Genomic DNA, 54,326 nt, shown 5'->3' on the forward strand with positions numbered 1-54,326 from the left:
GCGGCGGGTCCGGCGCCGCCGCCCCCACACCCGCCGCCAGCGCGGTCGCGCAGTCGTCGACCACTCCCCGCGGGCGGGGAGCGGTGAAGAAGGTGAACTCCCTCTCCCCGCGGGCGGGGAGAGGTGAAGAAGGCGAACTCCCTCTCCCCGCCCGCGGGGAGAGGTGAAGAACCGAACTCATCTCACCCGGCACGCGGGGAGAGACGAGGAAGCGGCAGGGCAGTCGTCGGACTGGAGAGGACGGGATGTACGACTTCACCTATCATCGTGCAGGCGATCTCGACGAGGCATCGGCACTGCTCGCCGAGCACGACGACGCCAAGATCGTCGCCGGCGGCCAGAGCCTGCTGCCGATGATGAAGTTCCGTCTGGCCTCGCCGTCCGACCTCGTCGATCTCGGCAAGATCGAGGGACTCGACGGCATCGCCCGCGACGGCGACGCGCTGGTGATCGGCGCCCTGGCGCGCCACGTCGCGGTCCACACGTCGCCGATCGTGCGGGAGAGCATTCCGGCGCTCGCGGCGCTCGCCGGGCTGATCGGCGATCCGGCGGTGCGCCACCGCGGCACGCTCGGCGGCTCGCTCGCCAACAACGATCCGACGGCGGACTATCCGGCTGCCGCGCTGGCGCTCGGCGCCACCGTCGTGACCACCCGGCGCGAGATCGCCGCCGCGGACTTCTTCACCGGGTTGTTCGAGACCGTGCTGGAGCCCGACGAGATCATCACGGCGGTGCGCTTCCGCATCCCCGAGAAGGCTGCGTATGAGAAGTTCCGCAACCCGGCGTCGCGCTATGCCATCGTCGGGGTGTTCGTGGCGAAGCACGCCGACGGGGTGCGCGTCGCCGTCACCGGGGCAGGGGCGTCGGGTGCCTTCCGGGTGCCGTCGTTCGAGGCGGCGCTTGCCGCCGACTTCTCGCCGGACGCGCTGCGCGGCCTGACGATCCCGACCGAGGGCCTGGCGAGCGACATCCATGCGAGCGCCGAGTATCGCGCCCATCTGGTCGGCGTGATGGCGCGCCGCGCCGTCGCGGCGGCGAACGGGTGAGCGCGTGATCGTCACTTTAGGCTCGTCCCCTCCACTGCTCATTCCCGCGCAAGCGGGAATCCAGGAGTTCGTGAGGCCGGTCGTTGGAATCCTGGTCCCGGCGTTCGCGAGGACGAGCGGCGCGAACCACGGAAAGGGACGGTTCCGTTGACCCCGCTGCCCGCCTCGATCGACGCCACCCTCGATCTCCTGGCGAAGGCCGACTATCTGGCCGACCGCTCGCTGGCCACCGTGCTGTTCCTGGCGCTTCGCATGGGCCGGCCGATCTTCCTGGAGGGCGAGGCGGGGGTCGGCAAGACCGAGATCGCCAAGGTTCTTTCGGCGACGCTCGGGCGCCGGCTGATCCGGCTGCAATGCTACGAGGGGCTCGACGTCGCCAGCGCCGTCTACGAGTGGAACTACGCGGCCCAGATGATCGCGATCCGGCTCGCCGAGGCCGAGGGTCCGGTCGACCGCGAGCGGCTGACCCACGACATCTTCTCGCGATCGTTCCTGATCGAGCGGCCGCTCCTCCAGGCGCTGCGGCCGGACGCCGGCGGCGCGCCGGTGCTGTTGATCGACGAGCTCGACCGCGCCGACGAGGCGTTCGAGGCGTTTCTGCTGGAGGTTCTGGCCGACTTCCAGGTCACCATCCCGGAGATGGGCACCGTGAAGGCGGCAGAGCCGCCCGTGGTGGTGATCACCTCCAACCGCACCCGCGAGATCCACGACGCGCTCAAGCGGCGCTGCCTCTACCACTGGGTCGACTATCCGGACGCGGCGCGCGAGATCGCCATCGTGCGGGCCAAGGTGCCCGGCATCGCGGCGCGGCTGTCGGAGGAAATCGTCCGTTTCGTGCAGGCGCTGCGGCGCGAGGATCTGTTCAAGGCGCCGGGTGTCGCCGAGACGCTCGACTGGGCGACGGCGCTGACCGAGCTCGACGCCGTGGCGCTCGATCCCGCGATGGTGTCGGACACGCTCGGCGTGCTGCTGAAGTACCAGGACGACATTGCCCGCCTGCAAGGCTCGCCCGCCACCGCGCTGGTGGAGCAATTGCGGGCCGACATGGCGGCGGCGGGGTGACATGATCACGTCTCGTCGCCCTACCCCCCTCCCTGTCCCTCCCCCACAAGGGGGGAGGGAACGCGAGAACCGCGACGTCCCGGCATGTGCCGCCGTGGATACCTCGAGAGCCGAGCATCGCGCGGTTGGCGGCGCGCCGCGCCCGGCTCCCTCCCCCCTTGTGGGGGAGGGATGGGGTGGGGGGTGCAGCTTCGCACACCACCTCCGATGACTGGCGATGCCTCGCACCGCCCCGCGCACTCCTGCGCGACCGACAGCAGCGGCCGCCTCGCCGACAACATCGTGCAGTTCGCCCGCGTGCTGCGCCGCGCCGGGCTGCCGGTGGGGCCGGGGGCCGTGATCGACGCCGTCGCGGCGCTGCGTAGCGTCGGGGTCGGCACCCGCGAGGATGTCTACTGGACGCTGCATGCCGTGCTGGTGAAGCGGCACGAGCACACGGCGGTGTTCGATCAGGCGTTCCGCATCTTCTTCCGCCGGCGCGGCTACCTCGAGCAGCTCATGGCCCTGATGATGCCGCAGGCGCCGGGCGCCCCGGCGGCGCCGAAGCCGGCCGCGGCGCGCGTCCATGACGCGCTGTTCGAGGCTGCCCGGGAGACGCTGCGGCGGCGCGAGCGCGAGACCGAGATCACCGCCCACCTCACGGCCAGCGATGCCGAGCTGCTGCGCCGCAAGGACTTCGCCCAGATGAGCGCCGACGAGATCGCGGCGGCGCGCGCCGCGATCCGCCGCCTGGTGCTGCCGCTCGACACGGTGCGGACGCGCCGGCTGGTGCCCGACCGGCATGGCCGCCGCATCGACCTGCGCCGCACCCTGCGGGCCAGCATGAGCGGCGGTGGCGCGCTGATCGACCTCAAGACCCTCGGGCCGGGCACCCGGACCCCGCCGCTGGTCGCGCTCGTCGACGTGTCCGGCTCGATGGGCGAGTACACCCGGCTGTTCCTGCACTTTCTCCATGCCGTCACCGATGCGCGCACGCGGGTGCAGTCGTTCCTGTTCGGCACCCGCCTGACCAACGTCACCCGGGCGCTGCGCACCCGCGATCCCGATGCGGCGCTCGCCGCCTGCTCGGACGCGGTGCCCGACTGGGCCGGCGGCACCCGCATCGCCGCCTCGCTGGCCGCCTTCAACAAGCGGTGGGCCAAGCGGGTGCTGGGGCAGGGCGCCGTGGTGCTGCTGATCACCGACGGGCTGGAGCGCGACGAGGACCCGCGGCTCGCCGCCGAGATGGACCGGCTGCACCGCTCGTGCCGCCGGCTGATCTGGCTCAACCCGCTGTTGCGGTTCGACGGCTTCGAGCCCAAGGCGCGCGGCATACGGGCCATGCTGCCGCATGTCGACGACTTCCGTCCAATCCATAATCTCGACAGCATGGCGGCGCTGGTGCGAGCCTTGTCGGAGTCGGCGGGAGGCCATCGGCGGCGGCAGGGGCATCCCGGACGAGACCGGGCGGCCTGAGCCCGACGGCTGGAACGGCCGGTGATGATCGAAGGAGCGACGAGATGCTGGCGCGCGACGACGATATCCTGAAGGCGGCGGAGGACTGGCGGGCGGCCGGCAAGGGCGTCGCCCTCGCCACCGTGGTGGAGACCTGGGGCTCGGCGCCGCGGCCGGTCGGCTCTGCCCTGGTCATCGACGAAGAGGGGCGCTTCCTCGGCTCGGTGTCGGGCGGCTGCGTCGAGGGCGCCGTGGTGTCGGAGGCGCTCGACGTGATCGCGAGCGGTACGCCGCGGATGCTGGAGTTTGGCGTCGCCGACGAGACCGCGTGGCGGGTCGGCCTGTCGTGCGGCGGCACCATCCGGGTGTTCGTCGAGAAGGTCGAGTGATCATCGGCGCGGCTCGGGCTCCGCCGAGAACTCGCCCCCCTCCCTGTCCCTCCCCCACACGGGGGGAGGGAACGCAAGAACCGAAGCGCTGACATGCTCGATATTGCTTTGATGATGACATCACCCCGACCGATGAACGCAAGCTCGAACGGCCGCTCGCTGCAACCGGCTCCCTCCCCCCTTGTGGGGGAGGGTTGGGGAGGGGGGTGCCCGTGAAGCTCGATCTCCTGCAAGCCCTCAACACCGAGCGGGCGGCGCGGCGCGGCGCCGTGCTGGTGACCGACATCGCCTCCGGGGCGCAGCGGCTGGTGCACGCCGCCGAGGCTGCCGCCGATCCGCTCGCCGATCTGGTGGCGCAGCATCTGCGCACGGGCAAGAGCGGCATGGCGGAGACGCCCGCGGGCCGCGTGTTCCTCACCGTGCATGTGCCGCCGCCCCGCCTCGTCGTCATCGGCGCCGTCCATATCAGCCAGGCGCTCGCCCCGATGGCGAAGCTTCTCGGCTACGATGTCACCATCGTCGACCCGCGCACCGCCTTCGCGAGCCCGGAGCGGTTTCCCGACGTGCCGCTGATCGCCGAGTGGCCGGATGTGGCGCTGCCGCCGCTCGGCGTCGACCGCTACACCGCCTTCGTGGCGCTCACCCACGATCCCAAGATCGACGACCCGGCGCTTCTGCACGCGCTCGCCCGCGACTGCTTCTATGTCGGCGCGCTCGGCTCCAGGAAGACGCACGCCCGCCGGGTCGAGCGGCTGACGGCGGCCGGTCTCGACGCCGCCACCATCGCCCGCATCCATGCGCCGATCGGCCTGTCCATCGGGGCCGTGTCGCCGCCCGAGATCGCGGTATCGATCCTGGCCGAGATCACGGCGCGGCTGCGGCTGCCGGCCGAGGCGCGTGCATCCGTCGAGCCGGCACCCGAGAAGGCCGCATCATGAGGTTCGGTCCGGTCCCGGTCGCCGCGGCGGCCGGCGCCCTCCTGGTTCACAGCGTCCGCCAGGGCGGGCTGGTGCTCAAGAAGGGGACGGTGATCGGTGCGGCCGAGATGGCGGCGCTCGCCGCCGCCGGCATCGCCGAGGTGGTGGTGGCGCGGCTCGATCCCGACGACGTCACCGAGGACACCGCCGCCGCCGCGGTCGCGACCGCAGTGGCGGGGCCGCTCGTCCGCGTCGATGCGGCCTTCACGGGCCGTGCCAACCTGTTCGCCGAGGCGGCCGGTCTCCTGGTGGTGGACCGCGCCGGAATCGACAGCGTCAACGCCGTCGATCCCGACATCACGGTGGCGACGCTGCCGGCCTTCGCCCCCGTGGTCGAGGGCACCATGGTGGCGACCGCCAAGATCATCCCGTTCGCGGTGCCGGGCCGGGCCTGCGCGGCCGCGGTGGCGGCCGCAGAGGCGGCGGCGCCGCTGGTGCGGGTCGCGCCCTACCGGGTCCGCAAGGTCGCCGTGGTGTCGACCCTGCTGCCCGGCCTCGCCGACAAGGTGATCGACAAGACCCTCCGGGTGACGGCCGCGCGGCTGGCGCCGGCCGGCGCCGCCGTGGTGGCGGAGCGGCGGGTGCCGCACGAAACTGCCGCGGTGACGCGCGCCGTCGAGGACGTGCTGCGCGAGGGCGCCGAGCTCGCCATCGTGTTCGGTGCCTCGGCGATCGCCGATCGCCGCGACGTCATCCCGGCCGCCGTGGAGGCGGCGGGCGGCCGCATCGAGCGCTTCGGCATGCCGGTCGATCCCGGCAATCTCCTGATGATCGCCGAGGTCGATGGGCGGCCGGTCCTCGGCGCCCCCGGCTGCGCCCGCAGCCCCAAGGAGAACGGCTTCGACTGGGTTTTGGCGCGGCTCATGTGCGGCCTGCCGGTGACCGACGGCGACGTCGCCGGCATGGGGGTCGGTGGCCTCTTGATGGAGATCGTCACCCGGCCGCAGCCACGCGAGATGCCGCCGGCGGTCCCTGCCGAGACCAACGCCATGACGCCGCCGGCGCGGCGGCTCGCCGCCGTGGTGCTGGCGGCTGGCCGGTCGACCCGCATGGGCGGCCCCAACAAGCTGCTGGCGGAGATCGGCGGGCGGCCGCTGGTGCGCATCGCGGTGGAGGCGGCGCTGGCGTCGCGGGCGCGGCCCGTTGTCGTCGTCACCGGCCACCAGCACGAGGCGGTGGCCGCGGCGCTGGCCGGCCTGCCGGTGAGGCTCGTCCATAACCCCGACCATGCCGAGGGCCTGTCCACCTCGGTGCGGACCGGCATCGCCGCGGTGCCCGACGACGCCGAGGGCGCCGTCGTCTGTCTCGGCGACATGCCGCAGGTCGGTTCCGGACTCATCGACCGCCTGATCGCCGCCTTCGATCCGGAGAAGGGGGCGCTGATCGTCATCCCGACGATCGCCGGCCAGCGCGGCAACCCGGTGGTGTGGTCGCGCCGCTTCTTCCCGGAGCTGGGCCGGCTCACCGGCGACGTCGGCGCCCGCAACCTGATCGCCGCCTATCAGGAGGCGGTCGCCGAGGTGGCGGCCGATCCGGCGGCGGCGACCGACGTCGACACGCCGGAGGCTCTCGCCGCCGTGAAGGCGACCCTAGAAGGCGGCTGAACGGTCCCCCGTCGCCGCCGGTACCGACGTGCCGGTATTCACCGGCCGGAAACCACTTCCGCACTAATCTCCGGGCGAATCCTCTGGGGGGAGGGGCCATGGCTCGGGTGTCGCATCTCGGGCGCGTCGTCGCGGCCGCCGCCGTGCTGCTCGGGATCGGAACGGCAGCCGTGCAAGCCGCCGGCGCCATCGCCATCGGGGCCTGCGGGGCCTATGGCTACGCCTACGACCGGCCGAATTTCGTCCAGGCGGAGGCGGCGGCGCTGCGCCGCTGCGGCGCCCACGACTGCCGGCTGGTCGCCACCGTGCGGCGCGGCTGCGCGGCCTTCGCGGTTGACGCCAAGGACCTGTGCGGTGCGCACGGCTACGCGGTGGCGCCGCGGCTCGCCCGCGCCCAGAACGCCGCGCTGAAGCAGTGCTACGCGCACGGCGGCAAGGACTGCGTGGTCCGCGCATTCGCTTGCGACGCGCGGCATTGATCCGGCGCCGAGGGATGGATTGCTCGGGATGGATCGCTCAGATGTCTGCGGTCCCGCTCGGCCGGGGAAGCAGAGCGCTGAGAGCGTAGCGCGCCGCCGCGATCAGCGCCTGACCCGGCTCCGCCTCGTCGGGTCCCGAAGCCTCGACGACGAGACGTCCGACGAGACCATCGTACAACCCCAGCAACGCAATGGCGGTGGACTCCGGCGGAACGGCCGCATCGACGGTTCCGACGGCCTGAGCATGGCGGATCGCCTCCGCCAGGGCCGCCGTCAGATCGACGTCGAGCCGGCGAAACGCTGCCGCGATCCGCGGATTGCGCCCCGCTTCGGCCAGCACCTCGACGCCGAGGCGGGCCTGTTCCCGCTGGCCGGAATCGGCGGTCCGGAACGCCTCGGCCACATGGGCTTCCAGAGTTGCGGGCAGGTCTGCGGCGTCGCGCCAGGTGCGTAGCAGCGCCAGCACCGATTGCCGCTCGGTCTCCGCCATCGCGAGCACGATGTCGTCCTTGCTCTCGAAGTACTGGTAGAGATTGCCCGGGCTCGTTCCGGCCTCGCGGCAGATATCCCCCATCGACGCTTTCCAGAAGCCATCGCGGGCGAAGCAGCGCGCGGCGGCCGCCAGAATGGCGGCGGTCCGTCGCTCTCGCGCGGCCGGGTCCACGGGCCGGCCCGGGCGTCGCTTGGCCGGTGCGCCGGCGGCCCGCTGCCCGGGTCCGTTGTCCGGGTCCTGCTCGTCGGCCATTCCCGATGCTCCTCCTCGAATGATGCCCGCGCGTCGCTGCGGCAAACCGCTCCACACATCGGCAGTTTACGGCCGGCGCCGACCATAATATAAGAACGATCGTTCGATAAAATAAATATGCGAGCCAATTCATGAGCCGTCTCGGCAACTCCGTCTCGCCATCCCGGGCGGTCGCGACCATCGCGGTCGGGTCGAGCGACTCCGGGGTGGGTGCGAGTCCCCCGGCGGGGGCCGGGCGGGTGTCGCTGGCCCGCCGGACCCTCGTCTACGAATGGCGGCGCTACCTCGCCGCCGTGCTGGCGGTGGCCTTCTCGGGCCTCCTGGTGCTGGTGCAGGTGGCGCTGCTGCTCGGCATGTTCCGCACCGTCACCACGGTGGTGGAGAGCGCGGGGGCCGACCTGTGGATGGTCGAGCCGACGGTCTCCTCGTTCGATCTCGCCCGGGAACTGGCGCCCCGCGTCGAGAACCGCGTGCGGGCGCATCCGGCCGTGATCCGGACCGAGCGGCTCAATCTCGGCTTTGCGGATTGGCGCGGGCCGGACGGCAGCCGCGTGGCCGTCACCCTGATCGCGCTCGATGTCGGGCCGGGCAGCCTCGGCTTCCCGCGCTCGCTGCCGTCCGCTCTGCGCGAGGCGCTCCAGCAGCCCGGCGCCGTGCTGGTCGACCGCGCCGACGTCGCCAAGCTCGGGGTGGCAAGCCGCAGCGAAGGGGTCGAGATCGATGGCCGCCGGGTTCGCGTGGCCGGGACGGTCGGCGGATTCCGGGCGATCGGCGGCGCCAACGTGTTCGTCTCCGACGCGACCTACCGGGAAATCCGCGGCGCTGCCGCGAGCCGCGACGCGCCGCACTACGTGCTGGCCGCGCTCGCGCCGGGCGTCGATCCCGCCGTCGTGGCGGCCGATCTCCAGGCGGTCGGCACCGACTTGTTCCGCGCCATGACGCCGGATGCGCTCGCGACCATGTCGCAGACCTATTGGCTGCTCGAATCCGGCACCGGAGCCGGCTTCCTGTTCTCGACCGTTCTGGGCCTTCTGGTCGGCGTCGCCATCACCAGCCAGACGCTGCGGGCCGCGGTGCTCGCCTCGCTGCGCGAGTACGCGACGCTGCGGGCCCTCGGTGTTCCGCTGCGGGCCTTGCGCGCCGTGGTGCTGGAGCAGGCGGCCTGGATCGGCGCGGTGGGCTTCGTGGTCACGGCCATCGCCACCGCCCTGGTGATCGGCGCCGCCATGGCGGCCGAGGTCGCGGTGGCGCTGACCTGGTGGGCGGTGCTGGCCACCGCGATCTTCTCGATGCTGGTCAGCGTGATATCGGGCCTCGTGGCGCTCGCGCCGCTGCTGCGCACTGAGCCGGCGGAGCTTCTCCGATGACGGCGGCCTCGCTGATCGTCGACGGCGTGACGCGCAGCTTCACCACCGGCCGAGTCACCGCCCGCGTGCTGGGGGGCGTCTCGCTCGCGATCGCGCCTGGCGAGATGACCCTGATCGTCGGGCCTTCGGGCTCCGGAAAGAGCACATTGTTGGCCGTGGCGAGCGGACTGCTGCGGCCGGACGGCGGCAGCGTGCGGGCGCTCGATGCCGATCTGTGGAGCCTCCCCGCCGAGGCCATCGACCGCTTCCGCCTCGAACACTGCGGCTTCGTGTTCCAGGGCTTCAACCTGTTTCCGGCGCTGACCGCCGTCGACCAGGTGGCGCTGCCGCTCCAATACACCGGCCTGGTCGGCGCCGCGGCGTACGCACGGGCCATGGAGGCTCTCGTCGCCGTCGGTCTCGCCGACAAGGCGCACCTGCATCCGCTCGCCCTCTCGGGCGGCGAGAAGCAGCGCGTGGCCGTCGCCCGTGCCATCGCCAAGGGCCCGCAGCTCTTGTTCGCCGACGAGCCGACCAGCGCGCTCGACAAGGAGAATGGTGCCAAGGTGGCCCGCCTGCTGCACACCATCGCGCGCCGCGACGGCGCGACCGTGCTGTGCGTCAGCCACGATCCGCGGCTGATCGACCATGCCGATCGCGTGGTGCGGATCGAGGACGGCGTGCTCACGGCCGACGAGCGGAATCCATCGGTGATTCCTGCGCCCCCGCTGGCCATGGCGCCACCGCGCCCGGAGATATCCCCATGATCGCCCGCCTTGCTCGGACTGCCGTCCTGCTCCTGCTGCTCGCCGCCGCCACCGATCCGCCGCCCTCGGCGCTCGCATCCGAGCCTGCCGCGACGCCGGCCCGCCGCGGCGACGGGGCGCCGACGCTGGTGCCGGTCGGCCGCGGGATCGTCGACATCGAGGGCGGGCTCGTTCAGATCGCGGCGCCGCGCGACGGGGTGATCCGCGACGTCCTGGTGGAGGAGGGCCAGGTGCTGAAGGCCGACGCGCCTCTCGCCGTGCTGGACGACCGGCCGGCCACCCATCAGCTCGACATCGCCCGCGCCCAGCTCGAGGAGCGGCGCGCCGCCGTCGCGGTGCAGGAGGCTCGCCTGGCCGCCGCCCGCCGCGAGCGCGACCGCATCGCGCCTCTGGTCGGCGGCCGGATCGTGTCGCAGAAGACATTCGACCTGGCGGCCTCGGATGTCGATCTTCAATCTGCCGAGCTTCAGGCCCGGCGGGCCGAAGTGACCACCGCCGAGGCGCAGGTGCGCTCGGCGGCCTACGAGCTGGCGCTCCGGACCATCAGGGCACCGGCGGACGGCGTCGTGGTTCGCCGCATGGTGCGCCCCGGAGACGGGGTCTCCACCCTCAACGTGACACCGCTGTTCCTGTTCGCCCCGGGCACGCCGCGCATCGTCCGGGCCGAGATCGAGGAGCTGTTCCTGCCCCGCCTGGCGGCCGGCCAGCGGGCCGAGATCACCATCGAGAACGCAGCGGGAGCGCCGGTGCCCGGCCGGCTGATCCGCATCGGGCAGGCGTTCGGGCCGCGCCGCGCCACCGCCTACGAGCCGCGGGACCGCGTCGACGTGCGGGTGCTCGAAGTGGTGATCGGGTTCGAGGGCCCGGCGCCGGCGGTGCCGCTCGGCCAGCGCGTCGTGGTGCGGTTTCCGCCGTGAGGCCCACAGGACGAGGTCTCATACGAGATCCGGCTGATCCATTTGGGCGTCATTCCGGAAGCCGCGAAGCGGCTGTCCGTAATCCAGCCGAGAGTCCAAAGCTTGCCGCGCGATGAGGTGTTTGGCTGGGTCCCGGGTTCGCGGATTCCCGCGCCCCGGAACGACGGCGAGCCGATCACCCGGAACAGGATCAGCCACCCTGGTGAAGCCGCATCTCCATGCGGACCAGCTCGGCGAGGTTGCGGGCGCCCATGCGCTCCATCACCCAGGCGCGGTGGATCTCGACGGTGCGCGGGCTGATGCCGAGCCGTGCCGCGATCTCCTTGTTGGACAGCCCGGTGGTGGCGAGGGTCAGCACCTCGCGCTGGCGATCGCTGAGCCCGGCGAAGCGCGCCGCGAGATCGGCGACCTCGGCGGCGGCATGGCGGCGCGAGCTGGCGGCCGCGACGGCCGCCCCGATCGACTCGAACAGCCGGTTCTCGTCGAACGGCTTCTCGATGAAGTCGAAGGCGCCGAGCTTGATGGCGGCCACCGCCATGTCGACGTCGCCGTGGCCGGTGATCAGGATCACGGGCGGTGCAGCGGCGGTCTCGGCGAACCGCCGGGCGAGATCGAGCCCCGACATCCCCGGCATCCGGACATCGGCCACCACGCAGTCGAACTGCGGCACCCGATCGATCTCGGCCACGAGAGCGTCGGCCGTTTCGAAACGCGATACGAAAAGCCCACGGCGTTGCAAGTAGAGAGCGAGGGAATCCAGCACCGCGGGATCGTCCTCGACCAGAGCGACGTGCAGGATCTCGGTCATTCGGCCCCCTTGGCGATCGGAACCGTGAAGCGGACCACCGCGCCCCGATCGGGACGCTCGATCACCAGCCGGCCGCCGTGCTGCTCGACGATCGAGCGGCACAGCGACAGGCCGAAGCCGAGGCCGTCCGGCTTGGTCGACGCGAAGGTCGCGACCTCGGGGGCGGGCAGGTCCGGCGGAAACCCGGGGCCGCTGTCGGCGACCGTGATCTCCACCATGTCGTCGCGGCGGCACGCCGCGATCACCAGACGGCCGTGCGTGGTGCCGGCCGCATCCATGGCCTCCACGGCGTTGCGGACCAGGTTGATCAGCACCTGCTCGATCTGAAGGAGATCGACCAGAACCAGCGGCAAGTCGGGGTCGAGCCGCACCGCGGAGGCGACGCCGTGGCGGTCCAGCTCCGGATGCATCAGGTCGATCGTCTCGCGCACCATCAGGGCGACCGCGACGGGCGCGCGGCCGGACTGGTCGAGGCGGATCAGCGCCCGCAGCCGGCGCACCACGTCGGCGGCGCGCTGCACCTGCGCGGCGGCCTTCTCGGCGATCTCGCGCACCGGCCGGTGCCGCGGGTCGTCGCCGAGCGTCTCGGTGACCAGCCGTGTGTAGGTGCCGGCCGCGCTGAGCGGCTGGTTGATCTCGTGGGCGATCGCGGTGGCGAGCTCGCCCATGCTGCCGAGGCGGGCGAGGCGGGCGAGCGACTCCTGGTGCAGCCGCAACTGAAGCTCGGTGCGACGATGCTGGGTCACCAGGGCGCCGGCGATCAGCCCGGTCATCGCCAGCACCAGCATGAGAGCCTGCACGCCGGTGACGTCGATCTCCTCGCCGGGCAGCAGATGCAGGCCGGCGATGAGGCCGAGCTGAGTGAGCAGCACGCCGGAGGCCACCGCCTCCAGGCCACCGCGAACCGCCATCCAGATCACGGGCAGGAACAGGAGGTAGAAGAGCTGGGCGTGCGGGCGGACGGCGAACAGGAACACCACGGCCAGCGTCGCCAGCGTCGCGGCGACCTGGAGGGCGGACTCCAGCGACAGCCGCAAGGCACGGCCACGGGTCAACAGGATCAGGCCGACCGGCGCCACGATGGCGATGCCGATCATGTCGCCGATCCAGTAGCGAACCGCCGCGGCCGGCAGGTCTGCCAGCGGCATCAATCCGGCCTGCACGGTCACGGCGACGTAGAGGAGCGACACGGCTGCGGCGCTCACCCCGGCCACGGCCAAGAGCAGCAGTAGGTCACGCATCGAGGCGAGCGTCGGATTGAAGCGCAGGCGCGGCTGGAGCAGGGACACGAGCCCGATGCCGTAGCCGCAGCCGATCACCGTCAGGGTCATGATCTCGGCCGCCCACGGCAGCGGCAGGTGGCGCACCGTGAGATCGCCGAGCAGCGGTGCCACGAACAGGAGCGGGATGTATCGCTGACCGAAAAGCAGCACGAGTACGAAAGACAGGCCGGTGGGCGGATTCCACGGCGTGATGCCGAACGGGGCGAAGGGATCGATGAAGCTCACCCAGTCGAGCAGAACGTAGCCGGCCAGATAGGCCGCCGCCAGCACGGCCCCCGGAAGTGAGTAGATGCGCGAAAGCGACATGGTGGCCGGTCGGCGGTCCGGTGGGTCCGGGTGGCGGGAGGCTCGTCGCCGTCCTATCGCGGGTTGGGCCGCCCGTCGCTAAGGGTCGATACCTAGGTGTGGCTGCGCAAGCATAGCACCCTAGGCGGCGGTCACGAATTGCGGCGTCGGCCGCATCGCTGATCAGATCCCGACGACGTCAACCCGGCGGGGACAGGCGATGCGGAACGGATCGGCGGATCGGGACGGCGGCGAGGTTGTGGTGCTGTGCGCCGACGAGACCGTGCGGGGCGCGGTGGCGTTCTGGCTCAAGGATGCGGGATGGCGCGTCGTGGTGGCGCAGGACGGCCACGCGGCCGACCGGGCGGTGCGCCAACCGGGGTGCCGGCTGCTGATTACCGACCGGGTGCTGCCGCCGTGGCCCGGCCTCGACACCGTTCGAGCCCTGAGGGCGCGGCGGCCGGATCTCGGTGTCGCGGTGGTCGAGAGCGGCCATCTCGACGATCGTATCCTGGCCCGGGTGTCGGGGGCGACCGCGCTGGTGAAGCGGCCGCTCACCCGCGAGGCGGTGCTGGCCCTGCTCGCGTCGGCCCGGTCGCCGACCTCGGCTCCCGCGGTGGCTCCGGAGCCGGAGCCGCAGGCGGGGCGCGCCCCGACCAAGGGTTGAACGCCGCCATGGGCGACGTGTCTCCCAGCGGCGTCGAGCTGGTCGCCACCGTGCTGTTCGCGGCAGCGCTGGTGCACACCTTCGCGAGCAGCCGGTTCGAGCGTCTCGCCCACGCCCACCCGGCGCATCGTGGCCTGTGGCACCTGCTCGGCGAGGTCGAGGTGGTGTTCGGCTTCTGGGCGATGGTGATGCTGGTGTTCTTCGCCGCCTGGGCGACGCCCGGCGAGGCGCTCGCTTATCTGGAGAGCCGCAGCTTCACGGAGCCGGCCTTCATCTTCGTCATCATGGTGATCGCTGCGAGCCGGCCGATCCTCGACGTCTCGGGTGCGCTGCTCCTGTGGGTTGCCCGCAAGCTGCCGTTACGGGACGCGGCGGCCTACTACTGCGCCGTGATGGTGTGCGGCCCGCTGCTCGGGTCGTTCATCACGGAGCCGGCCGCCATGACGCTTTCGGCGATGCTGCTGCGGCGCCGCTATTTCGGGCCGCACACCAGCGAGGCGTTCCGCTACGGCACGCTCGGCGTGCTGTTCGTCAACGTTTCGATCGGCGGCACGCTCACCCCGTTCGCGGCGCCGCCGGTGCTGATGGTGGCGGAGCGCTGGGGCTGGGACCTCGCCTTCATGCTCCAGACCTTCGGCTGGAAGGCGGCGATCGCGGTGGTGTGCAACGCCGTCGGGGCGCTGGTGCTGTTTCGTGCCGAGCTCGACGCCGTGCCGGAGGAGAGTGAAACGCTGGAGCGCCTGGAGGTTCCGCGGACCATCGTCGGCGTGCATCTCGCCTTTCTGATCGGCGTCGTCGCGACCGCGCACCACCCCTTGGTGTTCATCGCCATCTTCCTGTTCTTCCTCGGCTTCACCGAGGCCTACCGGCAGCATCAGAGCCGGCTGATCCTGCGCGAGGGGCTGCTGGTCGGCTTCTTCCTGGCCGGCTTGGTGGTGCTCGGCGGCATGCAGCGGTGGTGGCTGGAGCCGCTGCTGGCGGCGCTCGACGACGTCACCCTCTATTACGGCGCCACCGTGCTGACCGCGTTCACCGACAATGCGGCGCTCACCTATCTCGGCTCGCTGGTCGACGGCATGGAGCCGGAGGCCAAATACGCCCTGGTGGCCGGCGCCGTCACGGGCGGGGGCCTCACCGTGATCGCCAACGCGCCCAATCCGGCCGGCTACTCGATTCTCAAGGGCAGCTTCGCCGAAGGCGGTATCGATCCGCTGCGGCTCGCTGCCGCGGCGGCACCGCCGACGCTGGTCGCCATCATGGCGTTTCGATTGCTGCCATAGGCGGGTGAGGCGAGGGGGCAACCGGCTACCCGGCCGGGCGGCTTGCGGGGCGGACGCGAAGGCGCCACCTTCGCAAGGCACTCTCCGCCGCCACCCGAAAGAGGCCCCATGGCACTGACGCTGTACCACATCGCTCCGTCCCGCTCGTCGATCGTGCGTTGGATGCTGGAGGAGATCGGCGAGCCCTACGATCTGCATGTGCTCTCCATGGGGCGCGAGGAGAACCGCGCGCCCGCGTATCTCGCCGTCAATCCCATGGGCAAGGTGCCGGCCCTGGTCCACGACGGCGTGGTGATCACTGAGGTGGCGGCGATCTGCTGCTATCTGGCCGATGCCTTTCCGCAGGCCGGGCTCGGTGTGCCGATCGGCGATCCGCGGCGCGGGCCCTACCTGAAGTGGCTGTTCTTCTCGTCCGGCTGCATCGAGCCGGCCGTGATGGACCGGGCCTTTCCGCGGGCCGCGGCGCCGCCGCGCGGGGCGCTCGGCTACGGCGACTTCGACACCGTCATGGATGTGGTGGCGGCGGCGGTGACGCCCGGGCCGTATCTGCTCGGCGACACCTTCACGGCGGCCGACATCGTGGTCGGGGCGCAGTTGCGCTGGGCCATGCTGTTCAAGCTGATCCCGCAGCGCCCCGAGTTTCTGGACTATGTCGGGCGGCTCGATGCCCGCCCGGCGCTTCAGCGGGTCACCCGCATGGACCACGAGCTCGGCAAGGGTCAGGCCGGCTGAGGCGAGCCGACCCGGCCGCGACGCCGACGTGGTGATGCGCGGCCGACCGGCGGAGAGAGCCATGGATGCGCTGACACCGCCCGATGGGCCGATGGTTCCGGTGCTGGACCTGCGCGAGGGAGGCCCGCTGCGTCACGCCGCCGTCGATCGGACCCGGGCGCGGGCGCTGCGCGACGATTGTCTCGGTGCCTTCCCGCCGGGCGCCGGCCTGCTGGTGCCGCTTGGCGACGGGCTGAACCGGCGGTGGCTGACGCGGTCGGGCTCGCCCTATGTGGACGAGATCGCCGCGATGGCGCGGGTGCTCGGCTTCTCGGGCGTGTGGATGCTCAACGGCTCCTACCAGTGGGCCTGCACCACGCTCGCCCGCGAGGAGGGCGGGGCGCCGTGGCTCGCCCGCACGCTGGACTGGCCGTTCCCAGGACTCGGACGCCGTGTCACGCTGGTGCGGTTCGCCGGCCCGGCCGGCGACTTCTTCAGCGCCACCTGGCCGGGTTTCGCCGGGGTGCTGACCGCGATGGCGCCGGGGCGGTTCGCGGCCTGCATCAACCAGGCGCCGATGCGTCGGCGCACCCGCCGTCCGTGGTTGCGGCCGTGGGATTTCGCCGCCAACGCGGTGGCGGCCTATGGGGTGCGGCACATTCCGGCCGATCATCTGCTGCGGCTCGCCTGCGAGACCTGCGCCGACTTCGGCGCGGCCCGCACCCTGCTTGCCGAAACCCCGGTGGCGCGGCCGGTGATCTACACGCTGGTCGGCTGCCAGCCGGGCGAGCGCTGCGTGATCGAGCGCACCGAGACTTCGGCGGCGGTGCGCACCGACGCCACCGTGGTCGCCAACGACTGGTGCCCCGCGCGGCCCGCCTGGGAGGCGCGCATGCCGGCCGTCGAGCTGATGCGTCGCTCGTTCGAGGAGGCAGCGGCCATCAACAAGGTGCGCGAGGCGCAGCTCGCCGCCCATGCGGCTCCGCTCGCCGAGAGCTTCGATTGGGTGCTGCCGCCGGTGCTCAACCCCTACACGCGGCTCGCCGTGGCGATGTCGCCAGGCGAGGGGCGGATGCGGGTGGTCGGCTGGGAGGCCGATCGCCGCGGGACGCTGCCGCGCCCGGTGACGGCGGTGTGCGAGGTGGCGGCGCTGGCGCGCCACTGATCCTGTTCCGGGTGATCAGTTCGCCGTCGTTCCGGGGCGCGCCGAAGGCGCGAACCCGGAACCCAGCGACACACGTCATCCCGCGGCAAACTCTGGACTCTCGGCTGGATTCCGGACAGCCGCTTCGCGGCTTCCGGAATGACCACCCAATGGATCAGCCTGATCTCTCATGAGGCGTCGCGCGCGCGGCGCCTTATACGGGCGTCAGAGCCGGCACGATGTCGTCCATCCGGCGGAAGACCAGATCGGGCGCCCGGGCCGCGAGCGCCGAGACGTCCGTATAGCCCCACGCCACCGCTCCGAACGCCATGCCGACGCCGCGCGCCGCGTCGAGATCGCGTAGCTCGTCACCAATGGCGATCGCCGCGGCCGGCGCCACTCCGGCCCGCCGCAGCACGGCGCGCAGCTTGTGCGGCTTGCCGAACAGCCCGGCCCCGCAGGCGAGGTGGGCGATGTGGGCGAGGTTCGCGGCACCCAGGCTGCGCCGCACATTGGCGTCGCTGTCCGACGACACCACCGCGAGCGTGACACCGCGCCCGGCGAGGCCCGCCAGCATGGCGTCGACGCCCGGGAACAGCGGGATGTCGGCGAGCTGAGCGGTCTTCAATGTCCGCAGGTGGCGGACGATCGCCGGCAGCCGCCACGCCGGCACCGCGAGCCGACGCAGGATCTCGTGCGCGTGCGCCCGGCGCAGCGACGGCACGTCCTCGGGTGCGACGCGGCGGAAACCGTAACGGTCGGCGACGTCGTTCAGCACCCGCACGAACCACGGGAAGCTGTCGACCAGGGTGCCGTCCATGTCGAACACGGCGAGCCGCCAGCGCGGCGGCGGCCCCGTTCCCGGGCCGACGAGAGCCGTGCTCACTGCTCCAGGCTCTTCAGGAACTCGCCCGGCGTATGGCCGAACTGGCGCTTGTAGGCGGCGATGAAGGCGGACAGCGAGTCGTAGCCGCAATCGAACGCCGTGCGGGTGACGTTGCGGCTCTCCTCCAGCGTCTCGACCGACATCATCAGCTTGAGCCGCACCCGCCAGTCGCGGAACGACAGGCCGGTCTCGCGCTGGAACACCCGGGCCAGCGTGCGCTCCGACATGCCGATCGCCCGCGCGATGTCGCCGACGGAGCGGTGGTCGTCCGGCCGACGCAGCAGCTCGCTACACAGATCGAAGAGGGCCGGCGTCACCGGCATCGGCAGCGAGAAGGCGACCTCGCGCAGCCGCACGAGCTGATCGAGGAACACCTGAACGAGCCGACCGTCCGGGCCGTCCTCCTCGTACTCCACCGGCAGGGCCGCGACGACGCGGATCAGCTCGCGCATGAACGCCGTCACCTCCAGCACCCGGCAGACCGTGTCGGTCCACGACACCCGCGCCGGATCGACGAAGAAGTTGCGCCGCTCGGTGCGCACCGAGGTGATCACCTCGTGCTCGATGCCGGGCGGAATCCACACCGCCCACTGGGGTGGCGTCAGGAAGGTGCCATGCAGGGTGCGCACCATCAGCACGCCCTTGATCGCATAGGTGAGCTGACCCCACGGATGCGCATGCCAGGGCTTGCGAGCGCCGCCGGGCAGCGATTTCGAGCGGGCATGGACGGGGCGCGGCAGTTCGTCCACGGCGGAACCTCGGCTCGGGGGCGACGACGGGTGGCGGATCGACGACACCGAATGGCGGCTCACGGTTAGCGTCTCGACAGCCGGCACGCCTATGGTCGCAAGGCGGGACGGTACTCTATCCCGTCTGTTCCCGGGTTGCGAGAGGGTCCATCGATGGCACGCACATTCAAGGTTCTGGTCGTCGGCGATGCGATGATCAGGGGTGACGCCTTCGCCGCGTCCGCGCAACGGATTCTCGGTGATCGCCTGGCCGGACTCGCGGCCGGCGAGTGGGAGAGCGAGTCCGGCAAGCTGCAAGCGCGGCGTCTCGCGGTGGAGAAGCAGGGCCCCGAGATCGAGGTGGTGGACCCGGTGATCACCAGCGAAGGGCGCGACGCCGAGATTCTCGCCGGCCTGTTCGTGCCGATCTCGTCCAAGGTGATGGATGCGATGCCGAAGCTGCGCATCGCCGGGGTCGCCCGCGCCGGTGTCGAGAACGTCAACGTGCAGGCGGCGACCGAGCGCGGCATTCTCGTCTTCAACGTCATGGGCCGCAATGCCGAGGCGGTCTCCGATTTCGCCGTCGGGCTGATGCTCGCCGAGAGCCGCAACATCGCGCGCTCGCACATGGGCATCAAGACCGGCACATGGCGCAAGGCGTTCTCCAACTCCGACTGGGTGCCGGAGCTGAAGGGCAAGACGGTCGGCCTTGTCGGCTTCGGCTTCATCGGCAGCCTGGTGGCCAAGAAGCTGTCGGGCTTCGACGTGAAGCTGCTGGTGCACGACACCTGGGTCGATCCACAGGCGATCCGTGCCGCCGGCGCCACTCCGGTCGACAAGGACACGCTGTTCCGCGAGAGCGACTTCGTCTCGCTGCACGCCCGCCTGCTGCCCGGCGGTGCCAAGCTGGTCGGCGCCGCCGAGCTCGCGCTGATGAAGCCGACCGCCTACCTGATCAACACGGCGCGGGCCGGCCTCGTCGACGAGGCGGCGCTGGTCACGGCCCTGAAGGAGAAGCGGATCGCCGGTGCCGCGCTCGACGTCCATTCGTCCGAGCCGATCGCGCCCGGCTCCGAGATCCTGACGCTCGACAACGTCACGCTGACCAGCCACATCGCCGGCACCACCCGCGAAGCGCTGACCCGCTCGCCCGATCTCCTGTTCGGTGACATCGCCAGGCTGTTCACCGGCGAGGCCCCGAACGGCATCGCCAATCCCGAGGTGCTGAAGGACCCGCGCTTCCAGGCTTGGCTCGCGGAGGTGAAGTCATGATGGTGTCGTTCGCCGAGATGCTGCGGGCGGCCCGCGCGGGGCGCTACGCGGTCGGCTCCTTCAACGTCTACAACTACGAGACGATCCGCGGCGTCGTCGAATGCGGTCGCGAGGCCGGCGCTCCGGTGATCGTCGCGTTCGGGGCCGGCTACCTGCCCAACATGGAGGTGGACGAGGTCGCGGCGCTGGTGCGCACCATGGCGACGCGCACCGACAGCCCGGTGGCGCTCCATCTCGATCACTGCAAGTCGTTCGAGGTGATCGTGCGGGCCGTGAAGGCCGGCTTCTCGTCGGTGATGTACGACGGCTCGGCGCTGCCCTTCGAGGAGAACATGCGGCAGACCGCGCGCGTCGTCGAGGTGGCGCACGCGGCCGGGGTCGGCGTCGAGGCCGAGCTCGGCGCGCTCGCCCGCGGGGCGCACTCCAACGAGGAGGACGCCAGCGAGATCTACACTTCTCCCGAGGAGGCGAAGGTGTTCGCCGCCACCACCAAGGTCGACGCGCTCGCGGTGTCGATCGGCACCGTGCACGGGCTCTACAAGGGGGTCCCGAAGGTCGATGTCGGCGTGCTGAGGAAGATCGCGGCCGTGGTCGACATTCCGCTGGTGCTGCACGGGGGGTCCGGCACGCCGGAGCCGATCATCCGCGACTGCATCGCCAACGGCATCGCCAAAATCAACGTCAACACCGAGATCTCGGTCAATGCCGTCGGCAAGATGCGGACGCTGCTCGCCGGCGGCGAGGACCTGCATCTGTCGCAGATCAGCCGCGCCGAGGTCGGCTGGGTGAAGGAGGTGGTCGCCAAGTACATGGCGCTGTTCGCCGCCCGCTGACGGCGCACGAGCCGCGGAGTGCGGCGGGCCGCGCGCGCGACCAGCCGCGGACGGCGGCCCCCGAGGCCGTCGACACCTCGCTGGAGAAGCGATCATGGAGAACATTGTCGTCGTCGACGTGGGAACGTCGAGCCTCAAGGCGATGCTGTATACCCGGGCTGGCCATCTGCTTCATGCGGCCGCTCGACCCTACGACTCGGAGTTCGGCCGCAAGCCCAATTATGTCGAGCAGGACCCGCAGACTTGGCGGTCGGCGCTGTTCGACACCCTGAAGGACGTGGGCGACCATGTCGCCGTGAAGGGGCTCGACGTCGCGGCCATTGCCGTGACGTCGCAGCGCGCCTCGGTGATCCCCGTCGACCAGGACGGCGTGCCGCTGCACAAGGCACTGATGTGGCAGGACAAGCGCAGCATTCCGCAATGCGAGGCGCTGCTCGCCGAGCTCTCCCTCGACGATGTTTACCAGCGCACCGGCTTGCGGGTGAATCCGTATTTCTCGGCGCCCAAGATGATGTGGCTGAAGGCCGAGCGGCCGCAGCTCCACACCCAGACCCACAAGCTTCTCGGCGTCCAGGACTACGTCGCGCATCTGCTCACCGGGCGCTTCGTCACCGATGCGTCGCAGGCGTGCCGCACGCTGCTGATGAACATCCGTACCTTCGATTGGGACGAGGACATGATCCGCGTCTCCGGCATCGATCGCGATCTCCTGCCGGATCTGGTGCCGCCCGGCAGCCGCGTCGGCGGGCTCACGGCCGCGATGGCGGCGCATTGCGGGCTGGCCGAGGGGGTGCCGGTGATCCTCGGCGGCGGCGACCAGCAATGCGCGGCGCTCGCCCTCGATGTGCTCCAGCCGGGCGCCGCGGAGGCCAACACGGGCACCGGCTCGTTCGTCATCGCCTATTCGGACGAGCCGCGCTTCCATCCCGAGTGCCGCACGCTGTGCAGCGCCGGCGCGGTGCCCGGCACCTGGATCGTCGAGGCCGGTATCTTCACCACCGGGCTGGTCCATCGGTGGTTCAAGGAGCAGTTCTATCCCGAGGGGACCGATGCCTACGCGGTGATGAACGAGGAGGCGCGACGGTCGCCGCCCGGCGCCAAGGGCGTGCTGCTCGTCCCGCATTTCGAGGGCAGTGCGGCGCCATATTGGAATCCGCTCGCCCGCGGCCTGTTCTTCAATCTCACGATGGCGACTACGCGGGCCGACATGGCGCGGGCCGTGGTCGAGGGCATCGCGTTCGAGATCGCCAAGGACGTGCAGCTCCTCGAGAGTCTCGGGGTGCCGATCGAGTCGGTGCGGGTCGCCGGCGGCCTCACCACGCTCGATCTGTTCAACCAGATCCAGGCCGATGCGTTCGCCAAGCCGGTGCTGCACTACGACAACAGCGAGGCGTCCTCGCTCGGGGCGCTGATGAGCGCGACCGTGACGCTCGGCCTCTACGCCGACCATCCGCAGGCGTTCCGCACCATCGTGGCGGACGAGCCGGAAACCTATCTGCCCGACGACGCCGTCACCCGCCGCTACCGTCGCATCCTGCAACGCAAGGATGCGCTCTACGACGCGCTCGACGCCCACGGCATCTACGCGACATTCAACCAAGTCCTCGACTGACGAACCACCAGAGCGGCGCCCGCGTGATCCCGCGGGGCGCGGGCGGCCGTGGGGGATACCGACATGAGTAGTGGATTCGCGCTGTCGATCCTCGGGATCTCGGTCCTGATGATCATCGTGATGTGCGTCCGGTTCAAGATCAGCGCCTTTCTGGCGCTGATGTTCGCGTGCTTCTTCATCGCGCTCGCGACCGGCATGCCGCTCGACAAGATCAGCAAGTCGCTCGAAACCGGCATGGGCAACACGCTCGGCTTCCTGGCGCCGATCCTGGCGTTCGGGGCCGTCATCGGCAAGCTGATGGAGGTCTCGGGCGGCGCCGAGCGGCTCGCCCGCACGCTGATCGGGGTGCTCGGCAAGTCGCAGGCCCACTGGGCCATGCTGATCGTCGGCTATGTGTGCGGCATCCCGGTGTTCTTCCAGGTCGGCCTGGTGCTGCTGATCGCGCTGATGTTCAGCGTCGTGAAGGAGTCCGGCCTGCCGGTGCTCCAGGTCGGCCTGTCGATGGTGGCGGCGCTGCTCACGGTGCACTGCATCGTGCCGCCGCATCCGGCCGCCATGGCGATCGCGCTCACCCTCAAGGCCGACGTCGGCAAGGTGATCTTCTACGGTCTCCTGGTCGGCCTGCCGGCCGCCGCGCTCGCCGGCCCGATCTTCGGCAAGTTCATCTCGCGCTACTACGAGGTGGAGCCGGCCGGTGTGTTCGCCTCGACGGCGCCGCGGGACGATGCGGAGCTGCCGCCCTTCGGCCTCACGCTGTTCACCATCCTGTTCCCGCTGCTCCTGATGATCAACAAGACGTTCTTCGACCTCCTGGCCCCGAAGGACGCCGTCTACATGCCGGTCGTCGCCTTCATCGGCAATCCGATCGTGGCGCTGTTCCTGTCGTCGATCCTCACCTACGTGGTGCTCGGGATCGGGCGCGGCTTCACGCTGGAGGACCTGGGCAAGAAGACCGAGGCGAGCTTCGGCCCGATGGCCTCGATCATCCTGGTGATCGGCGCCGCCGGCTCGTTCAACAAGATCATCATGGACTGCGGCATGGGCGACGTCCTCAAGGACGTGCTGACCGCCATCCAGGTGAGCCCGCTGATCATGGCGTGGCTGATCGCCATCCTGATGCGCTTCGCCATCGGCAGCGCGACGGTCGCGATGATGACTGGCGTCGGCTTCATCATGCCGGTGCTGGCGAACTATCCGGGTCTCGATCCGGCGCTCGTCGCGGTCGCCACCGGGGCCGGTGCCATCGGGGCTTCGCACGTCACCGACTCGGGCTTCTGGTTCGTCAAGGAGTGCCTCGGCATCCCGATGCGGGCCATGTACGCGACCTTCACGCTGTCCACCACCATCGCGGCGGTCGGCGGCCTGGTCGGGGTGCTGATCCTCGCCCAGCTCGTGTGAGCGGCGGCGCACGATCTCTCGTCCGATCCCCGCCAAGTCGATCGGACGTCGCGTGGAAGGGCCGGGGCGGCGACGCTCCGGCCCTTCTGCATCGGGTCAGGGCCGCACCGCCGTCGCGTCGGCGGGCGCGGGGACCGGGACGTCGCCGCCGCGCGGGTGCCAGCCGTAGATCCAGTCGTGGCGGGCGAGCAGCCGGTCGCCGCCCAGCATCCGCATGCCGAGATCGCGGACCGCGGCGGCCGGCCCGCCGAGGTGATAGCCGCGGTCGTTGCGCCGCGCCCCGGCCCGCACCGCGGCGGTGCGTCGGCGGCGGCGCGTCTCGTAGTCGGCGAGCGCCGCGACTGGATCACCGGGCCGCAGGGCCAGCGCGTCGGCCAGCTCGGCGGCGTCCTCGATCGCCATGGCGGCGCCCTGCGCCAGGAACGGCAGCATCGGATGGGCGGCGTCGCCCAAGAGGGTCACCGGGCCGCGGCTCCAGCGGGCGAGGGGTGGTCGGTCGTATAAGGCCCAGCGCAGCCACTGCTCGGGCCGCGCCAGCAGGTCACGGGCCGCCGGCGCCCATGAGCGCGCCGGGAGGCGCGTCAGCAGCGCGGCGCCGTCGCCCGGAGCGCTCCAGCCGGTCACCGCCTCGCGATCATGGGCGATCGCCACCACGTTGATCAGGCGGCCGCCACGCACCGGGTAGTGGACCAGATGGGCGCCGGGCCCGAGCCACAGGTCGACGATCGGGGCGCGCAGGGCGGGCTCCACCGCGTCGGCCGGCAGCAACGCCCGCCAGGCGGTGCGGTAGGCGGGGCGAGGCGGGGCGTCGCCGATCAGCCGGGCGCGCACCCGTGACCACAGGCCGTCGGCGCCGATCAGGGCGAGGCCGCTGTGCTCGCTCGTTCCATCGGCGCCGCTGCACGCCACCGTGACGCCGTTGCGATGCACCGCGTAGTCGTCGACCCGCATGCCGAGCACCAGGGCGATGTCGGGCCGCTGGCGGGCGAGGGCGAGCAGCACCGCCTGGAGGTCGCCGCGATGGATCACCCGGTAGGGGGCGCCGTAGCGCAATTCGGAATCGCCGACCGGCAAGCGGACAATCTCGCTCCCGGTGGCGGCGCGGCGCACCCGCACGGCCTCGGGCGTCACCGTCACGGCCTCCAGGCGCGGCGCGGCGCCGAGGCCGATCAGCACCCGCATGGCGTTGGGGGAGAGCTGGATGCCGGCGCCGGTCGCCTCCAGCACCGTGGCCTGCTCCAGAACGACGACGCGGAAGCCGCGGTCGGCGAGCGCGATGGCCGCGGTCAGGCCGCCGATCCCGGCACCGGCGACGATGATCGTGCGAGAGGCCGGTGGCACGGCGTGGGTCGGCCGGAGGGCAGGGGTCAGGCGGCCTTGGTTTCCCGCAAGGCGCATTCGGGCGGGCTGGCCTCGAAGCCGTGCAGGACGGGGTCGTGGCGGTAGAGGGTAGAACAGTAGGGGCAGACGATTTCGGTATCGTCCCCCATATCCAGGAAGACGTGCGGATGATCGAACGGCGGAGTGGCGCCGATGCACATGAACCGCTTGGCGCCGATGGAGATCGCCGCGACGCCGGGATCGTTATGGAAGTGGGGTACGATCTTGTCCGCCATGATTCCACCTTTGCGGCAGCGTTTCGTGGTCGCCCGGCCGGGGTGCCGGACGGACGCGGCGCGGTCGCCGGCGCTCCGACGGCGCGGACCATAGCGGGCCTGTCATGACTTTCCTAGTGCGGGCCACGTCCGTCGGGGCCGAACCAGCGAAGCGGGGAGCCGACCGCGCCCGCCGCGCGGGCGGGGACACGCCGTCGCGCCGTCGCCGGCATCTCGTGCTGCCGGCGCTGGCGGCGGCGGCGCTCGCCGGCGCGCTGTGGCTGGCCGGGCCGCGGGCGATCGACTCGGCCGGCCTGCTACTCGACCAGAACGATCCCGTCCGGCTCGCCGACCGAATGGTCGCCCGCAGCCTCGATACCGATGTGGCCCGCCGCGAGATCGCGGCGGCGCTGGCGGCTGGCGATGTCGAGCTGGCGCAGAGCTTCGTGGAGCTGTCGCGGGCGCGCGGTGTCGCCCTCGATCCCGCCCAGGTGACCGCGGTCGAGGCGGCCGCCGCGCCGCGGGCGACCGCGCTGCGCGCCGCGCGGAATTTCGGCCACGGCCTCGTCTCCGGCGAGCCCGACGATGCCGCCGGCGTCGCCGGCATGCTGCTCGGCGACCTCTTCGTGTTCGGCGACCTGCGCGACGCCGTGCGCGAGGGCGGCCGGCTCGCCACCGGGGCGGAGGCCGACCCGCTGGTGCTCGGCCTCGCCGGCGTCGGCCTCGCGGTCACGGCCGGGACCTACGCCTCGCTCGGCGCCGGGGCGCCGGCCCGGGCCGGCGTCTCCGTCGTCAAGGCGGCGTTGAAGACGGGACGGATGGGGGCGGGGCTCGCGGCCTGGACCGGGCGGACGCTGCGCGGCGCTGTCGACCTGCCGGCGGCGCGCCACGCCGTGGCCGGCGCCGTGCTGCAACCGGCCGCCGCGGCCCGCGGGCTGCGGGCGGCCGTCAAGCTCGACAAGGCGAAGCCGCTCGCCGATCTCCTCCAGGACGCCGGCCGTATCCAAGCCAAGGCCGGCACCCGCGCCGCCATGGACGCCATGAAGATCGCCGAGGGGCCGCGCGACGTCGCCAAGGCCGCCAAGCTCGCCGAGGCGAGCGGCGGCAAGACCCGGGCGATCCTCAAGCTCGGCGGGCGGGGAGCGATCGCGCTGACGACCGGCGCCCTGACGCTGTTCCAGTGGTCGGTCTCGGCGCTGCTGTGGCTCCTGTGGGGGCTCGGGCTGGTGAAGAGCCTGACCGAGCGGATCACCCGCCGCTGCCTGGCGATCGGCCGCCAGCGGCGTTCTCGTCGGATCACCCGCGCGGCGGCGCAAGCCGCCTCGAGCCCGGTCTTGCTCCGGGCCTCCTAAGTCACCTCAAAAAGAACCTTCAACGTACTGTCATCTCGATGCAATCCTTCAAGAACGGTCCCGTCGACATCGCCTATCTGGACAAGGGCGAGGGCGAGCCCATCGTGCTCGTCCACGGCTTCGCCTCCAGCAAGGAGGCCAACTGGGTGCATCCGCGCTGGGTCGCCACCCTGACCCATGCGGGGCGGCGGGTGATCGCCCCGGACATGCGCGGCCACGGCGCCTCGTCCAAGCTCTACGATCCGGCCGCCTACCACGCCGACGCCATGGCGGACGACGTGCGGGCGCTGCTCGACCATCTCGGCATCGGCCGGGCCGACGTGATGGGCTACTCCATGGGGGCGCGGGTGACGGCGTTCCTGGCGCTGGACCATCCGGAGCGGGTGCGCTCGGCCATCCTGGGCGGGCTCGGCCTGCACCTGGTCGAAGGCGTCGGCCTGCCGGAGACCATCGCGGACGCCATGGAGGCGCCGTCGCTCGCCGACGTCCACGACGCCCAGGGGCGGACCTTCCGCTCCTTCGCGGAGCGCACCAAGTCCGACCTGCGGGCGCTGGCGGCCTGCATCCGTGGCTCGCGCCAGACCCTGACGCCCGTCGAGGTCGGCCGGCTGGAGCCGCCGGTGCTGATCGCGGTCGGCACCAAGGACGACGTCTCAGGCTCCGGGGCCGGGCTCGCGGCGCTCATCCCGGGCGCCAGGCTTGTGGACATTCCGGGGCGCGACCACATGCTGGCGGTCGGCGATCGCGTCTACAAGGCGGCGGTGCAGGAGTTCCTGGCCGAGCGGCCGTGACGCCCCGCGAGGTGCGGTGCGTCGTATCGTGTATGATGGCGGTGGGACCGCCGAACCGAGGAGGGCAGCATGGCCCAGCTATCCACTGCCACGCGGCCGCGCAACCGCATCGATCCGGTGTGGGACCGCCTGCGCGGCGAAGCCGAGGCGGTGGTCCGCCAGGAGCCGGAGCTGGCCTCCTTCCTCTACGCGGCGGTGCTGCACCACGATCGGCTGGAGGAGGCGGTGGCCCACCGGGTGGCGTCGCGGCTCGACCATCCCGATCTCGGGGCCGAGCTGATCCGCCGGGGCTATCTCGACGCGCTCGAGGATTCGCCCGAGATCGGCGAGGCGTTCCGGGCCGATCTCGTGGCCGTGTTCGACCGCGATCCGGCGACCGGGCGGTTCATCGAGCCGCTGCTGTACTACAAGGGCTTCCACGCCATCCAGGCACACCGGCTGGCGCACTGGCTGTGGACGCACGGCCGGCGTGACTTCGCCCTCTACTTGCAGAGCCGTTCGTCGGCCGCCTTCCAGACCGACATTCATCCGGCCGCCCGCATCGGCCGCGGCGTCTTCCTGGATCATGCCACCGGCCTGGTGGTGGGCGAGACCGCGGTGATCGAGGACGACGTCTCGATTCTCCACCACGTCACGCTGGGCGGCACCGGCAACGAGGTCGGCGACCGCCATCCGAAGATCCGCCATGGCGTCATGATCGGGGCCGGCGCCAAGATCCTCGGCAACATCGAGGTCGGCCACTGCGCCCGCATCGCGGCCGGCTCGGTGGTGCTGCGGCCGGTGCCGAACAACACCACGGTGGCCGGGGTCCCGGCCCGGATCGTCGGTGATGCCGGCTGCGCCGAGCCCTCCCACACCATGGATCAGATGCTGCGCGACGTCGGCCTCTGAGCCGGGGCGCGATTGCCGGGCTATCTGTCTCTCCGACGCCTCCCGCCGTGTCGCACGCGGGTCCGCGCCCCCTCGCGTCACCGAGAGGAGCGGGGCCGGTCCGCATGTCCGCCGATCGCGGGGGGCAAGCGGCCGGTGCGGGTTGCGCGACCGCCGCAGGCCCCGCTATGCACTGCGCAGTTTCGGCGCGCCGCTCCCGGTGACGCCCAGCCCGATCCGAGAGGAGCCGCACCGTGGACGCCCAGGAAATCCGCAAACTCGAAGGCTATCTGCGCCGGCTGTTCGGCAATGCCCGGCTGCGGGTGGTGCCGCGGCCCAAGAAGGAAGATTCGGCCGAGGTCTATCTCGGCGAGGAGTTCATCGGCGTGCTGTTCGTCGACGACGAGGACGACGACCGCTCCTACAATTTCCAGATGGCCATTCTCGGCACCGATCTCGAATAGGGCGGCGCGCCTCATCCCGCCTTCGGCCGCAGGGCGACGAGCAGCCGCTCGAAGCCCTCGGCGACGGTCCGCCAGTCGGCCAGCCAGTCGCGCGGGAATCGCATGGTCACCACGGCGCCGCCGATCAGCCGCTCCGACAGGCAGGTGGCCGGCGGTCGCCCCGGCGCCGGCCGCTCGCAGCGGGCCAGGAATTTCTCCGGCGCATTCTCCTCCCAGGCCGCATCCTCGCCCTGATAGGGCGTGCCGTCGCGGAACTCGACCAGCGCCAGGCCCTCCGGGGCGGGGTCCAACTCGGCGCGGGTGTAGCGCAGCCAGATGGTGCGCAGCCGCTCGGCCGGATCGAGCGCGCCGGCCGCCGGCGCGATGGTGACATAGACGCGATCGGCCGTCGGGGGTGGCGGGGTGCCCGGCTCGGTCGGCCGCGGCGGCGTCAGGCCCGGCCACAGATAGACCAGGTCGAGCCGCTCCTGCGGACCGGAATGGCGTTGCATCGCCATGCGGATCGCGGCGGGTGCGACCGTGAAGGTCTCGCCCGCGACGACGACGGGCAGATGCGGCGCCTCGGGCGCCGCCACCGCGGGCGTGGCGGGCCAGCGCGCCCACAGCGACCACAGTGCCGCCGCCACCGCGACGGCGCCGGTGAGCAGGAAGGCACCGAGCGTCAGCGCGGTGCGCAGGCTGCGCCGCGGTCCGCCGATCGGCTCCCGTCGTGTTCCGTTCACCGGCTCGCCCGTTCCGTGTCCCAGATGTCGCGAATCGCGCGCGGAGTATGGCACGCGCGGCGGATGCGCCAACGGCACGTCGGTGCCGTGCCGCGCGTCGACGAGCGGGCGGCTCGTGACGTTAACCCTTCTTTAACGATGGCGTGGCGGGCCCGGCGGATCTGCGGCACAACCGAACGGTCCGAGCCGCGGAGCCGCGCCATGTCGCCCGAATCCATCCAATCGTTCCTGGCCGTCGCCATCGGCTTCGCGTTCGCCGGCGTCCTGTGCACCGGCTATCAGCTCGTCGCTCATCGGCCGGCCTCGTTTCGCCTGCTGGAGCAGGGCGCCTCGTCGGCGAGCTTCGCGGCGGTGCCTCTGCTGGTTTTCGCCGCGCCCTTCATCATCATGCGCAACACCGTGCGGGGCCGCATCATCGAGCGCCGCCGCTTCGAGTTCGTCATGGTGGCGACCGTCATCGCCGGGCTGTGGAGCCTGATGTCCGGCACCATCGTGGTGATGACCGTCGAGGTGCTGGCCGAGCTGCTCGGCCGCGTGGTCGGCTGACGCCGTCCCGTCCGTCCCCTCGCTCGATCGCGTCGCCGTCGTCGACCTCTCGCTTCACAGCCGTGTGCGGGCGCGCTTAACTCGGCGGGCCGCGCCCGGCGTGCCTTTGGGAGACCCGCGATGCCGATCTACGCCCTCGACGATCTCGTTCCGGACCTGCCGGCACCCGGCCGCTGCTGGGTCGCCGACAGCGCCGTGCTGATCGGCCGCGTGCGCCTGCGTGAGGAGGCGAGCGTGTGGTGGAACGCGGTCCTGCGCGGCGACAACGAGTGGATCGAGATCGGCTTGCGCTCGCAGGTGCAGGACAATGCGACGCTGCACACCGACATGGGGTTCCCGCTCACCATCGGGGCCGACTGCGTGATCGGCCACAATGTCGTGCTGCACGGCTGCACCATCGCGGACGAGTGCCTGATCGGCATGGGCGCCATCGTGATGAACGGCGCGCGCATCGGCCGCGGCTCGATCGTCGGGGCCGGCGCCGTGGTGTCGGGGGGCAAGGAGTTTCCCGAAAGCGCCCTGATCGTCGGCACCCCCGCCCGCGTGGTGCGCGAGGTCGACGCTGCCGCGGTGGCCGGCATCCGGGCGGGAGCCGACGGCTACGTGCAGCGCGCCAAGCAGTATGCGGCGGGGCTGCGGCGGATCGGCTGAGCGCACGACGAACCCTCCGGTCGGCGGGATCAGCCGCCGAACAGCGGCGGGATCAGCCGCCGAAGGACGCCGTCGCCCGCGCCGCGAGGTCGGCGAGCCCGAGGCCGGGGCCGAGGAGCTGGCGGCCGCGCACCAGCGTGGCCCGCGCCGCGCGGGCATCGAGCGCCGTGCGGACGAGAGCCGGCAGCTCGCGCGGCTGCCGCATCACCTGGCGCAGCATGGCGAGTATGTCGGTGGTGCCGTTCGACCGCATGGCGGCGAGCGCCGCCTTGGGCAGGGCGCGTGCGGCCGGATCGGTGATCACCCGGATGGCCGCCACCGGCAGGCCGTGTGCCGCGCCGACGGCGGCCACCACATGGGACTCCATGTCCACCGCGAGCGCCCCGGTTCGCTGGTTCAGCGCCTGCTTGCCGGCGGGATCGGCGACCGGCGCCGCGACGCCGGCGATCGGGCCGCACACGGCGCCCGGGATGGTGCCGGCGAGGTGCCGCACCCACTCCGGATCGGTCGTGTAGGTCGTCGTCTCCGACAGGATGTTGGTCGCCACCACGCAGGTCCCGGGCGCGAGGGCCGGATCGAGCCCGCCGGCGACCCCGAAGCTGAGCAGCCCGCGACAGTCCTCGTCCACGGCGCGCGCCAGCGCGGCGGCCAGGTTGCGACCGTCCCCGCTACAGATGACACGCATGCCGGCGTCCGCGACGATCCTCGCCTCGAACGCCAGTCCCACGACGACGATCAAGTCCCACCCCCAACGACGCTCCGTCGGCCCGCGCCGAACGTCGTCCGCGACTCTCATCGAACCGGCATGACCCTACCATTGCAAGGGGGCGGAACGTTTGTACAGGCCATCGACGGCGCCGCCGCGCAGCGGCGCGACCCTCGCTTGCGGGCGGTGCAAAACTCTCGTGGTGCTTTCAGAGGAGAGTAGGCCGGGACAAGAGCGGGCGCCCGGGTCGGTTCCGGCTGGCGGTCATGGCGTCGAAACGCGAACGGCCCTCTCCGAGGAGAGGGCCGCACGGGACGTCGCGTCGTGCAATGGGCGGTCAGCAGACGCGGCGGAGCCGCCAGGCGCCGTGCCGCCACACCCGCCGCACGCAGGAGGTCGCGTAGCCCGGCGCCGCCGCATAGCCGTAATAGCCGACCGGCGCGTAGCCGTAGCTGTAGCCGGGCGCGTAGGCGTAGCCGCCATACGGATAGCCCCAGCCGCCGCCACCCCAGCCCCACGGCTGGCTGGCCGCCGCCAGGCCGAGCCCGAGGCCGAACGCGGCCGCACCGGCACCCCAACCACCGCCACCCCAGTGGCGGTGACCGTGCCAGCCGGCGTGGCGCCAGCCGCCACCCCAGCCGCCGCCGCCCCAGCCACCACCGCCGTGCCAGCCGCCATGACCGCCGTGCCAGCCGCCATGGCCGTGCCCGAAGCCGAGGCGTTGAGCCTCGCCCGGGGTCGCCGACAAGGCGAGGCCGAGCGCAGCCACCCCAGCCATGGCCGCCAGAGACGTCTTCCGCATCATGTCGATCTCCTTTCCGACTCGAGCCGGCGCCCCGGTCGGATCGGACGGCGGCGCGGCTCCTGCTCCGCCAACGCTCGACCGCGAGGAATGTGCCGCGCCGTCAGCACAAGCGACGCCATGTCCACCGCGTCTTGCTGAGCCAGACCTTCTTGAGGCACGGCATGTCGTCGACCTCGCTGAAGGTCGGGTAGGAGCCAGTCCACGCCCACGGCGGCCCGAAGCCCCACGGATAGACGCCGACGCCCCAGCCGGGCCCCCAGCCCGGACCCCAGCCATATCCCCAGCCGGCCGGGCGGTGCCGCCACCCCGGTCCCGGGTGCCAGCCGCCCCGTGGTGGGACGATCACCCCGGGCCGAGCCCCCGGGACGACGACGCCCGGTCCCGCATGAAAGCCCGCCCGGCCCGGGATGGGGGTGCCGGCGCGCTGCGCCGCGGCGGGGGCGGCCGCGAGGGTGAGGCCGAGGAGGGCGACGGCCGCGAGGGTCGGCAGCGAGGCAAACGGGCTAGTCATCGGCGGCTCCTGTGCGGGTTCGATGGCCGGGCCGGTCGCGGCGGCCCCTCTCGGGCGCCGACGCGTTGGCCGGAGCGGCCTCCCGGCATAGATAGGAATCCGGCGACCCGTCCAGGCGGGAGCATCGCGACGGCATCTCCAGGCGGGAGCATCATGGCCAGCTTGTTCGACGACTTCTTCGCCGAAACCCCCACCGACCCCACCGACCCCAACGAGGCGGCGCGCCGCTCCATGCGGCCACTGCGGCGCCGCTTCTACACGACGGCCGACATGCGGCCGGGCGGGGAGGGCTTCGCAATCGAGCTCGACGGCAAGCCGGTCCGCACCCCGGCGCGGCGGACCCTGGCGCTGCCGACCGCGGCGCTCGCCGAGCGGGTCGTGGCCGAATGGCGCGACCAGGTCGAGACCATCGATCCGGCCCGCATGCCGTTGACTCGGCTCGCCAATGCGGTGATCGACGCGGTCGCCGACAAGTCGACCGAGGTGGCCGACGAGATCGCCCGCTACCTGCGCTCCGACCTCGTGGTCTATCGGGCCGAGGGACCCGAGCGGCTGGTCGAGCGGCAGAGCCGGGCGTGGGACCCGGTGCTGGCCTGGGCGCGCGACGCCCACGGGGCGCGCTTCGTGCTGGTCGAGGGCGTGGTGTTCGCCGAGCAGCCGGAGCCGGCGATCGCCGCCATGCGGGCCCTGCTGCCGGCCGATCCGTGGCGGCTCGGCGCGCTGCATGTGGTCACCACCCTGACGGGCTCGGCCCTGCTGGGGCTGGCGCTCGCGGCCGGCGTTCTGACCGCCGACGACGCCTGGGCGGCCGGCCATGTGGACGAGGATTGGAACATGGCCCTGTGGGGGCACGACGACGAGGCGCTGGCGCGCCGCGCCCACCGCCGGGCCGAGTTCGACGCCGCCGCCGCGGTGCTGGCGCTGGTGCCGGCGGGGTGAGGCTCAGCTCGTCGCGTCGCCGCCGGCCGACAGCACGACCACCTTGGTGCCGACCGGGACGCGGCGGTACAGATCGATGATGTCCTGGTTGATCAATCGGATGCAACCCGATGACACCATGGTGCCAATGGTCGCCGGCTCGTCCGTGCCGTGGAGCCGGTAATAGGTGTCCTGGCCGTCGCGGTAGAGGTAGAGGGCGCGCGGACCGAGCGGGTTCTCGGGCCCGCCCGGCAGGCCTTGGGCGTACTTGCCGTAACGCTCGGGCTCGCGGCGGATCATGTTGAGGGTCGGCGTCCAGCGTGGCCATTCCGCCTTGCGGGCGATGACGGCGCTGCCTCGGAAGTTGAACCCTTCCTCCTTGCCGACCCCGACGCCGTAGCGCATCGCGCGGCCGCGCTCGAGCACCAGATAGGCGTAGCGGGCCGCGGGATCGACGACGATCGTGCCGGGCTGCTCGGTGGTCCTGAAGGTGACCTCCCGGCGCAGGAATCGCGGCTCGATCTCCGCGAGATCGACGGCCGGAATCGGGAACGGCTCGGTGTCGATCGCCCCGTACATGGCCGCGTACTCGCGCGAGACCGGGCGGAGCGGCTGAACGAGGGCCGCGTTCTGGGTGCTCGCGCAGCCGGCCAGCAGGCCGGAGCCCGCCGCCGCCATCGCTCCGCCCAGAAACCTGCGTCGGTCGATCGTCATGCGGTCTCGGCTCCTGTCGGGTTGTCCAGCCTCCTGTATGCCTGCTGGCCCCGACGGCGTATAGTTGTTATGGGTGATGGTTCCCATAACCATGAGGAATGAATGGACCTGGCGGCTGCCCTGCGGGCCTTCGTGCGGACCGTCGAGCGCGGCTCGGTGACCGCCGCGGCGCGGGACCTTTCGATCTCCCAGCCGGCCGTGACCAAGCATCTGCGCAATCTCGAGCGGCATGTCGGCGCGCGGCTGCTCGATCGGTCGGCGCGCCTGGTGCGTCCCACCCCGCAGGGCCAGTCCCTCTACGAGGCGAGCCGCTCGGCGCTCGCCACCATCGACTCGGCCCTCGAAGGGGTGCGGCGGGACATGGGCGCCATCGAGGGGCCGCTGCGTGTGCATGCCCCGTCCTGTATCGGCGTCCAGCATCTCTACCCCCTCGTGCTGGCGTTCCAGGCCGAGCATCCCGGGGTGGTCGTCGATCTCGTCCTGGAGAACCGCAGCGTCGATCTCGTGCACGAGAACTACGATCTCGCCGTGAAGTACGGCCGGCCCGGCGGTCAGGAGCTGGTGGTCCGCCGCCTGGGTCTGATCCGGCGCATCGTGGTGTGCGCACCGTCCTTCCTCGTCCGGGTCGGGCCGATCGACACGCCGGCGCGGCTCGCCGACCTCGATCTCGTCGTCACCGCGGCGGTGTCGCCGGGCGATGTTCTGACCCTCCAGCGCGGCGACGAGACGATCGAGGTTCCGGTGCGTCCGGTGCTGCGGACCAACAATGCCGACGTGATCACCCGGACGCTGCTCGGCGGGCGTGCGGCCGGGCCGGTGCAGCGGCTGCTGGTGACCGAGGCGCTGGCGGAGGGCCGGCTGGTCCGCATCCTGGCCGATTGGGAGGTCAAGCCGACCGAGGCGTTCCTGGCCTATTCGTCGGCGCGCTTCATGCGTCCGGCGGTGCGGGCCTTCACGGACTTCGTCGTTCCCGCGCTGCGGGCCGTTGACGGCATCGACGGCCCCGTCACGGCGAAGCCCGGCCGCGAGCCGGCCTCGGTGCAACCGAGAGGTTAACGTTTGGTTTACGGACGTCCGCTAGGCTGCGATTCGGAGCAGTTCAACCGGACGCGACCCGTGGACCTCGTCGTCTCTCCCATCGCGGTGACGTTGAACACCCAGTCGGGGGGCAACGCGCCGACCTTCACGCCGGGCCAGGTGGTCGACGCGCTGGTGATGCGCCTGATCGACCAGACCCATGTGCAGCTCGCCATCGGCAATGCGCTGATCGACGTGCAGACCGCGGTGCCGCTCCAGCCCGGCGCCCATGTCCAGCTCGCCGTGCGAGCCACCCCGGAGGGGCTGCGGCTGGTGCTGCTGCACCCGGACGAGGTTTTTGCCGGCGGCGCCCCGGCCGATGCGGCGACCGCCCGCGCCGCGGCCGCTCGCCCGGCGGTCGAGACCGCCACCGCCAATCCCGCCGGATCGCCATCGACGACGGCCGCGAGCCCGCAGGCGGCGCTCGCCCAGGCGGTGCGCAGCGCCGCCGTCCAGCAGGACGGGCTGGCGCCGCTGCTCGCCAACGTGGCCGCCGCCATGAAGCTCGCCGGCCTGCCGGACCCGGTGCGCGCCGCGGCCGCGCAGCTCCTCGCCTTCCGCCTGCCCACCGACGAGCCGATCGAGGCCGACGACGTCGCCCGCGCGCTCGCCCGCTCCGGCCTGTTCCTGGAGGCGGGGCTGGCCGGCGGTGCGGCCGCGGCCCGGACCTCGCCGGCCGGCGACATGAAGGCCGCCCTGGTGGCGCTGCGCGCCGCACTCGCCGCCATGGTGGGCCGCGACGGCGTTGCCGCGGGCGGTGCGGACAATGGCCGCTTGCAGAGCTTCGCCGAGGCGGCGGTGGCGGGCGCCACCACCGGAGCGGCCGGGCGGCCCGACGCGGGCGGCGCCCAGGCGCTCTACCGGGCGCTCGCCCAGACGCTGGCCCAATCGATGCCGACCCCGCCGGGGCCGGCCGCCGCAAGCGGAGCGACCCTGCCGGGGGCGCCGGGCTCGCCCGATCCGGCGGGTGCGACCGCCGGGAGCCCGCAGCGGCCGCCGCCGCCTTATCGCGGCGCCGCGCCGGCCGCGCAGCCGCCGCTGCCGCCGACGCTCGGCGACGACGTGTCGCCCCAGGCGGCAGCCCGCACGCTGCTCGCCGAGACCGACGCGGCGCTCGCCCGTCACACCCTGATGCAGGCCGCCTCGCTGCCCGATCCCGGCGCCGCCGGCGGGCCCGACCAGGCGGCCGGCCGCTTCGTGTTCGAGATCCCCTTCGCCACGCCCCAGGGCACGACCATCGCCCAGTTCGAGATCGCCCGCGACGGCAAGTCGGCGCCCGGCACCGAACGGCAGGAGGCGGTGTGGCGCGCTCGCTTCGCCCTCGACATCGAGCCGGTCGGAGTGGTGCATGCCCAGATCACCGTCGCGGGCGCCCGGACCGGCGTCACCCTGTGGGCCGAGCGGGGAGCGAGCGCGGCGCTCCTGCGCGACCACGCCGCCGATCTCGCCGAGCGCCTGCGTGCCGCCGATCTCGACCCCTCCGAGGTGCTGGTGCGCGACGGCGCCCCGCCACGGCCGCGCGACACGGCGGCGCCGGCCGGCCGCTTCCTGGACCGCGCCTCATGAGCGAGCACCCGCCCGGTGACCGGCCGAAGACGCCGCTCGCGGTGGCGCTGCTCTACGAGGCCCCGGGCGCGCCGCGCGTCGTCGCCAAGGGCAAGGGGGCGATCGGCGAGAAGATCGTCGAGACGGCGCGCGCCGCCGGGGTGCCGATCGAGGAGAATGCCGGGCTGGCGGCGGCGCTCTCGGCCGTGGAACTCGGCGACGAGATTCCGGAGGAGCTGTACCGGGCCGTGGCCGAGGTGCTGTCGTTCATCCTGCGCCTGTCGGGCCGGTTGCCGCCTGGGCCTGCGGCCGCGGCGCTGCGACGCTGACGCGCCGTCAGTCGATGCCGGGCAGGCGGCGCGACAGCGACACCGATTCGACTGCCGGGTCGGCTTCCAGCCGGGTCAGCGTCTCGGCCTTGATCTCCGCCGAGAACAGGCTCGGACCGAACTCCGCGCGGGGCGAGAGGTAGGCGGGCCGGTTCGATCCTTTCCGCAGCTTGACCATGACCACCAGCGGATCGTCGTCGGCGTGCGGCTTCGCCGTGGCGGAGGCCGGGAGCGATTCCAGCTTCGACAGCGACTTCAGGTCGATGGGCATGACAATCGGCTCCACGAGGCGGTTCGCAGCCTCTCGCTCGGATCTGGGGAGCCGGCGGCTTCGGTCAAGGGCCGCCGGCCGGTCGCTCAGGCGACGCGCCGCCGGCGGACCCGGGCGGCCCCCGCCTCGGCGACCGCACCGCCGCTCGCCCGGCCATAGCCGTAGCGGGCATCCCAGCCACCGGCGTCGAGTGCCGGGGGTGCGGTGAGGACGTGATCGATGAGCCGCTGGCGCAGGTCGTCGATCGACAGGTCGTGGCCGTTGCGCTGCGCCTCGGCATAGACGAGCGCGATCAGGCCGGTCACGGCCGGCGCCGCCATGCTGGTGCCGGACTTGCGGGTCACCCCGCCGCCGGTGCGCGAGCGCGCCGCCATCACGTCGTGGCCCGGCGCCGACACCTCCGGCTTGCTCCGTCCGTCCCGGGTCGGGCCGGCACTGGAGAAGTAGGACAGCGGCAGGGTCGGCTTGTGGGCATCGTAGGAGCCCACCACGATGGTCTCGTGGCCGGTGGAGATCGAGCCCAGCGTATGGGTCGGCACCGGCGCCGCGAAGGACGACTGCGCCCGGTCGTCACGCTCGATCCAGGCGTGATAGTCGACCGGCTGGCCGTCGAGCGAGCGCAGCCGCACCGTCCAGGCGCCGGTCGGCAGGCCGGCCGCCAGCCAGATGCCGATGACGTTGTCGCGGTTGTTGGGGTCGGCCAGGCGGCTGCTGAGGAAGATCGCGATCTGTCCGGGCGAGCCGACCGGCAGGCTGGCGCCGGGGGCGAGGGGGCCGAAGGTCGTGCCGTCGGGCGCCAGCAGCGTCACCTCCAGACGCCGATCGCCCGCATACCAAAGCTCCAGCTCGCCGCCGCCGGAGACCCCGTGCGACCAGACGACGTCGTGATTGCCGGCGCCCGGCACCTGCCCGCTGGTGTGGATGCCGTCGTCCTGCGAGTTGCTGGCGGCGATCACCACGGCACGGTTCGGCTTCTCGCGCACCAGGGCGTCCAAGCCCTGCTCGACCAGCGAGGTGCCGTCGTGCGGCCCGCCATTGGTGCCGAGGCTGAGATTGCAGACGCAGGGGCGGTCACCGGCGGTGTCGAAGACGAAGCGCACCGCCTCGAGGAGCTGCACCGAATCGCCGAAGCTCTGGCCGACCATGTCGGGCCCCTCCCAGGCGATGTCGGTGCTGGCCACCTCGACGAACACGATGTCGGCCTGCGGGGCGAGGCCGGGCTGGCCCGAGCCGTTGCCGTTGCCGGCCGCGATGTCGGCCACATGGGTGCCGTGGGTGCCGATTTGATAGGGCGAATCGGGCGGCGGGCCGTAGCCGAGGGTGGCGTAGGGGTCGCGGGATCGCAGCGCCGCGTCGATCTCGGCGCGGCCGTACACCCGGCCGTAGCCGAACGGGCTGTCGGGGCGGGCGATGCCGCTCTGGTCCCACAGCGCGATCAGCCGCGTCGCGCCGTCGCGGGTGCGGAAGTTGCGGTGGGCGAAGTCGCAGCCGAAATCGACGACCCCGACCACCACGCCGGCGCCGCCCTCGGGTGAAGCGGTGGGCGGCAGCAGATCCGGCCGGCAGCCCATCGCGGTGACGGTCTGGGCCAGCGCCGGATGGACGGGCTGCGACGCCTTGAGGCTGAGCACCGGCGCGGCGGCGTGGACCGCCTCGATACGGCCGATGGGAATCCGGCCGGTGACGATGAACGAGCCGTCGGCCGCACGGCCGAGCTCGCTCGCCGGAAACACGTCGGGCAGGGCGCGCCAGTCCTCGACCGACGTCACCCGCGCCACCACGGCGATCTCGTCGCCGCCCGGGGTGGAGCTGAGCGCCAGCATGCGCTTGCCGCTACGCTGATTGAGCAGCGCGAGTTGGAGGCGGGGGTCCATCGCGGGCCGGGTGCGGACCGCCAGCTCCTGCATGGCGGCGGGCTCGGCGGCCGGCATCGCCGACAGGCGGGTCGCCAGCCGGTCCGACGCCATCAGGGCGGCCATCGCGCGCGGCCGCGGGGCGGCGGGCGCCGTGAGCCCGGTGAGCGCGATCGGCCGCACGGTCGCGAGGATCTGCTGGAGCAGCGCGTCGGTCGAGGCGAGCTCCGCGGCGGTCGGCATCGCGGCGCGCGGGCGGGCGGCCCGGGTCTTGGAAGCCTTGCTCGCCGTCGCCTTCCGAGGGGCCGCCTTGGCCTTGGTCGGCTTGGCGCTGCGCGTATCCCGTGTGGTGGCGCGACGGGGCTTGGTGTCGCGGGCCGGCCGACGTGGCGTGCGTTGTCCTGGGGGGCGTTTCTCGGGCATTCCCGTGTCCTCCTCGGTGGCTTGGCGGATACGCGGGACTCAATTTTCACGCGAGTATTCTGCGGGCTGTCGCATTTCGGCAATTCGCGTCTCCGTGATCCGCGTCAGCTCCCCGCCGTGTCGCGCTGCAACGAGATCGAGCGGCGCGCCGTCGGACGCGGACGGCCGGCGCTGCTGAGCCGCGACCACAAACGCCGCCGTGCGGTCTCGCTGTCGCGCCACCGTCATGCTATGGAGCCGAAGACGCGGTACCCGGCGGCGACGGTCCGGACGGGGCGCACATCCATTGGCGTGCGGGTTTTGATCCATGAAAAGCATTTTGGAGAAGCTGGAGCAGCGGCGGTCCGGAGCGCGGCTCGGCGGGGGTGAGCAGCGCATCGAGGCGCAGCATCGGCGCGGCAAGCTGACGGCGCGCGAGCGCATCGGGCTCCTGCTCGATCACGGCTCGTTCGAAGAATACGACATGTTCGTCGAGCATCGGGCGAGCGAGTTCGGGGCCGACCGCTCGAAGATTCCGGGCGACGGCGTGGTCACCGGCTGGGGCACCGTCAACGGCCGCACCGTCTTCGTGTTCGCCAAGGACTTCACCGTCTTCGGCGGCTCGCTGTCGGAAGCGCACGCCCAGAAGATGACCAAGATCCAGGACATGGCGCTGAAGGCGCGGGCCCCGATCATCGGCCTGTTCGACGCCGGCGGCGCCCGCATCCAGGAAGGTGTCGCGGCGCTCGCCGGTTACGGCGATGTGTTCAAGCGCAACGTCCAGGCGTCCGGGGTCATCCCGCAGATCTCGGTGATCATGGGGCCGTGCGCCGGCGGCGACGTCTACTCGCCCGCCATGACCGACTTCATCTTCATGGTGCGCGACACGAGCTACATGTTCGTCACCGGCCCCGAGGTGGTGAAGACGGTGACCAACGAGATCGTCACCGCCGAGGAGCTGGGTGGCGCCAGCGTCCACGCCACCCGCTCGGCGGTCGCCGACGGGGCCTTCGAGAACGACGTCGAGTGCCTGCTCCAGATGCGGCGCTTCATCGACTTCCTGCCGGCCCATTCGGGCGCCGGCGTGCCGGAGTGGCCGAGCTTCGACGATGTCGAGCGGCTGGAGCCGTCGCTCGATACGCTGATCCCGGACAATCCGAACAAGCCCTACGACATGAAGGAGCTGATCCAGAAGGTCGTGGACGAGGGCGATTTCTTCGAGCTGTCGCCGCAGTTCGCCAAGAACATCCTGACCGGCTTCGGTCGCATCGCCGGGCGCACCGTCGGCTTCGTCGCCAACCAGCCGATGGTGCTGGCCGGCGTGCTCGATTCCGACGCCAGCCGTAAGGCGGCGCGCTTCGTGCGCTTCTGCAACGCCTTCGATATCCCGATCGTCACCTTCGTGGACGTGCCCGGCTTCCTGCCCGGCACCGCGCAGGAGTCCGGCGGCCTCATCAAGAACGGCGCCAAGCTCCTGTTCGCCTACAGCCAGTGCACGGTGCCGCTGGTCACCCTGATCACCCGCAAGGCATTCGGCGGGGCCTATGTGGTGATGGCCGCCAAGCACATCGGCGCCGACGTCAACTATGCCTGGCCGACCGCCCAGATCGCCGTCATGGGCGCCAAGGGCGCGGTCGAGATCATCTTCCGCTCCGACCTCGGTGATCCCGAGAAGATTGCCGAGCGCACCGCGGAGTACGAGTCGAGCTTCATGTCGCCCTTCAAGGCGGCCGAGCGCGGCTTCATCGACGAGGTGATCATGCCGCACTCGACCCGGCGCCGCATCGCCCGGGCGCTCTCCATGCTGCGCACCAAGACGCTGGAGATGCCGGCCAAGAAGCACGACAACCTGCCGCTGTAGAGCATTGTCCGGCGACGTGGACGCCGGTTCGCCGTGGACAATGCGATCACGCCAGCAGGTCTTGAGCGGGGTCCGATCCGGGTGGATCGGAGTCCGCTCCGACACAGGCGGCGACGGCCGGCCGCGATGGCCGGCCGGGTCGTATCGAACCGTCCGGCTCGCAATCGACACGGAACGGCGTAGTCTGTCCACGTCGTTTCCGCGGGCTGCGCCGGCCCGAATTCGCCGCCTCGCCGCCCGCTCGGTTCGAGGGGGTTTTGATGATCACGACAGGAAGGCTGACAGCCGCCGGGGTCGCCATCGCGACCATCGCCGCCGCGACGCTCGTGCTCGCGACCGAGGGCGCCGTCGCCCAGGGCCTGTGCGAGCAGCTCTGGGTCGAGCGCAACTCGATCTACAAGGCGCGCGGCTACTGCTTCAAGACGCAGCGCGCCATCGCGTATTTCGGCAATGCCGGCTGCGTCTACGACGTGGAGGCGATGGTGCCGCTGATGCCCGGCGAGCGCGCCCGGGTCAACCAGATCCAGGCGATGGAGCGCCAGAACGGCTGCCGGTGACGACCGGGGAGAGGCTGGACGGCGCGCTCGGGCGCCTCTCCTCCGCTCGTTCCGGGGTCGCGCCGGGGTTTCTCCCGCTCGTCCTCGCGGAAGCGGGGACCCAGGAGCCTAAACCGCAAGGCGGTGGGTTATGAAAGCTGGATTCCCGCTTGCGCGGGAATGAGTGGAGTTTGTGGCCCGAGCTTTCCGCGTGCGCGGGAATGAGCGGAGGCGGACTCTGGGGACCAGCCCTCCCGCCGCTGGGCCGCGGAGGCGCCGGGATCGGCCGCCGCCTCGTCAGAACTCTTCGGGGCAGGGATCGACGATCTTCCACAGATCGTAGCCGTTCTTCAGCTTCTTCATCTCGGCCGTGAGGCCGCCGACGCTGGCGATCCACTGCTTGACCGGGTTCGGGTAGACCGACATCAGCTCGGCGGTGCCGGCCGCGCTCGTCACCTTCACGCCGGCGGTCCACGCCTTGTCGTAATAGGCTTGGTGGAAGCCGAGGCTGGCGCGCGGCGTCACGCAGATGCGGTTGACCGGCACGATGCCGAGCACCAGGGTGCAGGCGGAGTTGCAGATGCCGTCGATGATCACCCGCTCGCCGCGGTCCCGGATGCGGGCGTACTTGGCCTTGTACTCCTCGACGTAGCCGCCGAAGTCCTTCTTGATGTGGTAGTCGGCCGCGGCCGGCAACGTGCCGGCACCGACCAGCGCCACCCCGAGCAGAATTGCCGCAAAACGAAGAGACGCGAGCCGAAGAGACGCGAGGCGAACCATCGCCGCCAACCCCCCATAAATCCCCGGCCCGTGTTTTGTTCCGCGGACCTGGCGGAAATTTGACGGAGGTTTGTTGGAATTTCGTTAACCAGCGGTTTCTGCGGCTCCGTCCCACGACCACGGCTCGTGTCGGTCGCTGCGTCGATCAATCCGGGTGATAGCCGGGATCAGAATCATTCGCTTCCGTGAGCCGGGGCGTGATGGCACTCTGGCGATATCGGCCGAAGATCCGGAGTGTGCAGCCCCCTTCCGGGGGCGCCGTCGAACGCCTGATTCGGGGCGCGCGAGGCGGCAGACGCGGCGGTCACGGCGTGCGGGAGGCGCACCATGCCGCGCAACATCGAGGCCACGGTGGCGTGGCTGGCTCCGGGGGTCTTCGTCGTCCTGTGGGCGTCGGGCTTCATCGGGGCGCGCTTGGGGCTTCCCCATGTCGAGCCGCTCACCTTCCTGGCGCTGCGCATGGCGGCCGTAGTGCTGCTGCTCGCCGGGGTGATCGTGATGACGCGGCCGCGCTGGCCGGGGCGTGTCGCGGTCGGCCACAGCGCGGTGGCCGGCCTTCTCATGCACGGCGGCTATCTGGGCGGCACCTTCGTGGCGATCGGCAAGGGCATGCCGGTCGGCCTGACAGCCCTGGTCGTCGGCTTGCAGCCGATCCTGGTGTCGACGCTCGCCAACCGGGTGCTCGGCGAGCGGGTGACGCCGCGCCAGTGGGGCGGCCTCGTGCTCGGCGTCCTCGGGGTCTACCTGATCGTCCAGGACAAGACCGGCGGCAGCGCGGGCCTGGGGGCGTGGATCGCCGCCGTCACGGCGCTGCTGTCGATCACCGCCGGCACCCTCTACCAGAAGCGGCACGGCGGCGAGATCGATTGGCGGCCCGGGCTGCTGGTGCAGTACGGCGCGGCCGGGCTCATGTTCGCGGCCGGCGCGTTCTTGTTCGAGACCCGGGTGGTGAGCTGGACTGGCGAGCTCGTGTTCGCGCTCGCCTGGCTGGTGCTGGTGCTCTCGCTCGGCGCCGTCTGGCTCCTGTACTTCCTGATCCGGCGTGCCGCCGCGACCCGCATTTCCAGCTTGTTCTACTTGACCCCGCCGACCGCCGCCGTGATGGCCTGGGCCTTGTTCGACCAGCGCCTCGGGCCGGCCGCGATGGTCGGCATGGCGGTGTGCGCGGCGGCGGTGTTCCTGGTCAACGCGCCGAGCAGGACGTCCGGCAAGACGATATAAATCAATATAATAAGGGTCTTGTAGAGCGATCTTCGAGTCAGGTTAGAGGGGCCGGCGAATCGCCTGAGCCGGGCGCGGGGCGTCGGACCGGACATCGGCCGGCCCGACGCCCCGCACCCGGCAGCGTCGTCAGCGAGCCGGATCGGCCGAGCGCTGGCTCGACGGATTGTTGGTGCCCGGCACGCTGGACGAGCCGGAGCCGGCCGGCGGGGCCGCACCGGACGATGTCCCGGCCGACGAGCCGGTGGTGGCCGCAGGGGCGTTGCGGTCGTAGGCGACGTCGTTCGGGTTCTTGCTGCTCACGCCGTACACGATGGCGATGATGAACACCGCCGCCACGGCGCCGGCGAGCCACGCCCACATCGAGCTGCCGCGGCGGCCGTCCGGCATCGGCGGCTCGGTGGTGCGGTCCGCAAAGGCGGGGTTCTGGATGCCGCGCGGGTCGTCGAAGCGGGCGTCGCGCTCGAAATCGCGGGGTTCGGCCATCGGGATGCCTCCTGTGTGATGGTCTCGGAGAGGCAATCCGGCGGCTCCCGCCTCGGTTCCGCAGCCGACATCGAGCCGGGATAATTTCTCAATATATCTCAGGGAGGTAGGGAAAAACCTCGGAATCGTTCGAGGACCGGCACCCGCGCGCTGGCGCGGAGGCGGGCTCAGTTCGCCTTGATACCGGCCGCCTCGATCACCGGACCCCAGCGCCGCAGCTCGGCCTCCACCCGCCCCCGGAACGCCTCCGGGGTCGAGGGGATCGGCATCATCACCTGGGTGGCGAGCTTGTCGCGCACCGCCGCGGTGGACAGCACCTCGCGCACCGTGTCGCCGAGCCGCTCGACCACGGCCGGCGGCGTGCGGGCCGGCGCGACGAGGCCGTTCCACGCCTCCGCCTCGACGTCGATGCCGCTCTCCTTGAGGGTCGGCACGCCCGGGATCAGCGGCGAGCGCTCCGGCGTCGACACGGCGATCACCTTGAGGTTGCCGGCCTCCGCCTGCGAGGTCGCGGCGACCGCCGGCAGGCACCCCATCTGAGCGTCGCCGCGGATGATGGCGGTGGCGGCCTGGGGCGAGCTCGCATAGGCGATGTGGACGATCGAGGTGCCGCTCGTCCGGGCGATCGCCTCCATGGCCAGATGCGACAGCGAGCCGTTGCCGATCGAGGCATAGTTGTACTTGCCGGGATCGCGGCGCAGCTTGTCCATCAGCTCGGCCACCGTAGCGACGCCGAGGTTGTTGCTGACGGCGAGCGCGCAGGGCTGGGTGGCGAGCGTCGTCACATAGGCGAAGTCGCGGCTCCAGTCGTAGGGCAGGCGGCCCTGGATCAGCCCGTTGACGGCGAGCGGGCCGGCGATGCTGACGCCCACCGTGTAGCCGTCGGGCTCCGCCTTGGCGATCGCCTCGGTGCCGAGATTGCCGCCGGCGCCGGCCTTGTTCTCGACCACGAAAGGCTGCCCGAACCGCTGCTGCAACGCCTCCGCCACCACCCGGGCGATCAGGTCGGGAGTGGAGCCGGCGCCGAACGGCACGATCACCCGCACCGGGCGGCTCGGCCACTCCTGGGCGCCGGCCGCGGCGGCGGCGCCGAGCAGGGCCGGGACCGCGCAAGCGAGGAGGGCGGCGAGGCGGCGGACGGTCGTCATCGGGGCGGCTCCGGGCGTCAGAGAGAGGCGGCTTCTGGTAGTCCGGGGCGGTCCGGTTGTCACGCCTCCCGGCCGTCGCAGCGTGCGCCGTCGGCGCTCATCGCGGCCTGCGCCGTGCGGTCGCGGCAGGACGGTCCGGCGGCCGACGCTCTTGCGTCGGCAGGGCCGATCGCATCTACTCCGCCGGCCTTCATCGCATGCCGGGGGAATGCATGGGACTTGCGGTTCTGGTCCTGGGTCTCGTCCTGTTCATCGGGGCGCACGTTCTGGTGTCGCTGCGCGAGCGGCGCGCCGCCCTGGTGAAGCAGCTGGGCGAGTGGCCCTACAAGGGCGCGGTCGCGCTCGTCTCGCTCCTCGGCATCGTGCTGATCGGCTGGGGCTTCGCCGAGTATCGCGCCGGCGGCGGTTGGATCGAGCTGTGGAATCCGCCGACCTGGACGCGCCATCTCGCGGCCCTGCTGAACTGGCCCGCCATCGTCATGGTCACGGCCGCCTACATCCCCGGCAACATCAAGCGCACCCTCAAGCACCCGATGCTCAGCGGCGTGAAGCTGTGGGCGGTGGCGCATCTCCTGTCCAACGGCGATCTCGGCTCGATCCTGCTGTTCGGCTCGATCCTCGCCTGGGCGGTCTACGACCGCATCTCGCTCAAGCGGCGCAGCGATCCGGGCGGACCGCCGATCCCGGTCGGCGGCCGTCGCAACGACATCCTGGCCGTGGTGGTCGGGACCGTCATCTATCTGGCGCTCGCCTTCGTGTTCCATCCGCTGGTGATCGGCCGGGCCGTGTTCGGCAGCCCGGCACTGGGGACCTGACGCCCCACCGCCTGCCGGCCCCACCCGCGATCCGACCCGGAGTTCCATCATGTCCGTTCACCGCGACGACCGGCGGCTCACCGCGCCCGACATCCGCGCCCGCAAGGGCGGCACGCCGATCGCGATGCTGACCGCCTATCACGCCCACACCGCCGGCCTGGTCGATCGCCACTGCGACGCCATCCTGGTCGGCGACTCGCTCGGCATGGTGATGCACGGCCTGGAGACCACCGTGCCGGTGACCCTCGACATGATGATCCTGCAAGGGCTCGCGGTGATGCGCGGCTCGCGGCGGGCGCTCGTCGTCGTCGACATGCCGTTCGGCAGCTACGAGGCGTCCAAGGAGCAGGCGTTCCTGTCGGCCGCCCGGGTCGTGAAGGAGACCGGCTGCGGCGCCATCAAGATGGAGGGCGGCCAGCGCATGGCCGAGACCATCGCGTTCCTGGTCCAGCGCGGCATCCCGGTGATGGGCCATGTCGGCCTCACCCCGCAGTCGATCAACACCCTCGGCAGCTTCCGGGCGCAGGGCCGCGACGCCGCCGACTGGGGACCGATCGAGGCCGACGCCAAGGCGGTCGCCGAGGCGGGCGCCTTCGCCATGGTGATCGAGGCGGTGGCCGAGCCGCTCGCCGCCAAGATCACCCGCGAGGTGCGCATCCCGACCATCGGGATCGGGGCGAGCGCCGCCTGCGACGGCCAGGTGCTGGTGCTGGAGGACATGCTCGGCCTGTCGCCGCGGGTGCCGAAATTCGTCAAGCGCTACGGCGATCTCGGACCGGCGATCGAGCGGGCGGTGGCGGCCTATGCCGAGGAGGTGCGGACCCGCGCCTTCCCGGGCACCGACAACGTCTATCCGCTCAAGAAGTCGGGCTGAGCGGACCGCGCGGCACGCCCCGCCGACGATGCAGGGCGCCAGACGCCTTGCGCTCGCCACAAGCATGGTCTAGCGCCAGGATGGACGAGCGCAGCGCCGGCCGGGGCCGTCCGGCGCGATCGATCAGCCGACCCACGAGAACAGCCAGAAGCTCAGCGAGTGTAAGCGCGTGGCCGACATCTTTCAGGAAGTCGACGAGGAAGTCAGGCGAGAACGCCTCCAGCAGATCTGGAAGCGCCACGGCTGGCTGATCGTCACGCTCTGCGTGCTGATCGTCGCCGGGGTCGCCGGCTGGCGCGGCTGGCAGTGGTACCAGGCCAAGCAGGCCGCCGAGGCGAGCGTCGCCTTCGAATCGGCCGCCCGGCTCGCCCAGGACGGCAAGCCGGCCGAGGCCACCGCGGCCTTCGCCAAGCTCGCCCAGGATGCGCCGATCCCGGCCTATCGCCAGCTCGCCCGGCTGCGCGAGGCGGAGGAGCTGGTCACCACCGATCCCAAGGGGGCGGTCGCCGCCTACGACGCCATCGCGGCCGATCCGGCCGCCACGTCGCTGTTCCGCGAGGTCGCCGCGGTGCGGGCCGGCCTGCTGCTGGTCGACACCGGGCCCTATGCCGAGGTGGCGCGGCGGCTGGAGCCGCTCGCCCGGCCGGACGGCGCCTTCCGCCATTCGGCCCGCGAGGTGCTGGCGCTGTCGGCCTGGAAGTCCGGCGACGCCGCCGCGGCCCGCCGCTGGGCCGATGCCGCGGTCGGCGATCCCGACGCGCCGGCCGGCCTCAAGGCTCGCCTCGACATCCTCCTCGCCCTGCTGGGCGAGGCCGCCAAGAGCTAGAGCCGAGGAGCATCCCGAATGCGGACCCGTGCGCGCGTGATGCTGCTCGCCGTCGCCCTGGCGCTGCCGGTCGCCGGCTGTGATCAGCTCGACAGCATCACGGGCATGTTCGATTCCAAGAAGAAGCTGCCGGGCGAGCGCAAGCCGGTGTTCCCCGAGGGGGTGCCGGGCGTCCAGCAGGGCGTGCCGCCCGAGTACATGCCGGGCCGCAAGGACGAGCCGGGGGCCGAGGCTGCCGCAGCCGCGAGTCCTGCCCCCGAGGCCGCCGCCGAGCCCAAGCCGGACTCCAAGCCGCAAACCGAGAGCCGGCCGAAGCCGCGGCCGCAGCCACAGGCGGCCCAGACGCCGCGTCGTCCGGCGCCACCGCCGACCGAAGAGCCCGATGCCGAGCCGGCCGCGCCGGCGCCCTCGCGCACCGCCCGGCCGGCCCCGGCCACCCCGGTCGGTTCCGTGCCGGTGCGCCCGGCCGCTCCGCCGCCGCAGGCCGCCGCGCCGGCCCCGGCGGGTGCCGGCGGCGGAACCGCGGCGCAGCCCCAGGGCACGCTGCCGTGGCCGAGTGCGCCGCCCCCCGGCGGCTTCTCGCGATAGGTCACCGGCTCCGCGCCGCCCCGCGACACCACCGCCGCGGCCTGCTATGCAGGCCGGGCGTGCCGCGGCGTCGCCGTCCGGCTCGCGTCGCGCATGGTGTGGTGTTCGCGGCCGTTGGGCCGTCGCGCCCGGTCCAAGATCTCCGGCGGTTCCGATGTCCTTCACGATCGCCATTGTCGGGCGGCCCAATGTGGGCAAGTCGACCCTGTTCAATCGCCTGGTGGGCAAGCGCGTCGCGCTGGTCGACGACCAGCCGGGCGTCACCCGCGATCGCCGCGAAGGGCTGGCCCGGCTCGGCGATCTCGACTTCACCGTGGTCGATACCGCGGGTCTGGAGGAGGCGCCGGGCGAATCGCTCGCCGGCCGCATGCGCGCCCAGACCGAGGCCGCCATGGCGGACGCCGACGGCATCCTGTTCATGGTCGATGCCCGGGCCGGGCTGACGCCGGCCGACCGCGCCTTCGCGGCGGCGGTCCGCAAGGCCGGCAAGCCGGTGGTGCTGGTCGCCAACAAGAGCGAGGGCAGGGCCGCCAGCGCCGGTGTCTACGAGGCCTTCGGGCTCGGGCTCGGCGAGCCGGTCGGCATCTCGGCCGAGCACGGCGAGGGCCTGTCCGACCTCTACGACGCGCTGCGCGAGGCGCTGCCCGAGGCGACCGAGGCGGCCGCCGCCGTGACCCGCGCCGCGGTCGCGGCCGAGCGTGCCGCAAAGGCCGCGGCCCGCGACGGCTTCACAATCGCCGAGCCGGAGGCCGAGCCCGCCGAGGCGCCGCGGCCGGTCCGCATCGCGGTGGTGGGCCGTCCCAACGCCGGCAAGTCGACCCTGATCAACCGCCTGCTCGGCGCCGACCGCCTGCTCACCGGCCCGGAGGCCGGCATCACCCGCGACTCGATCGCCGTCGATCTCGACTGGAACGGTCGCCGCTTCGAGATCCACGACACCGCCGGCATGCGCCGCAAGTCGAAGATCGACGACCGCCTGGAGAAGATGTCGGTCGCCGACGGGCTCGATGCCATCCGGTTCGCCGAGGTGGTGGTGCTGCTGATGGACGCGACCGCGCCGTTCGAGGAGCAGGATCTGCGCATCGCCGATCTGGTGGAGCGCGAGGGGCGGGCGCTGGTGCTGGCCTTGAGCAAGTGGGACCTCGCCGAAAGCGAGGCGGGCGCGCTGGCGCGGCTGCGCGAGCAGGCCGCCTTCCGGCTGCCGCAGGTCGCCGGCCTGCCGGTCGTCGCGGTGTCGGGCCTCACCGGCGCCGGCCTCGACCGGCTGATGCAGGCCGTGCTCGACATCCACGCGGTGTGGAACCGCCGGGTGCCGACCCATGCGCTGAACCGCTGGCTCGACACGGTCCTCGACGCCCATCCGCCGCCGGCCGTGGCGGGGCGCCGGCTCAAGCTCAACTACATCACCCAGCCCAAGGCGCGGCCGCCGAGCTTCGTGCTGTTCTGCTCCCGCGCCGACGCGGTGCCGGATTCCTACCGGCGCTACCTGATCAACGGGTTGCGGGACGCCTTCGACCTGCCGGGCACCCCGATCCGGCTGACGCTGCGCGAGAAGGCGAATCCGTATGCCACCCGCGCCACCCGCAAATAGTGGCGGAATCGATCCGGCCGACGCGGCCATGGGGCGAGCCGCGCCCCCGCAGCCCGGCGAGCCGGCCATCGAGCCGGGCGGCCCGCGGCGCGCCGCCTTCGGGTTCGTCTTCGTCACGGTGGCGATCGACATGCTGTCGATCGGCATCTTCGTGCCGGTGCTGCCGCGCCTCGTCGCCGATTTCCTGGGCGGCGACCAGGTGGCCGCCGCCGCCGTCTACGGGCTGTTCGGCACCGCCTTCGCGCTGATGCAGTTCTTCTTCTCGCCGGTGCTGGGGGCGCTCTCCGACCGCTTCGGCCGCCGGCCGGTGATCCTCCTGTCCAACATCGGGGTGGGGCTCGACTACGTCGTGATGGCGCTCGCTCCCAGCATCGCCTGGCTGTTCGTCGGCCGGGTGCTGTCGGGGATCGCCTCGGCGACCGTCGCCACCGCCTTCGCCTATATCGCCGACGTCACCCCGGCCGAGAAGCGCGCCGCCCGCTTCGGCATGCTGGGGGCGGCCTTCGGGCTCGGCTTCGTGCTGGGGCCGGCGATCGGCGGGCTTGCCGGCAGCGTCGATCCGCGGTTGCCGTTCTGGATCGCGGCGGGCCTCAGCCTGCTGAACGCGATGTACGGCTACTTCGTGCTGCCGGAGTCGCTGCCGCCCGACAAGCGGGCGCCGCTCTCGCTGGCCCGCGCCAATCCGCTCGGCGCGCTGACACTGCTGCGCGCCCATCCGCAGCTCACCGGGCTCGCGGTCGGCTATTTCCTCAGCCTGCTGGCCCACTTCCTGATGCCGACCGTCAATGTGCTCTATCTCACCTTCCGCTACGGCTGGGACGAGCGCACCATTGGGTTCCTGATGGCGGTGGTCGGGCTCGCCGCCGTGGTGGTGCAGGGCGGGCTGATCGGCCCGGGCGTGCGGCTGTTCGGCGAGCGCGCCGCCCTCGTCGTCGGCTTCGGCTGCGGCATCGTCGGCCTGGTGATCCAGGGCCTGGCGCCGGTCGGCTGGCTGTTCGTGCTGGGCGTGCCGTTCGTCAGCCTGTGGGGCTTCGCCAACGCGGCCACCAACAGCCTGATGAGCCAGCGGCTCGGGCCGTCCGAGCAGGGGCGCCTCCAGGGCGCCAACGCCTCCCTCAACGGCATCGCCGGGCTGTTGGGGCCGGGGCTGTTCTCGCAAGCCTATGCGTTCGCCCTGGCGAGGCCCGACGCCACCATGCCGGGGCCGGGAGCGCCGTTCTTCGTGGCGGCCGGGCTTCTCGTCCTCGCCGCCGTCGTGGCCATGTGGGCGACCCGGGCCGAGCGATCGCCGGCGCCGTGAACAGGCCGACGGCGCCGCGGGCGCTCAGTTCGGCGGATGGTAGTGCAACAGCCGGCCGGCGCGGACATCGAACAGGCGACCGGTCTCCTGGAAGCTCGGCAGGCACAGCGGCAGGATGGCGGCGGCGGCCTCCTCGGCCGGCTGCACGGTCTGCGGGTCCTCGCCGGGCATGAGCTGGGCCCGCATGCGGGTTCGGGTCGGCCCCGGGTTGAAGGCGTTGACGCGCACCGGGGTGGTCACCGTCTCGGCCGCATAGGTGCGCGACAGCGTCTCGAGCGCCGCCTTGGTCATGGCATAGGGGCCGCGATAGGCGCGTCCCGCATGAGCGGCCGAGGAGCTGACGAACACGACGCGGCCCGCCGGCGCACGGCGCAGCAGCGGATCGAGGCAGCGAACGAGCTGGTGATTGGCCAGCACGTTCACCTTGAACAGATCCTCTAGCTCCTTGGGCTCGACATGCGGCAGCGGCGACACCGGGCCGAGCTGGCTGCCGTTGGCGATGAGGATGTCGAGCCGGCCGTAGCGCTCGTCGAGCGCGAGCGCCAGGCGGGCGATGCCGTCGAAGTCGGCGAGATCGAGCGGCACCAGCGTGGCGGTGCCGCCGGCCGCCTGGACGGCGTCGTCGAGCTCCTCCAGGCCGCCGACCGTGCGGGCGAGCGCGACCACATGGGCGCCCGCCTTGGCGAGCGCGACCGCGGTGGCGAAGCCGATGCCACGCGAGGCGCCGGTGACCAGCGCGATCTTGTCGGTGAAGGCGGAAGACATTCGGGGCTAACTCGACGAGGAGAAATCAATCGGTCTGCCGGTGTTGTAGCGGGAACGCGCCGGCGCACAAGCAAAACCGCCGGTCGCGAGGGTGTCGCGGCCGGCGGCGGGGCGGTCGACTTTCGACGGTCAGCTCGCCTCGGCGAGCAGCGCCGGCCGGCGCGGGGCGGCGTCGGCGGTGGTCTTGTCGGTGAGGGGGGTCGGGTACTCGCCGGTGAAGCAGTGGTCGGTGAACTGCGGGCGCGCCGGGTCGCGGCGCTCCTCGCCGACCGCCCGGTAGATGCCGTCGACCGACAGGAAGGCGAGCGAATCGGCCCCTATGATTTGCCGCATCTCCTCCACCGTGTGGGTGGCGGCGAGCAGCTTCTCGCGCTCCGGCGTGTCGATGCCGTAATAGTCGGGGTGGGTGATGGGCGGAGAGGCGATGCGGAAATGCACCTCGGTGGCGCCGGCCTCGCGCATCATCTGGACGATCTTCACCGAGGTGGTGCCGCGCACCAGCGAGTCGTCGATCAGCACGATGCGCTTGCCGGCCACCACGGCGCGGTTGGCATTGTGCTTGAGGCGGACGCCGAGCTCGCGGATCGACTGGGTCGGCTGGATGAAGGTGCGGCCCACATAGTGGTTGCGGATGATGCCGAGCTCGTAGGGGATGCCGGACGCCTGGGCGTAGCCGATGGCGGCGGGCACACCCGAGTCGGGCACCGGCACGACGACGTCGGCGGCGGCCGGCGACTCGTGGGCGAGTTGGCTGCCCATCGCCTTGCGGACCTCGTAGACGCTGCGGCCGCCGACCATCGAGTCGGGCCGCGAGAAGTAGATGTACTCGAAGATGCAGGGGCGCGGCGGCACCGGCGGGAACGGCTTGTGCGAGTAGGAGCCGTGCTCGTCGAACACCAGCACCTCGCCGTTCTCGATGTCGCGCACGTATTTGGCGCCGATGATGTCGAGCGCGCAGGTCTCCGAGGTGACGATCGGGCTGCCGTCGAGATCGCCGAGCACCAGCGGCCGGATGCCGAGCGGGTCGCGCGCCGCGATCAGCTTCTTGTTGGTCATCGCGACCAGCGAGTAGGAGCCTTCGAGCAGGCGCAGCGCATCGATGAAGCGATCGACGAAGCGGCTGCGGCGCGAGCGGGCGACGAGATGCAGGATCACCTCGGTGTCGCTCGTCGAGTGCATCATGGCGCCCTCGTCGACGAGCTGGCGGCGCAGCGTCAGCCCGTTGGTGAGGTTGCCGTTGTGGCCCACCGCGAAGCCGCCGGCCGCCAGCTCGGCGAAGAACGGCTGCACGTTGCGCAGGACGGTGCCGCCGGTCGTCGAGTAGCGGACGTGCCCGATGGCGATGTGGCCCGGAAGCTGGTCGATGATGTGGCGCTTGGAAAAGGTGTCTTCGACCAGGCCGAGGCGCCGTTCGGAATGAAAGCGGCTGCCGTCGAACGAGACGATGCCGGCCGCCTCCTCGCCGCGGTGCTGGAGGGCGTGCAGGCCGAGCGCCGTCACGGCGGCGGCGTCGCGGTGGCCGTAGATGCCGAACACGCCGCACTCTTCGCGCAGGCGGTCGCCGTCGAGCGTCGGATCGAAAACGGAGAACGCTCGCTCGGTCGGGGCGGTCATGGCGATTCCTTCGCTACAGTCTCGGATCGGGCCGGCAGGGCCGGCAACGGCATGGCCGCCGGCGCAGGCGCCCGCGGCTTCGGGAACGACGAAACGACCGCTCCGTCGTCCCGCCGGGCGGGGAAC

Annotated in this window: 56 protein-coding genes; 37 read left to right on the top strand and 19 right to left on the bottom strand. The window is 71.9% G+C overall.

Features of this window, described 5'->3' with window-relative positions:
- Window positions 1–245: 245 nt before the first annotated feature.
- From ACFQUV_RS19100 to ACFQUV_RS19130, 7 genes are all read left to right on the top strand, one after another.
- On the top strand, window positions 246–1,046 hold the full coding sequence (locus ACFQUV_RS19100) for a xanthine dehydrogenase family protein subunit M (protein ID WP_129607940.1): 801 nt from the start codon (window positions 246–248) through the stop codon (window positions 1,044–1,046).
- A 147-nt stretch (window positions 1,047–1,193) separates the two neighbouring features.
- On the top strand, window positions 1,194–2,108 hold the full coding sequence (locus tag ACFQUV_RS19105) for a MoxR family ATPase (protein WP_129607939.1): 915 nt from the start codon (window positions 1,194–1,196) through the stop codon (window positions 2,106–2,108).
- A 207-nt stretch (window positions 2,109–2,315) separates the two neighbouring features.
- Window positions 2,316–3,563, top strand: a complete 1,248-nt coding sequence (locus ACFQUV_RS19110; protein WP_129607938.1) for a VWA domain-containing protein — start codon at window positions 2,316–2,318, stop codon at window positions 3,561–3,563.
- 44 nt (window positions 3,564–3,607) lie between these two features.
- Complete coding sequence (locus ACFQUV_RS19115; RefSeq protein ID WP_111388629.1) at window positions 3,608–3,931, top strand: XdhC family protein; 324 nt, start codon at window positions 3,608–3,610, stop codon at window positions 3,929–3,931.
- A 212-nt stretch (window positions 3,932–4,143) separates the two neighbouring features.
- Window positions 4,144–4,869 carry an XdhC family protein gene (locus tag ACFQUV_RS19120; protein ID WP_129608115.1) on the top strand — a complete coding sequence of 242 codons (726 nt, stop codon included), beginning with the start codon at window positions 4,144–4,146 and terminating at the stop codon, window positions 4,867–4,869.
- The gene (locus ACFQUV_RS19125) at window positions 4,866–6,512 is read left to right on the top strand and encodes an NTP transferase domain-containing protein (protein WP_129608114.1); all 1,647 of its coding nucleotides are present in this window, start codon (window positions 4,866–4,868) and stop codon (window positions 6,510–6,512) included. Before ACFQUV_RS19120 ends, ACFQUV_RS19125 begins: the two co-directional genes overlap by 4 nt.
- A gap of 98 nt (window positions 6,513–6,610) precedes the next feature.
- A complete protein-coding gene (locus tag ACFQUV_RS19130; protein WP_129608113.1) occupies window positions 6,611–6,991 on the top strand; it encodes a DUF4189 domain-containing protein in 381 nt (126 codons plus the stop codon).
- 37 nt (window positions 6,992–7,028) lie between these two features.
- Here the strand turns inward: ACFQUV_RS19130 and ACFQUV_RS19135 are convergent, their stop codons facing one another.
- Window positions 7,029–7,736: a TetR/AcrR family transcriptional regulator gene (locus ACFQUV_RS19135; protein WP_129608112.1), complete on the bottom strand. Its 708-nt coding sequence runs from the start codon at window positions 7,734–7,736 to the stop codon at window positions 7,029–7,031.
- A 131-nt stretch (window positions 7,737–7,867) separates the two neighbouring features.
- On the opposite strand from ACFQUV_RS19135, the gene ACFQUV_RS19140 reads away from it, so the two are divergent.
- The 3 genes from ACFQUV_RS19140 to ACFQUV_RS19150 are packed head-to-tail and all read left to right on the top strand — an operon-like array spanning window position 7,868 to window position 10,766.
- The gene (locus ACFQUV_RS19140) at window positions 7,868–9,103 is read left to right on the top strand and encodes an ABC transporter permease (RefSeq protein WP_129608111.1); all 1,236 of its coding nucleotides are present in this window, start codon (window positions 7,868–7,870) and stop codon (window positions 9,101–9,103) included.
- Entirely contained in the window at window positions 9,100–9,849 is a 750-nt protein-coding gene (locus ACFQUV_RS19145; RefSeq protein WP_129608110.1) for an ABC transporter ATP-binding protein, read from the top strand. Before ACFQUV_RS19140 ends, ACFQUV_RS19145 begins: the two co-directional genes overlap by 4 nt.
- Complete coding sequence (locus tag ACFQUV_RS19150; RefSeq protein ID WP_129608109.1) at window positions 9,846–10,766, top strand: HlyD family secretion protein; 921 nt, start codon at window positions 9,846–9,848, stop codon at window positions 10,764–10,766. The genes ACFQUV_RS19145 and ACFQUV_RS19150 overlap by 4 nt, the downstream gene beginning before the upstream one ends.
- Before the next feature lie 190 nt (window positions 10,767–10,956).
- Here the strand turns inward: ACFQUV_RS19150 and ACFQUV_RS19155 are convergent, their stop codons facing one another.
- Together ACFQUV_RS19155 and ACFQUV_RS19160 are read right to left on the bottom strand one after the other, a co-directional pair.
- Window positions 10,957–11,574, bottom strand: a complete 618-nt coding sequence (locus ACFQUV_RS19155) for a response regulator transcription factor (protein ID WP_129608108.1) — start codon at window positions 11,572–11,574, stop codon at window positions 10,957–10,959.
- A complete protein-coding gene (locus tag ACFQUV_RS19160) occupies window positions 11,571–13,163 on the bottom strand; it encodes an MASE1 domain-containing protein (protein ID WP_129608107.1) in 1,593 nt (530 codons plus the stop codon). Before ACFQUV_RS19160 ends, ACFQUV_RS19155 begins: the two co-directional genes overlap by 4 nt.
- 199 nt (window positions 13,164–13,362) lie before the next feature.
- Here ACFQUV_RS19160 and ACFQUV_RS19165 point away from each other — a divergent pair, with 199 nt between their 5' ends.
- From ACFQUV_RS19165 to ACFQUV_RS19180, 4 genes are all read left to right on the top strand, one after another.
- Window positions 13,363–13,809, top strand: a complete 447-nt coding sequence (locus ACFQUV_RS19165; protein ID WP_129608106.1) for a response regulator — start codon at window positions 13,363–13,365, stop codon at window positions 13,807–13,809.
- Between the two features lie 8 nt (window positions 13,810–13,817).
- The gene (locus ACFQUV_RS19170) at window positions 13,818–15,089 is read left to right on the top strand and encodes a putative Na+/H+ antiporter (RefSeq protein ID WP_129608105.1); all 1,272 of its coding nucleotides are present in this window, start codon (window positions 13,818–13,820) and stop codon (window positions 15,087–15,089) included.
- A gap of 108 nt (window positions 15,090–15,197) precedes the next feature.
- Entirely contained in the window at window positions 15,198–15,821 is a 624-nt protein-coding gene (locus tag ACFQUV_RS19175; protein ID WP_111385716.1) for a glutathione S-transferase family protein, read from the top strand.
- 61 nt (window positions 15,822–15,882) lie between these two features.
- The gene (locus ACFQUV_RS19180) at window positions 15,883–16,965 is read left to right on the top strand and encodes a hypothetical protein (RefSeq protein ID WP_111385715.1); all 1,083 of its coding nucleotides are present in this window, start codon (window positions 15,883–15,885) and stop codon (window positions 16,963–16,965) included.
- Between the two features lie 193 nt (window positions 16,966–17,158).
- Here ACFQUV_RS19180 and ACFQUV_RS19185 read toward each other — a convergent pair whose 3' ends face one another.
- On the bottom strand, window positions 17,159–17,830 hold the full coding sequence (locus tag ACFQUV_RS19185; RefSeq protein ID WP_280176746.1) for an HAD hydrolase-like protein: 672 nt from the start codon (window positions 17,828–17,830) through the stop codon (window positions 17,159–17,161).
- A complete protein-coding gene (locus ACFQUV_RS19190; protein WP_207211394.1) occupies window positions 17,827–18,579 on the bottom strand; it encodes a helix-turn-helix transcriptional regulator in 753 nt (250 codons plus the stop codon). The genes ACFQUV_RS19185 and ACFQUV_RS19190 overlap by 4 nt, the downstream gene beginning before the upstream one ends.
- Window positions 18,580–18,732: 153 nt before the next feature.
- Between ACFQUV_RS19190 and ACFQUV_RS19195 the strand changes: the two genes are divergently transcribed.
- The 4 genes from ACFQUV_RS19195 to ACFQUV_RS19210 all read left to right on the top strand — a co-directional run bounded on the left by ACFQUV_RS19195 (window position 18,733) and on the right by ACFQUV_RS19210 (window position 23,673).
- Window positions 18,733–19,830 (top strand): 2-hydroxyacid dehydrogenase, encoded by a 1,098-nt coding sequence (locus ACFQUV_RS19195; RefSeq protein WP_129608104.1) that lies wholly within the window; start codon window positions 18,733–18,735, stop codon window positions 19,828–19,830.
- Window positions 19,827–20,663 carry a class II fructose-bisphosphate aldolase gene (locus ACFQUV_RS19200; RefSeq protein WP_129608103.1) on the top strand — a complete coding sequence of 279 codons (837 nt, stop codon included), beginning with the start codon at window positions 19,827–19,829 and terminating at the stop codon, window positions 20,661–20,663. Before ACFQUV_RS19195 ends, ACFQUV_RS19200 begins: the two co-directional genes overlap by 4 nt.
- 94 nt (window positions 20,664–20,757) lie before the next feature.
- On the top strand, window positions 20,758–22,275 hold the full coding sequence (locus ACFQUV_RS19205; RefSeq protein ID WP_129608102.1) for an FGGY-family carbohydrate kinase: 1,518 nt from the start codon (window positions 20,758–20,760) through the stop codon (window positions 22,273–22,275).
- 63 nt (window positions 22,276–22,338) lie between these two features.
- Window positions 22,339–23,673, top strand: coding sequence for a gluconate:H+ symporter (locus ACFQUV_RS19210; RefSeq protein WP_111385711.1), 1,335 nt, complete (start codon window positions 22,339–22,341; stop codon window positions 23,671–23,673).
- Between the two features lie 96 nt (window positions 23,674–23,769).
- Here the strand turns inward: ACFQUV_RS19210 and ACFQUV_RS19215 are convergent, their stop codons facing one another.
- Both ACFQUV_RS19215 and ACFQUV_RS19220 read right to left on the bottom strand, forming a co-directional pair.
- Window positions 23,770–25,014: an FAD-dependent monooxygenase gene (locus tag ACFQUV_RS19215; protein WP_244601482.1), complete on the bottom strand. Its 1,245-nt coding sequence runs from the start codon at window positions 25,012–25,014 to the stop codon at window positions 23,770–23,772.
- 26 nt (window positions 25,015–25,040) lie between these two features.
- Window positions 25,041–25,289: a zinc-finger domain-containing protein gene (locus tag ACFQUV_RS19220; RefSeq protein WP_129608100.1), complete on the bottom strand. Its 249-nt coding sequence runs from the start codon at window positions 25,287–25,289 to the stop codon at window positions 25,041–25,043.
- Between the two features lie 104 nt (window positions 25,290–25,393).
- Between ACFQUV_RS19220 and ACFQUV_RS19225 the strand changes: the two genes are divergently transcribed.
- From ACFQUV_RS19225 to ACFQUV_RS19240, 4 genes are all read left to right on the top strand, one after another.
- Window positions 25,394–26,620 carry a hypothetical protein gene (locus ACFQUV_RS19225; protein ID WP_129608099.1) on the top strand — a complete coding sequence of 409 codons (1,227 nt, stop codon included), beginning with the start codon at window positions 25,394–25,396 and terminating at the stop codon, window positions 26,618–26,620.
- A gap of 38 nt (window positions 26,621–26,658) precedes the next feature.
- Window positions 26,659–27,411 (top strand): alpha/beta fold hydrolase, encoded by a 753-nt coding sequence (locus ACFQUV_RS19230; protein WP_129608098.1) that lies wholly within the window; start codon window positions 26,659–26,661, stop codon window positions 27,409–27,411.
- A 69-nt stretch (window positions 27,412–27,480) separates the two neighbouring features.
- Window positions 27,481–28,302, top strand: coding sequence for a serine O-acetyltransferase (gene cysE / locus ACFQUV_RS19235; RefSeq protein WP_111388300.1), 822 nt, complete (start codon window positions 27,481–27,483; stop codon window positions 28,300–28,302).
- A 233-nt stretch (window positions 28,303–28,535) separates the two neighbouring features.
- Window positions 28,536–28,745 (top strand): DUF3126 family protein, encoded by a 210-nt coding sequence (locus ACFQUV_RS19240; protein WP_111388301.1) that lies wholly within the window; start codon window positions 28,536–28,538, stop codon window positions 28,743–28,745.
- 11 nt (window positions 28,746–28,756) lie between these two features.
- On the opposite strand, the gene ACFQUV_RS19245 is transcribed toward ACFQUV_RS19240, so the two are convergent.
- Window positions 28,757–29,467: a hypothetical protein gene (locus ACFQUV_RS19245; RefSeq protein ID WP_129608097.1), complete on the bottom strand. Its 711-nt coding sequence runs from the start codon at window positions 29,465–29,467 to the stop codon at window positions 28,757–28,759.
- Window positions 29,468–29,668: 201 nt separating this feature from the next.
- Between ACFQUV_RS19245 and ACFQUV_RS19250 the strand changes: the two genes are divergently transcribed.
- Both ACFQUV_RS19250 and ACFQUV_RS19255 read left to right on the top strand, forming a co-directional pair.
- On the top strand, window positions 29,669–30,013 hold the full coding sequence (locus ACFQUV_RS19250) for a DUF6949 family protein (protein WP_111388303.1): 345 nt from the start codon (window positions 29,669–29,671) through the stop codon (window positions 30,011–30,013).
- A gap of 120 nt (window positions 30,014–30,133) precedes the next feature.
- Window positions 30,134–30,664: a gamma carbonic anhydrase family protein gene (locus ACFQUV_RS19255; protein ID WP_129608096.1), complete on the top strand. Its 531-nt coding sequence runs from the start codon at window positions 30,134–30,136 to the stop codon at window positions 30,662–30,664.
- A 52-nt stretch (window positions 30,665–30,716) separates the two neighbouring features.
- Here the strand turns inward: ACFQUV_RS19255 and ACFQUV_RS19260 are convergent, their stop codons facing one another.
- The 3 genes from ACFQUV_RS19260 to ACFQUV_RS19270 form a co-directional block, all read right to left on the bottom strand.
- Window positions 30,717–31,460, bottom strand: coding sequence for a phosphorylase (locus ACFQUV_RS19260; protein WP_129608095.1), 744 nt, complete (start codon window positions 31,458–31,460; stop codon window positions 30,717–30,719).
- Window positions 31,461–31,707: 247 nt separating this feature from the next.
- On the bottom strand, window positions 31,708–32,175 hold the full coding sequence (locus tag ACFQUV_RS19265; RefSeq protein ID WP_378395497.1) for a hypothetical protein: 468 nt from the start codon (window positions 32,173–32,175) through the stop codon (window positions 31,708–31,710).
- A 100-nt stretch (window positions 32,176–32,275) separates the two neighbouring features.
- A complete protein-coding gene (locus ACFQUV_RS19270; protein ID WP_111388475.1) occupies window positions 32,276–32,686 on the bottom strand; it encodes a hypothetical protein in 411 nt (136 codons plus the stop codon).
- 153 nt (window positions 32,687–32,839) lie between these two features.
- On the opposite strand from ACFQUV_RS19270, the gene ACFQUV_RS19275 reads away from it, so the two are divergent.
- The gene (locus ACFQUV_RS19275; RefSeq protein WP_129608781.1) at window positions 32,840–33,625 is read left to right on the top strand and encodes an ATP12 family chaperone protein; all 786 of its coding nucleotides are present in this window, start codon (window positions 32,840–32,842) and stop codon (window positions 33,623–33,625) included.
- A 3-nt stretch (window positions 33,626–33,628) separates the two neighbouring features.
- Here ACFQUV_RS19275 and ACFQUV_RS19280 read toward each other — a convergent pair whose 3' ends face one another.
- Entirely contained in the window at window positions 33,629–34,318 is a 690-nt protein-coding gene (locus ACFQUV_RS19280; protein WP_129608782.1) for a L,D-transpeptidase, read from the bottom strand.
- A 102-nt stretch (window positions 34,319–34,420) separates the two neighbouring features.
- Between ACFQUV_RS19280 and ACFQUV_RS19285 the strand changes: the two genes are divergently transcribed.
- From ACFQUV_RS19285 to ACFQUV_RS19295, 3 genes are read left to right on the top strand one after another with little or no spacing between them, the layout of a single operon-like run.
- Window positions 34,421–35,374, top strand: coding sequence for a LysR family transcriptional regulator (locus tag ACFQUV_RS19285; RefSeq protein WP_111388480.1), 954 nt, complete (start codon window positions 34,421–34,423; stop codon window positions 35,372–35,374).
- A gap of 60 nt (window positions 35,375–35,434) precedes the next feature.
- Window positions 35,435–36,961, top strand: coding sequence for a flagellar hook-length control protein FliK (locus tag ACFQUV_RS19290; protein WP_129608783.1), 1,527 nt, complete (start codon window positions 35,435–35,437; stop codon window positions 36,959–36,961).
- The gene (locus ACFQUV_RS19295; protein WP_129608784.1) at window positions 36,958–37,269 is read left to right on the top strand and encodes an EscU/YscU/HrcU family type III secretion system export apparatus switch protein; all 312 of its coding nucleotides are present in this window, start codon (window positions 36,958–36,960) and stop codon (window positions 37,267–37,269) included. Before ACFQUV_RS19290 ends, ACFQUV_RS19295 begins: the two co-directional genes overlap by 4 nt.
- Before the next feature lie 7 nt (window positions 37,270–37,276).
- Here the strand turns inward: ACFQUV_RS19295 and ACFQUV_RS19300 are convergent, their stop codons facing one another.
- Together ACFQUV_RS19300 and ACFQUV_RS19305 are read right to left on the bottom strand one after the other, a co-directional pair.
- On the bottom strand, window positions 37,277–37,540 hold the full coding sequence (locus ACFQUV_RS19300; RefSeq protein WP_111388796.1) for a hypothetical protein: 264 nt from the start codon (window positions 37,538–37,540) through the stop codon (window positions 37,277–37,279).
- Between the two features lie 86 nt (window positions 37,541–37,626).
- Window positions 37,627–39,816, bottom strand: a complete 2,190-nt coding sequence (locus ACFQUV_RS19305; RefSeq protein ID WP_244601552.1) for a S8 family serine peptidase — start codon at window positions 39,814–39,816, stop codon at window positions 37,627–37,629.
- A 307-nt stretch (window positions 39,817–40,123) separates the two neighbouring features.
- On the opposite strand from ACFQUV_RS19305, the gene ACFQUV_RS19310 reads away from it, so the two are divergent.
- Together ACFQUV_RS19310 and ACFQUV_RS19315 are read left to right on the top strand one after the other, a co-directional pair.
- Window positions 40,124–41,656, top strand: coding sequence for an acyl-CoA carboxylase subunit beta (locus ACFQUV_RS19310; protein ID WP_111386382.1), 1,533 nt, complete (start codon window positions 40,124–40,126; stop codon window positions 41,654–41,656).
- 260 nt (window positions 41,657–41,916) lie between these two features.
- Complete coding sequence (locus ACFQUV_RS19315; RefSeq protein ID WP_129608785.1) at window positions 41,917–42,213, top strand: YARHG domain-containing protein; 297 nt, start codon at window positions 41,917–41,919, stop codon at window positions 42,211–42,213.
- A gap of 276 nt (window positions 42,214–42,489) precedes the next feature.
- Here ACFQUV_RS19315 and ACFQUV_RS19320 read toward each other — a convergent pair whose 3' ends face one another.
- A complete protein-coding gene (locus ACFQUV_RS19320) occupies window positions 42,490–42,972 on the bottom strand; it encodes a hypothetical protein (protein WP_129608786.1) in 483 nt (160 codons plus the stop codon).
- 327 nt (window positions 42,973–43,299) lie between these two features.
- Here ACFQUV_RS19320 and ACFQUV_RS19325 point away from each other — a divergent pair, with 327 nt between their 5' ends.
- A complete protein-coding gene (locus tag ACFQUV_RS19325) occupies window positions 43,300–44,193 on the top strand; it encodes a DMT family transporter (RefSeq protein WP_129608787.1) in 894 nt (297 codons plus the stop codon).
- Window positions 44,194–44,322: 129 nt separating this feature from the next.
- Here the strand turns inward: ACFQUV_RS19325 and ACFQUV_RS19330 are convergent, their stop codons facing one another.
- Together ACFQUV_RS19330 and ACFQUV_RS19335 are read right to left on the bottom strand one after the other, a co-directional pair.
- Window positions 44,323–44,679, bottom strand: a complete 357-nt coding sequence (locus ACFQUV_RS19330; protein WP_129608788.1) for a hypothetical protein — start codon at window positions 44,677–44,679, stop codon at window positions 44,323–44,325.
- Between the two features lie 167 nt (window positions 44,680–44,846).
- Window positions 44,847–45,827: a tripartite tricarboxylate transporter substrate binding protein gene (locus ACFQUV_RS19335; protein WP_129608789.1), complete on the bottom strand. Its 981-nt coding sequence runs from the start codon at window positions 45,825–45,827 to the stop codon at window positions 44,847–44,849.
- A 212-nt stretch (window positions 45,828–46,039) separates the two neighbouring features.
- Between ACFQUV_RS19335 and ACFQUV_RS19340 the strand changes: the two genes are divergently transcribed.
- The 6 genes from ACFQUV_RS19340 to ACFQUV_RS19365 all read left to right on the top strand — a co-directional run bounded on the left by ACFQUV_RS19340 (window position 46,040) and on the right by ACFQUV_RS19365 (window position 51,821).
- Window positions 46,040–46,642, top strand: coding sequence for an NnrU family protein (locus ACFQUV_RS19340; protein WP_129608790.1), 603 nt, complete (start codon window positions 46,040–46,042; stop codon window positions 46,640–46,642).
- A 49-nt stretch (window positions 46,643–46,691) separates the two neighbouring features.
- Window positions 46,692–47,516: a 3-methyl-2-oxobutanoate hydroxymethyltransferase gene (gene panB / locus ACFQUV_RS19345; RefSeq protein WP_111386370.1), complete on the top strand. Its 825-nt coding sequence runs from the start codon at window positions 46,692–46,694 to the stop codon at window positions 47,514–47,516.
- 169 nt (window positions 47,517–47,685) lie between these two features.
- Window positions 47,686–48,342 (top strand): tetratricopeptide repeat protein, encoded by a 657-nt coding sequence (locus ACFQUV_RS19350; RefSeq protein WP_129608791.1) that lies wholly within the window; start codon window positions 47,686–47,688, stop codon window positions 48,340–48,342.
- Between the two features lie 18 nt (window positions 48,343–48,360).
- Window positions 48,361–48,930 carry a hypothetical protein gene (locus ACFQUV_RS19355; protein WP_129608792.1) on the top strand — a complete coding sequence of 190 codons (570 nt, stop codon included), beginning with the start codon at window positions 48,361–48,363 and terminating at the stop codon, window positions 48,928–48,930.
- A 154-nt stretch (window positions 48,931–49,084) separates the two neighbouring features.
- Entirely contained in the window at window positions 49,085–50,521 is a 1,437-nt protein-coding gene (der, locus tag ACFQUV_RS19360; RefSeq protein WP_129608793.1) for a ribosome biogenesis GTPase Der, read from the top strand.
- 28 nt (window positions 50,522–50,549) lie between these two features.
- Window positions 50,550–51,821, top strand: a complete 1,272-nt coding sequence (locus ACFQUV_RS19365) for a TCR/Tet family MFS transporter (protein ID WP_129608794.1) — start codon at window positions 50,550–50,552, stop codon at window positions 51,819–51,821.
- Window positions 51,822–51,845: 24 nt separating this feature from the next.
- Here ACFQUV_RS19365 and ACFQUV_RS19370 read toward each other — a convergent pair whose 3' ends face one another.
- Complete coding sequence (locus ACFQUV_RS19370) at window positions 51,846–52,586, bottom strand: SDR family NAD(P)-dependent oxidoreductase (protein WP_129608795.1); 741 nt, start codon at window positions 52,584–52,586, stop codon at window positions 51,846–51,848.
- A 129-nt stretch (window positions 52,587–52,715) separates the two neighbouring features.
- Window positions 52,716–54,200: an amidophosphoribosyltransferase gene (purF, locus tag ACFQUV_RS19375; protein WP_129608796.1), complete on the bottom strand. Its 1,485-nt coding sequence runs from the start codon at window positions 54,198–54,200 to the stop codon at window positions 52,716–52,718.
- Window positions 54,201–54,326 lie beyond the last annotated feature (126 nt).

This window comes from Rhodoplanes sp. P11 (genome assembly GCF_964266735.1).
GTDB classification, from domain to species: Bacteria; Pseudomonadota; Alphaproteobacteria; order Rhizobiales; family Xanthobacteraceae; genus Rhodoplanes; species Rhodoplanes serenus.

Coding starts and splice junctions, on each gene's coding strand:
- ACFQUV_RS19195 (WP_129608104.1), top strand. CDS start 18,733: ATGGCACGCACATTCAAGGTTCTGGTCGTCGGCGATGCGATGATCAGG.
- ACFQUV_RS19330 (WP_129608788.1), bottom strand. CDS start 44,679: ATGGCCGAACCCCGCGATTTCGAGCGCGACGCCCGCTTCGACGACCCG.
- ACFQUV_RS19300 (WP_111388796.1), bottom strand. CDS start 37,540: ATGCCCATCGACCTGAAGTCGCTGTCGAAGCTGGAATCGCTCCCGGCC.
- ACFQUV_RS19220 (WP_129608100.1), bottom strand. CDS start 25,289: ATGGCGGACAAGATCGTACCCCACTTCCATAACGATCCCGGCGTCGCG.
- ACFQUV_RS19200 (WP_129608103.1), top strand. CDS start 19,827: ATGATGGTGTCGTTCGCCGAGATGCTGCGGGCGGCCCGCGCGGGGCGC.
- ACFQUV_RS19265 (WP_378395497.1), bottom strand. CDS start 32,175: ATGATGCGGAAGACGTCTCTGGCGGCCATGGCTGGGGTGGCTGCGCTC.
- ACFQUV_RS19110 (WP_129607938.1), top strand. CDS start 2,316: ATGACTGGCGATGCCTCGCACCGCCCCGCGCACTCCTGCGCGACCGAC.
- ACFQUV_RS19315 (WP_129608785.1), top strand. CDS start 41,917: ATGATCACGACAGGAAGGCTGACAGCCGCCGGGGTCGCCATCGCGACC.
- ACFQUV_RS19280 (WP_129608782.1), bottom strand. CDS start 34,318: ATGACGATCGACCGACGCAGGTTTCTGGGCGGAGCGATGGCGGCGGCG.
- ACFQUV_RS19180 (WP_111385715.1), top strand. CDS start 15,883: ATGGATGCGCTGACACCGCCCGATGGGCCGATGGTTCCGGTGCTGGAC.
- ACFQUV_RS19340 (WP_129608790.1), top strand. CDS start 46,040: ATGGGACTTGCGGTTCTGGTCCTGGGTCTCGTCCTGTTCATCGGGGCG.
- ACFQUV_RS19365 (WP_129608794.1), top strand. CDS start 50,550: ATGGGGCGAGCCGCGCCCCCGCAGCCCGGCGAGCCGGCCATCGAGCCG.
- ACFQUV_RS19310 (WP_111386382.1), top strand. CDS start 40,124: ATGAAAAGCATTTTGGAGAAGCTGGAGCAGCGGCGGTCCGGAGCGCGG.
- ACFQUV_RS19160 (WP_129608107.1), bottom strand. CDS start 13,163: ATGTCGCTTTCGCGCATCTACTCACTTCCGGGGGCCGTGCTGGCGGCG.
- ACFQUV_RS19230 (WP_129608098.1), top strand. CDS start 26,659: ATGCAATCCTTCAAGAACGGTCCCGTCGACATCGCCTATCTGGACAAG.
- ACFQUV_RS19100 (WP_129607940.1), top strand. CDS start 246: ATGTACGACTTCACCTATCATCGTGCAGGCGATCTCGACGAGGCATCG.
- ACFQUV_RS19125 (WP_129608114.1), top strand. CDS start 4,866: ATGAGGTTCGGTCCGGTCCCGGTCGCCGCGGCGGCCGGCGCCCTCCTG.
- ACFQUV_RS19250 (WP_111388303.1), top strand. CDS start 29,669: ATGTCGCCCGAATCCATCCAATCGTTCCTGGCCGTCGCCATCGGCTTC.
- ACFQUV_RS19165 (WP_129608106.1), top strand. CDS start 13,363: ATGCGGAACGGATCGGCGGATCGGGACGGCGGCGAGGTTGTGGTGCTG.
- ACFQUV_RS19255 (WP_129608096.1), top strand. CDS start 30,134: ATGCCGATCTACGCCCTCGACGATCTCGTTCCGGACCTGCCGGCACCC.
- ACFQUV_RS19140 (WP_129608111.1), top strand. CDS start 7,868: ATGAGCCGTCTCGGCAACTCCGTCTCGCCATCCCGGGCGGTCGCGACC.
- ACFQUV_RS19210 (WP_111385711.1), top strand. CDS start 22,339: ATGAGTAGTGGATTCGCGCTGTCGATCCTCGGGATCTCGGTCCTGATG.
- ACFQUV_RS19335 (WP_129608789.1), bottom strand. CDS start 45,827: ATGACGACCGTCCGCCGCCTCGCCGCCCTCCTCGCTTGCGCGGTCCCG.
- ACFQUV_RS19355 (WP_129608792.1), top strand. CDS start 48,361: ATGCGGACCCGTGCGCGCGTGATGCTGCTCGCCGTCGCCCTGGCGCTG.
- ACFQUV_RS19295 (WP_129608784.1), top strand. CDS start 36,958: ATGAGCGAGCACCCGCCCGGTGACCGGCCGAAGACGCCGCTCGCGGTG.
- ACFQUV_RS19150 (WP_129608109.1), top strand. CDS start 9,846: ATGATCGCCCGCCTTGCTCGGACTGCCGTCCTGCTCCTGCTGCTCGCC.
- ACFQUV_RS19275 (WP_129608781.1), top strand. CDS start 32,840: ATGGCCAGCTTGTTCGACGACTTCTTCGCCGAAACCCCCACCGACCCC.
- ACFQUV_RS19170 (WP_129608105.1), top strand. CDS start 13,818: ATGGGCGACGTGTCTCCCAGCGGCGTCGAGCTGGTCGCCACCGTGCTG.
- ACFQUV_RS19205 (WP_129608102.1), top strand. CDS start 20,758: ATGGAGAACATTGTCGTCGTCGACGTGGGAACGTCGAGCCTCAAGGCG.
- ACFQUV_RS19320 (WP_129608786.1), bottom strand. CDS start 42,972: ATGGTTCGCCTCGCGTCTCTTCGGCTCGCGTCTCTTCGTTTTGCGGCA.
- ACFQUV_RS19305 (WP_244601552.1), bottom strand. CDS start 39,816: ATGCCCGAGAAACGCCCCCCAGGACAACGCACGCCACGTCGGCCGGCC.
- ACFQUV_RS19130 (WP_129608113.1), top strand. CDS start 6,611: ATGGCTCGGGTGTCGCATCTCGGGCGCGTCGTCGCGGCCGCCGCCGTG.
- ACFQUV_RS19225 (WP_129608099.1), top strand. CDS start 25,394: ATGACTTTCCTAGTGCGGGCCACGTCCGTCGGGGCCGAACCAGCGAAG.
- ACFQUV_RS19260 (WP_129608095.1), bottom strand. CDS start 31,460: ATGAGAGTCGCGGACGACGTTCGGCGCGGGCCGACGGAGCGTCGTTGG.
- ACFQUV_RS19270 (WP_111388475.1), bottom strand. CDS start 32,686: ATGACTAGCCCGTTTGCCTCGCTGCCGACCCTCGCGGCCGTCGCCCTC.
- panB (WP_111386370.1), top strand. CDS start 46,692: ATGTCCGTTCACCGCGACGACCGGCGGCTCACCGCGCCCGACATCCGC.
- ACFQUV_RS19145 (WP_129608110.1), top strand. CDS start 9,100: ATGACGGCGGCCTCGCTGATCGTCGACGGCGTGACGCGCAGCTTCACC.
- ACFQUV_RS19325 (WP_129608787.1), top strand. CDS start 43,300: ATGCCGCGCAACATCGAGGCCACGGTGGCGTGGCTGGCTCCGGGGGTC.
- ACFQUV_RS19285 (WP_111388480.1), top strand. CDS start 34,421: ATGGACCTGGCGGCTGCCCTGCGGGCCTTCGTGCGGACCGTCGAGCGC.
- ACFQUV_RS19135 (WP_129608112.1), bottom strand. CDS start 7,736: ATGGCCGACGAGCAGGACCCGGACAACGGACCCGGGCAGCGGGCCGCC.
- cysE (WP_111388300.1), top strand. CDS start 27,481: ATGGCCCAGCTATCCACTGCCACGCGGCCGCGCAACCGCATCGATCCG.
- der (WP_129608793.1), top strand. CDS start 49,085: ATGTCCTTCACGATCGCCATTGTCGGGCGGCCCAATGTGGGCAAGTCG.
- ACFQUV_RS19115 (WP_111388629.1), top strand. CDS start 3,608: ATGCTGGCGCGCGACGACGATATCCTGAAGGCGGCGGAGGACTGGCGG.
- purF (WP_129608796.1), bottom strand. CDS start 54,200: ATGACCGCCCCGACCGAGCGAGCGTTCTCCGTTTTCGATCCGACGCTC.
- ACFQUV_RS19175 (WP_111385716.1), top strand. CDS start 15,198: ATGGCACTGACGCTGTACCACATCGCTCCGTCCCGCTCGTCGATCGTG.
- ACFQUV_RS19155 (WP_129608108.1), bottom strand. CDS start 11,574: ATGACCGAGATCCTGCACGTCGCTCTGGTCGAGGACGATCCCGCGGTG.
- ACFQUV_RS19370 (WP_129608795.1), bottom strand. CDS start 52,586: ATGTCTTCCGCCTTCACCGACAAGATCGCGCTGGTCACCGGCGCCTCG.